Below are 51,624 nucleotides of genomic sequence, written 5' to 3' on the forward strand. Positions count from 1 at the left end.
TTCGCCAAGTTCCTTCTGGCACGTCTTCTGAAGACTCTTTTACCTGCGCGGGATGCTCTTTTGTGGCTTCATACAGCACCACAGGTTTAACTATTTTTTTGGTTTTGGTGGTATGTTTCGGTTCAGTGGCAAAACATTCTTGCTGCTGATCGTAAACCCAAGATTCGCTAGTATCTAGAACAGGCAGTGTTGAGATGAACGTTTTAACATCAACTAACTGCTTTTCCAAAAACAAGAGGTAAGAAACGGGTACTTCTCGTAAAATGGTGGTTCCGTCAACTACTATATCTGCTTTAGCCTGGGCATTAGCCCAATCTTGGGTGGCACATAAGTTAAATAATTCTGCACAAGCTTGCTCAAATTGACTCAGCAAATCTTCTGCTTTCATTTGCAGTGTCTGATTTTCTGGAGGATATACGAAGCCATCTTCAGCCACTGGCTGAAATGTCCGCGAAATCCCTTGAAACATTGCACTTTTTTGAATCAGATGATATATGCCTGTTTTTGCTTTTGTGGTGTTAGCTTTAACGGTTTGTAAAATCGCAATAACTTGATTTAGTTTCAAAGCTTACCCTCCAATATATGAATTGATTATTTTCCCCCTATTGTCTGCTTGATTTTTAGTAGCGTCCACCTAGCAGGTGAGTTTTACAAAGATGATAGGCGATTGTGATGTCTATCGGAGATTGGATATCCACCATATACTTGTTTGCGATCGCTTATTATCAAACCCCAAAGCGATCGCCTTTTTCTGCAATCAAAAATTGAGTGACTAATCTTCTGGTTTCAAGATGTCATCATCAATCGATGGCTTCTTCTTAATGTCTGTATTTTCTGCTTTCCAATTATCATCTGCTTCTGGAGATTGAGAAACTATCACAAACTCAGTCTCTTGTGTATGATTATTTCCCCATTCATCCAAAACATCTTTAATTAATACTTCTTGCAACCAAATCTTAGCGACAACAGTCAGGGGTAGGGCTAGAAATAATCCTAAAAAGCCAAAGAAAGTGACGAAAAATAGCTGGGCAATTAAGGTTATGGCTGGCAGCAATGAGACTTGATGCGCCATGACAACAGGCGTGATGAAATTACTCTCAATCTGTTGAATAATAAAGTAGAGAATTAAGACAGCGATCGCTTTCCAAGGTTCATCTAAGAAAGCGATCGCCATTGCTGGGATTACACTCATCGTTGGCCCCAGATTGGGAATCAAGTTAAAAAATCCCGCTAAAACCGCTAAAGCAAGTGCTGCCTTGACATGCAAAATTGATAAGCCAATCAGACTCATCACGCCCACTACAAAGATGGCAATGAAAGCGCCTGTAATCCATCCCTCTAAAGAGACTTCACACTTATCTAAAATTCCATCTACCCGCCGCCGATAAAATGAGGGAAAAAGCCGTACAAACACTTTGCGATAAGCCACGGGGTCGGCTAACATCATTCCTGTTAAAACCAACACTAGCAAAATCTTGAGGACGACTTCTAAAGAACCAGATACAAAAGCAAAGGAGTTTCCCAGTAGCCGATTGGCGAAGGGCTGTACTTGTTGGATGAGACTATTGATATCTGGGATGTAAGGAACTAACTGGTCAGGAATACGAGTTCTCAGGGCATCAAGCCAACTATTAAAGCGTCCAAACCCTCTAGGAACTTGATAGGTTAGTTCTTGAAACTGCTGGGCAAATGGCGGCACAATTAGCCAGAAAAAACCCACAACACCTGCGAAAAAGATAGCTACTGCTAGGAGGACGGCGAATCCGCGCCTCATCCCAAAGCTTTGGAAGCGTTTCGCTAGCCGATTTAAGGTGGTGGCTAACACAACTGCGGCAAACATCAGCAAAAGCACTTCCCGAATTTGCCACAAGATGTATAAAGAAAGAACTATGGCGATTAAGCCGATCCATTGACCGAGGTTCACAGGCTAACTCCCAACCGTTGGCAAGATGCAATTTTCTTGTAATTAAGCTAGGTTAGCTGATTTTAGGAACTTGTGCGTAAATGATTTGAGTTAATTTTGTTTTTCTGCTTGAAATCGCCACAGTAGAGCGATCGCTACGATCGCAATCGGCAAAAATACTATAATCAGCGCGTTGGTTGCTGTCGCCGGAATTGGTAGACTTGGCCCTGCATACTTAATCAATACTGATAACAAAGCCGAAAGTAAAAGCAGTTTTAGAATTAATCCTAGTTGATTTTCCATAAAAGTACGGCAATACAGATTTTTGTGGTACATACAAATTTGTGCTGTACCGTGTAGTTTCTAGAATAAACCCACAGATACAATCCTTGTGGTTTTCACAAAAATATAATTTTTAGTACCTATCAGCAACGAAGAATGTGAGACGCGATCGCTATTACACTTTGTTAGTGGTGTCTGAACCCCAGACAGCACCTTATAGACTCTTAAAGCTTGACATAAAGTAACCAAAACAGCCTTTGAGTAATTTAAATTAAACACAAAGGAATGCAGAGTTTTAGCAAACTTTATTTGCTCTGAACTGCCTCAATTCTATATTTAGTTTTAATCAACTCAGACAGTTGTATCAAAAGTTTTTTCACTCTAGCTTGAATATATTGAGGATTTTTAGGTACACGTTTAGCTATATATCTTAATAGAGCAATCTGATAGCCAAACTTATATTGAATTGCGGAAAATATATTAAACTTGACCTGGTGGGCTGCACCTTTATCTAGGTTTTTTAACTTTCTTACTTCACGATGATATACGGGATGCTCTCCCCAAACGCAGGCAAAGTGTACAAGAGCCGGAGACACCACCTGATTGTATTTTTGAAAAGTAGATTTACCTTTAATAGCATCTATATTAAAAGAACCACGAAGACCAATAGGTGTTCGCATCATCAGACCATTATCTTCAAACATACTTTGATTGTGTAGCATCATAGCTAGACCAAAAATACGTTCATCATTAGGGCCATCACCACGAAATTCACTAATACCTAGCGTTTGCCAATCCCTTGCCAATTCTAGTGCTGTTTCAAAAAATGCCTTAGCAGTATCGTTTTTTTCAAAATAATAGAGACCTCCATTAAATCTAGGTAATTTTGTCAGATTAAATCGTTTGAGTGTGTCATCTACATTAATGAATGTATCTTTATCGCCTGCTTGAAGATATACATCACCTGCCACACTAAAACTTTTGCCTTTAAAATCATCAAAAATAAAATTAATATCCCTTACTGCTATGCAATCACTATCAATGCAAAGTGTATATTTAAATGGAGAATAATCATAAAGGTGAAATTTTTGCTTTACGTTAGAACCGTATTCTTTTCTAAGATTGATAACGCAATCATAAAGCTCTAGCAAATCTTTATCATCTTCACGATCGGTAACAATAGCACGCGGAATATTTGGTGAATGAAGACGTAGAGAACGTGCTAATGACTTGGCCATTTCTATATAATAAGATGCTCCGTAAGCATAGGTGATAATGCCACGTTGTGAAATAAACATATTTTGATTAATTAATAGTATGTAAGCTTTAACTTTCTAATGGCATTCTAACTTACACTCCAAAAGATAGATATCCACTAATATCAATCCAGTTTAAAATCTCTATAAATTTTCCGTAAAGTATAGTCTACAGGACTTACGCAACTGGCATATTATTTTCAGTTCGTAGTGAAGACTTTAGTCCTCAAAATAAGGGCTAAAGCCCTTACTACAAACTAAAAATCCGATTTTTTGGTGACACTTGCGTAAGTCCTAGTCTAAATAAAATTTAGACCTGTTTAAGTATATCTGATTGCCTTTAAAAGAAAATTTTAAAGGTACAAATCGGTTAAAAACAAAAATATATGCAGCAAAAAACAACACAGTAAGAGATACTAAAAGCAGGTACATAGGCAAGAAAATATGGAATCCCTAACCTCTCGTATGCAGGCGGTACAATCGCCAATTATTCCTGTGGTTGGGGAACTGATTAAAAACTCTCCTGGAACCATTTCTCTAGGACAAGGTGTTGTTTCTTACAACCCACCACATGAAGCCATAGAATTTTTAGCCAAATTCTTAGCCGAACCAACTAATAATTTATACAAAGCAGTTGAGGGAATTCCCCCTCTACTGACAGCACTTGCAGGGAAATTGCAAGCCTTCAACAGGATTGAAATCAACGGGGAAAACTGCATTGTTGTGACAGCAGGGAGCAATATGGGATTTATGAATGCCATTCTTGCTATCACTAACCCAGGCGACGAAATTATTCTCAATACCCCCTACTATTTCAACCACGAAATGGCGATCGCAATGGCTGGTTGTCGTGCGGTATTAGTGGCGACGGATGAAAATTACCAATTGCGCCCAGATGCGATCGCTCAAGCAATTACTCCTAAAACACGGGCTGTGGTGACGATTTCACCAAATAATCCCACTGGAGTTGTCTATTCTGAAGCTGCATTGCGCCAAGTAAATCAAATTTGTGCTACTCACAGTATTTACCACATCAGCGATGAAGCTTATGAATACTTTACCTATAACGGTGTAAAACACGTTTCACCTGGCTCATTTAGTAATAGCAGCGAGTACACCATTTCTCTTTATAGCTTTTCTAAAGCATACGGTTTTGCGAGTTGGCGCATTGGCTACATGGTGATTCCCAAACACTTACTTGTCGCTGTTAAAAAAGTCCAAGATACAATTTTGATTTGTCCGCCAGTCATTTCTCAATATGCAGCTTTAGGGGCATTGCAGGCAAAAGAGGATTATTTGAAGAGTCATATAGGAGCTATAGCTCAGGTACGCCAACTAGTATTAGACTCCCTTAATCGTCTACAAGGCTTATGTAGCATTATCCCTGCCAATGGCGCTTTCTATTTTTTCCTCAAAGTTCATACCCAGATGGATGCTTTTGAGTTAGTCAAACAACTGATCCAGGAACATAAAGTCGCAGTTATTCCAGGTACAACTTTTGGCATAGATGACGGATGCTATCTACGCGTTGCCTATGGGGCATTACAAAAAGAGACAGCAAAAGAAGGTATAGAAAGATTAGTGCAGGGTTTGGAAACTATAGTTAGGAGTTAAAAGTCATCCATTCCTGCCCCCTGCCTCCTGCCTCCTGCCTCCTGCCTCCAATCCCAAATATAAAATTCAACAGATGCCAATTATTCATAAGTTAATTGAAATTGAAACTGAGCCAAAAATTAATATTCATAATATCACCCCACAAATTCAAGATTTTATTGCCTCAACATCAATTAAAAATGGACAAGCTTTAGTATTTTCTCAACACACTACAACAGCGTTATCTATCAATGAAAATGAAGTCAGATTATTAGAAGATATAAAAGTATTTTTGCAAAAAATCGCACCAGAATCAGACCGCTATTTGCATAATGATTTGCATTTAAGAGATGTCCCAGAAGATGAGCCGATTAATGCTCACTCTCATTTGATGGCAATGATGCTGACCACAAATGAGATAATTCCCATTGTGGATGGTAAATTAGCTTTGGGAACCTGGCAATCTGTATTGTTTTTTGAGTTAGATGGCCCGCGTAAAAGAACGGTATTTGTACAAATTTCTGGTGAATAATGCAACTTCACACCTGCAATGCTCTGAGAACAACCTAAATCTGAGAGAATTACGAACACAATCAAGAAGTACATCAGTTGAATTTATCTACAGCAATTAAAAACCTGAAAGAATGTTTTCCAGCATCACCTTCCTTTCCACAAACCAGGACTTTTGTTGTGTCAAAGGCAGACGCAATTAACTATGAAAAATAACGATAATTTTGTATTACGTAATACTTGGTACTATGCTCTGCCTAGCAATCAAATCAAGCCAGGCATGATGATTAGCCGCATTTTCTTAGGAGAACCGGTGCTGTTAGTTCGCAGCCAAGATGGTAAAGTGTCTGCAATAACGGACATTTGCCCCCATCGTGGTGTGCCCTTGAGTTGTGGGAGATTCAACGGGCAAGAAGTTGAATGTTGTTACCACGGTTGGCGCTTTAACTCTGCTGGGCGTTGTACTGCGATACCTTCTCTTGTGGAGGAACAGCAAATGGATTTGAGTCGCTTCGACGTGCAGTCATATAGTGTTCGCGAAGCCCAAGGGAATATCTGGATATATATGCCCGATCCCGATAACCCTCAACCTGCATCTGAAATGGAAATTCCGGTAATTCCAGGGTTTGATGGGCGATCGCACCAGTTTGTAGAAGTGGTAAAATTTCCTTGTTTTATAGATCATGCAGTGGTAGGTCTGATGGACCCGGCTCATTCACCCTACGTTCATCGCGCTTGGTGGTGGCGAAATGAGCAATTGCACGAAGAAGTAAAGCAATTTGATGCTTCGCCCTACGGCTTTACGATGCGACGACACCGATTACCTGCGAATGGGGGTCGATTATACTGGCTGATTGGCGGTGGTGTCCCGGAAACAGAAATTTCCTTTCGTTTACCTGGAGTCAGAATTGAAGAAACCACCATTGGTAATAATCGAGTCGTTAATTTGACGGCAGTTACACCAATTTCAGACACAGAAACGGAGGTAACTTTTGCTCTTTACTGGACACTTCCTTGGGTAGGATTTTTCAAGCCACTGTTACACGTGCTGGCGCGGACTTTCATTGGCCAAGACCGAACGGTGGTAGAAAAACAGCAAATTGGTTTGAAATATAATCCTGTGCTGCGGCTGATTAAAGACTCAGATATGCAGGCACAGTGGTACTACCAGTTAAAGCGGGAGTATGCTCGATCAGTCGCTGAAAGACGAGAATTTGTCAATCCTGTCAAGGGTCAAATACTCCGTTGGCGTGCTTAAAATTGAGATTTACAGCCTTGCTCCCTTTGCGGGATGATTTAGCAACTAAGGCTGATCTCTCCCCCTGCCTCCCCTGCTTGCCCAAATTACAGCAGAATTCAAGTATTTGAACCACATCTGTTGTAAGGGCGCAAGGCCTTGCGCCCCTACTGGGTGGTCTATTTACCTGAAAATAGCTGTAATCCCACTGTTCTGCAATGCCAGATTTACTTCTCTTGCCACGTCGTAGACATCGCCTAAAAACCAAAACTGAGAATTTAGCCTCAAATAGACATTGAGCATTTTTATCTCTTCTCTCTGTTTCGCGCCAGTTGCTTCTCCCAAGGGGAGACGCTGCGCGAACAAGTCGGGGAACCCGCAAGGGCGCACTGGCTTCTCTGCGCCTCTGCGGTAGCCTGCGGCAAGCCGTTCGCGTAGCGTCTCCGACAGGAGAAGCGTCTACGTTAAAAAAGTTGACTTTGATAAAGAGTTTTAGCCTTAACCCAAGCGTATTGCATTTTAACCCAATACAAAATATTTCGTTTTGTTAAGAAATACTCAGCGAACGATCGCTCTAGTCAATAGAGGTGGGACAAACAGCAATATTATGCTAAATCCACGGCTGAGAAGACGATCCAGCTATTTTGAGAAGCGTACTTTGTCTGATTTTTTCCTTATTTTCCCAGACTCTTACCTGCACTCAACCTTAATTATGTACACAATACTAAATAGCTATGCATATCCCTAAGTTTTCAGAATTACTGCATTATTCAATCTAGAAGTACGAATTATGGAAGACAAAAAAAGGGCAGAAATAACATCCCAACCCGGTTTTTTGGGACAGGCACTGACTGCTGCCGGAACGGCTATAGCCGCTCCCTCATTACTCAATCAGACAACTATAGCAAAGGAAGCTAGCCAAAGTAACCCAGGTGAGATGAATGTGAAACTTACTGTTAACGGCGAGCAGCAAACCCTCGACCTTGAGCCACGTGTCACACTCTTAGATGCGCTACGCGATCGCTTGGGGCTAGTGGGCAGCAAAAAAGGATGCGATCACGGACAGTGTGGGGCTTGTACTGTTCTGATCGATGGTGAGCGAGTTTATTCCTGCCTGAGTTTGGCAGTGATGCAGGAAGACAAGGCGATCGTCACCATTGAAGGGCTGGCCAAGGGCGATACTCTCCATCCAGTGCAAGCAGCATTCATTGATAACGATGGCTTCCAGTGCGGCTATTGTACCCCAGGACAGATTTGTGCTTCTGTTGCCTTACTTGATGAAATCAAACGCGGCTGTGCTAGCGTTGTCACCCCAGATTTGACTTGTCCCCCACAGTTGGCTGAACTCTCTGAAGCTGAAATCAAAGAGCGACTGAGTGGTAATCTTTGTCGATGTAGCGCTTACAACGGCATTGTGGCAGCAGTCCAGCAGGTAACGGGACAAAAACCGCCCTCTCCTGCCGCAGATGTGATGGTCAATGAACCCCAGGAGATGCTCAGATGAACAACTTCACTTACACCCGTGCTACCTCTGTGAAAGATGCGGTTGAACGGGCAACAAATGACCAAAATGCGATATTGATTGCGGGCGGTACGAATTTGGTTGACCGTCTCAAAGTCTTTCTAGATGAGCCATCGCAACTTATCGACATCTCTCGATTAGAGATGAAGCGCATTGAACGCACAAATGAGGGTGGTCTGAGCCTTGGAGCGCTAGTAAGTAACACAGCAGTGGCAGACCATCCTGATGTTCGCCGCGATTTTCCAATCCTGTCGCGGGCGATTCTTTCTGGTGCGTCTCAGCAAATCCGCAATATGGCAACCGTAGGGGGCAACCTACTGCAACGCACTCGCTGTCCCTACTACTACGATACCGCCTTCCCTTGCAACAAACGGCAACCGGGAAGCGGCTGTCCAGCAGCAACGGGCATCAACCGGATGCACGCCATCCTTGGGGCCAGTGACCAATGCGTGGCAGTTCAACCCTCAGATATGTGTGTCCCTCTTGCGGCTCTGGATGCTGTTGTTGTTGTGGAAGGCCCCAAGGGTAAGCGGCAGATACCATTGACAGACTTTCACCGACTACCAGGGGACACACCCCAGCGAGATACAAACTTAGAGCCAGGTGAGTTGATTACCTCTGTGGTTTTGCCCCCAGTGCCGTTCGCCAAATCAGGGGTTTACCTAAAGTTACGCGATCGCACTTCCTATGCCTTTGCGTTAGTCTCTGTGGCAGCTGCGGTTGACTTAGCAAGCGAGCAGATTCAGAATGTGCGCTTGGCAATGGGTGGCGTAGCCCATAAACCTTGGCGCTCAAAGGAAGCAGAAAAGTTTTTGATCGGCAAGAGTGCCAATACTGCAACGTTTCAACAGGCGGCAGAAATTGCACTTCAAGAAGCTAAACCATTAACTCATAACAGTTTCAAAGTTGACTTGGCAAAGCGGGCAATTCGTCGCGCACTCACAGTGTCAGCTAAAGGAGGAGGCGTAGTATGAACAAAGTAATTGGGACTGCCGTCAACCGCAAAGATGGACGGGCAAAGGTTACGGGCACGGCAACCTACGCCGCAGAACATCAAATTCCAGGTCTGGTTCACGGTTATCTTGTCACCGCCAGCATTGCCAATGGGCAAATTAAAAACATCGACACCAGTGGGGCAGAAAAGGCAATAGGTGTGATAGATGTTTTTACGCATAAAAACTCGCCTAAAGTGTTTATGCCAGCCAATGACTTTATGACCTCGAAAATCTACGAGGCTCGTCTGCCGTTGTCGGATGACAAAATTCACTATGCAGGACAAATTATCGGTTTGGTAGTAGCAGACACCTTCGAGCGGGCGCGTGATGCAGCGCATTTGGTCAAGGTGGAATACACAAGCCAAAAGCCAGTCGTGGAAGCTGCACTCGCCACCTTCAAGGAGGCACCACCGCACTTGGGTGAAGAGTTAAAGTTTGAAAAAGGGAATTTTGCGGCAGGGGTGGCAAGTGCAACAACGAAACTTACAGCCACCTACAAGACAGCCATCGAACTGCACGCGGCGATGGAACCTCATGCGACCATTGCCCACTGGCAAGATGCAAACTCACTCACTGTTTACGAGCCGTCTCAGTGGGTGTTGGCAACTGGGCGCACCTATGCAGAACTCTTTGGACTCCCAACTGAACAGGTTCATGTCGTCACACCTTTTTTGGGTGGAGCTTTCGGCTCTAAAGCCTTTCCCTGGCCCCACGGTATTCTCTGTGCTGCGGCAGCCCGTGAACTTCAGCGTCCTCTCAGAGTCGTCCTCAGCCGACGGCAAATGACAGCGAACGCCGGACATCGCTCCGAAACCGAGCAAACTATGCGTTTGGGAGCAACTGCTGATGGTAGTTTAACTGCGATCGCCCATGAGGTAAAATCCTGTACCTCACCAGTGGATGTCTTTACAGAACCCTGTACCTCAGTCACGCCAGTTATGTACACAGCGCCGAATTTGCAACTGAAGCAGGAACTAGCGGTGCTGAACATCGGTACACCAACATTCATGCGCGCGCCAGGAGAGAATCCTGGGATGTGGGCGATGGAGTCAGCGATGGACGAGTTGGCCTGGATGCTAAAGATTGACCCGGTAGAACTGCGCCTGAAAAATGAAACTAAAGAACACCAGCGCAATGGTCAGCCATTCTCAGCCAAACATTTTGCTGACTGTTTGCTCTTGGGTGCGGAACAATTTGGCTGGAAAGACAGACCAAAACAGCCCCGTTCTTTGACACGCGATGGCAAACTCATTGGTTGGGGGATGGCGGCAGCAACCTACCCTGGCAGGCGAGGTGCAGCATCAGTCAAGGTACGGCTGCTACAAGATGGTACTGCCCATGTTCTCACGGCTGGGAATGACATGGGCACTGGCGCATATACCGTTGTTGCGGCCACAGCAGCAGATGCATTGGGGCTACCCGTCGAACAGATACAAGTAGAGTTGGGCGACTCCTTACTACCAGATGGAGGCATGGCGGGTGGTTCCATGATGACAGCATCTCTCCTCCCGGCGGTCATGTCAGCTTGTGAGCAAGTTCTGAAAACTGCTAATGCTAAGACCGCACAGGAGGCGTTTGCAACTCTGAGTCAGTCCGGCCAAGCAGCAATTGAAGTCACAGCATCCTCCGCTCCTGGCGATGAAACAAAGGAATGGGCGTTCCAATCTTGGGGCGCACATTTTTGCGAAGTCAGCGTGGATGAAGAAATCGGACGTTTGCGGGTGACGCGCTGGGTGTCAGTCATGGATATCGGGCGAATTATCAACTCTAAGACAGTAGCCAGTCAAGTCCGTGGTGGCGTGATTATGGGTATTGGGCAAGCCTTAATGGAGGAGTGCCAAGTCGATCCAAACATCGGCTATCCCGTGGTTTATGACCTTGCTACCTATCACTTCCCAGCCCATGCAGATATTCCTCGCATTCAGGTGGCCTTCGTCGGCGAACCTGACTTCAACTTCAACCCAGCAGGTGTACGAGGTGTAGGCGAAATTGGGATCACAGGTGTTTCAGCTGCGATCGCCAATGCAGTTTACCATGCCACAGGTAAGCGCATCCGTGATTTACCCATTACACCTGACAAGTTGATCTAAAAGGGCATTGGGCATTGGGCATGGGGCATTGGGCATTGAGAAGAAGCTTTTGGGGCACTAACCTAAACTAAATTCTGCAAATTCTCTTTGCCCAAACAGCATATTTCGGTCTACGGCTGACAATATTTTATTATTGGTGTGTTGGCTATTTAAGGAGCGAACAACTAACTGCGCCACATCTGCACGATTGATGCTACCAATAATGTGCGGATCTTCAGTTAAAACACCATTACCCGTTGCTGGTTCTGATTTTAGTCCACCAGGACGGATGATTGTATAGGTGAGTCCACTGGCAATTAAGTGTTGTTCGGCTTTGTCTTTCTCAGCTAAAACTTTTCCCAGTACCTCTAAAACTTGGGGTGAGGCAGCAACAACACTATTGCCAGCACCAATGGAAGATACAAGAATAAACTTTTGCACCCCAGCTTTAACTGCTGCATCGATCAGATTTCTGTTACCAGGGTAATCCGGCCTTTCTACATCTGATGGTACACCGCCAATTGTACTGATAACGGTGTGAATAGGTTCATCTGTCACAATTGCGCGTTCGACATCGCCAATATTCAAGGCATCTCCTTGAACTACTTCAATACCCATTGCTTCTAGTTCACTAGCAACTGTTGCCGTTCTCAGGAGTGCTTTAACTTTTAGCTGTTGCGCTGTGAGATATTGAGCAATTTCTCGACCAACCCCGCGACTTGCTCCAGCTAGAAAAATATAAGATGGACTTGTCATAATAAATTTAATTATTTACGCTCAAAGGATTTTATCAGAGGATTGCAGTATTTAATAATTGCTCAAGCGACCGAGATGCTTCAATTGCTTTTTGGAATGTACGGATGACTGGGGTGGTAGCATTTCCCGGACTTATACCATAGCGATCGCATCTGTGGTTTTTCTCCCCCTTTAACTAAACCGTATTGCAACTACTCCCAGCAATCCTAATCTAGCGATCGCAAATAACTGAGTAATCATAATTACAAAAATAATATTAGGATAGCAATTATACTTAACCCCATTGTAGGAAGTAATTTAGTAAACATTTGTGCAAATGTAGCAAATAACTTTTCTGTGGATAAATTTATGGCTAAAAAATCTCAATCCAATCTAGAACAATACCAAGATGTCAGATTATCTGCTACCACAAGAATTTGGGTAATTACAGTAGCCATTCTGGGAGTTTGCGTCCCACTGTCAGCCGTTACTAGAAGCGGTGCTATTCTTCCTTTAGTTGCAATTGGTGGCGCCGCTGTTGGTACAGTTGCAGTTTGGCGTTCTGATGAGCAAAAATCTAAAACTAACTATTTGCAACAGCAACAAATAGAACTGTTAGAACGGAGATTAGCGAATTTAGAAACAATTGTTAGCAGTGATGACTTGAACTTACAAATGAAAATTAAACAAATCGAAGCAAGGGATACTTTTGGCGACTCATCTAATGTAAGTACTACACCCAAACAACCAAAACGCAAAGGTTAAAATTAGCCAATCTTCACCATTTATTTGGATTTCAGAGGATATTTCCGAGAATTATCGTTACTAGGTGATTTTTATGTAGCTATTTGCTGACTTAACGTGACTGCAATCTTTAAATCCGTCTCAAATTTAACTTTCCTTTGCAGCTAGAAGTGTTTCTCTAGAAACAGTATCTCGATCTCTATCTCCGTTAGAATTGACTGATATCATTTAATTCTATATACTTCAACTGCATCAGTTCATGAAATATCTAAGTGCTATCCATCTATCTCTTTCCCGGAAACATTTGTCAATGGCTGTGTTTTATTAGACTGTTAATATTACTGAATTTTTAATTAACTAAGGTTATAAACTTGAGTAATTGCGTTTGTATAGCTTACCGTAGGTATGCAATAGTTTGCCGCAGGAATGTAGATGGATTGGATTAGCTTACTCAAAGCTCAACAAATTGACTTCCTTCAACGTGTGAAAAAACCTAAAACTTATGACTTATCTTTGCTGGAAAGTCAAGTTAAAGGTTGTCACACTGAAGTTATAGCCTTTTGGGGCGAGCCATTGGCTAGACTCCAAGAACTTTCTCGTCAACAAGCAGAAGTTCTCGCCAAAAATCCGCCGCCGACGCCGCCGGAATATCCTGAGCCTCCTGACTGGACGATACCTTTTCCTAAATACTTCCAACAACAAGCCCAAGATTATCTTTTCCGGGAGCATATTGTTGACAGGGTAATAAGCGAACGCTTGGGCAAGTTAGTAAAAAAGGTGTCACAAGATACTTTGCAAAACATGATTTTAGATGATGAGGGAAATTTGGGTGGCGAAAGTAAATTTCCTTATATACTCAAAGATCATCCTCAGCTAAGTGTTCAAGTTTACGTTGCTGATGGAGAAAGTTTTAATGGTATTAAGAAAGACAAAATTAGGTGGTCGGTTACTCAAGAAGATTTAAAAAATCACCAAGTATTAATTTTTCTCTGTTTATTTTATCCATCTACAGGTAATTTAGGTTACGAGAAGCAAAGTATAATAACGGGATTTTTACCTACAAATCAACTTGAAGTTAGCGAACCAAAACTGTATGTCACTCCGAGTAATTTGTTATATGCAGGGGGGTTAAGTTGGTATTTAGAATCACTGATGGGTAAAAAAGACACGTCGCCAGTAATTAATGAGAGAGCGATCGCAGATACAATACAGACTCTACCATCAGAACATTGTCTCAAAGCTATAATCGGTGACTGGGAATGCTGGCAGACTTTGCAAGGACACACCAGAGGGATTAATTGCCTAGCTTTCAGTTCCGGGTGTAATAATGGCAAAGCCTTACCCATTTTGGCAAGTGGTAGTCGTGGAGAGACGAAACTCTGGGATTTAAGCAAGGGCGAATTAATAGAGACATTATCAGAGTATCCTTGGGTAATATCTGGGCTGGTGGATGAAGTGAATTCCCTAGCTTTTAGTTCAGATGGACAGACTTTAGTAAGTTGCGGTGCAGATTCGACAATTAAGCTTTGGCACGTAGGCGCTTTAGACTTGATAGATATTTTGCATAAACACAATGGGGTAGTGCGGTGTGCTGCTTTCACCCCAGATGGCAGAATGTTAGCGACAGGCGGAGATGACAGAAAAATTCTCTTTTGGGATTTGATGCATCGTCAGGTTGCGATCGCACTTTCCTTAGATGATACAGCTGCTCATTCCCTAGTTTTAAGTCGAGACGGCGAAACTCTAGTTACAGGTAGCTACCGCAAAATCAAAGTTTGGCGCACCTCACCCCAAACGGGAATCAAAAGTTTAAAAGATGCACAACCACTGCATACCCTCATGGGTCATTCTCACATCGTTTGTTCCTTAGCAATCAGCGTAGATACTAAACTGCTTGTGAGTGGTAGTTGGGATCAAACGATTAAAGTTTGGCAATTGGAGACTGGGGAATTACTTCATACCCTTAAAGGACATAGAGATCGGGTATATGCGATCGCTTTAAGTCCCGATGGACAAATTATCGCTAGCGGTAGTGCTGATAAAACCATCAAGTTGTGGCATTTACAAACCGGGGAATTGCTGGCTACGTTTACAGGTCATGGGAATATAGTCACAGCATTAGCCTTCACAGCTTCCGGCGAAATGTTAGTCAGTGGCAGTTTGGATAAGACAATTAAAATTTGGCAACGCAGTTAATCGTAGTTATCCCTCTTTTGTCACTTTCGGCAGAGAATAATTTGTAACCCTTGCCCAGATAGGATTTTAATTGTAGAGCTTTTTTGAAAGTTTCTATTAGCTTGCGATCGCTAATCTTCCCACTAAATCTAGGTTTCATCATTTAGCTCCAATTTTTATTTCCCCAGAGTGACAAAAGAGGGATTAGTAATTCATCATCACACTTTCTACGTAGCTTGCTTCTTTGCAGGAGTACAATAGACACCTTGCAAAAGTAACAAATGCCAAGATGTTGATTGTAATATCATGTCCGCTTGATTACTTACTAAACCCCAAGAACCCCACCCCGCCAAAGCTACGCTTCGTCTCCCCTCCCCGCAGGCGGGGAGGGGCTGGGGGTGGGGTGCAATGACTCTGGAAATCATAACTAATTACCCGAACTTGATATAAAAAGTAAAAGTCAGCGCTACCATCGGCAGCACTGACTCCTTATTTTGTAGTAAATTAAACTATGTCAGGTTGGAGTTTTTAGTCAATCGAAATCTGCTGAGGACCACTGGCTTTGCCGTTATGTGCATCCGTTGTGATGCTGGTGTAACTATTTGAGCGGATCTGTTTATCTAGCCAGCTTTTAACTGGATCGTCTGCAAGATTGAGTCGAAGCACACCAGAGAAAAACCCACCTACAAATGAGACTGGATGCTGAGTAAATTCTCTGAATATAGGTGACAATTCATTAATGAACATAAAAAGACTCCTGGCACTGCCGTAAAAAATTATTACTTCTTAATTGATCGTAACGTGTTAAAGGATTGGGCATTGGGCATGGGGCATGGGGCATGGGGCATGGGGCATTGGGCATGGAGAAGAGACAAGCTAGACAAAGAAGAGGAGGGAGACAAGGGAGAAACTTATTTAATAATTCCCCCTTGTCCTTTTTGTCCTCCTTGTCCTCCTTGTCCCCCAAGTCTCCCCCACTCCCTACTCCCCGATCATTTCGCGTTATGAGCTTGGTTCCCGATCGGGAAACATACACTTATCAGAATCACAACCACTAGGGCCAGCCTCTGTCATTTCGCCTAAATCGTAGCGGCTTAGTACTGCACAGAAATCATCTGTTTTGCGTCGCGCTTTCACCTCTTGAGTTAAGCGATCGTAAGTTGATTTATTTATTGGTTCAAACGGCAAACGTGGGAATGATTGCAAATCGTCAAAACGCGCTAAAAGAGCAGCTGAAATATATCCCTCATCATTCTGAATGGTTTCGTAAATGCGCTGTCCTAAAGGCTCAATTTCATCAGAGCGAAGTTCCAAAGTAGCTGATGTGTTGTGAGTCACATACCAACGTTGAACCTGGAGGACAAAATCAAATTGGGCTGAGACTGAAAACTTAGAAACATCAATTTTATCAGCCCCTGGTAAATCAGCCCAAGTTACAGAAACAGGGATTTCCACTAGCCATTCACTCACCCGCGGATCGAAGGGATCGTTGAGCAAATTGCCTTGTTCATCTTTATCAGATTGAGAGGGAATGACGTTGTAACCATAGTCAATACAAGCTAAAGCTACTGGGTCATTTTTACCGAAGGTGATGCGACGAATGAATCTTTGCGCTTTGGGAGGATGCCACCCCGAACTAGCATTAGTTAATAAAGCCTTAGTACCACTCGGTTGGACTGTGGTACAACGATTTGGGCGCTTGAGATTGTGGCGATCGCAGTAATCCCAAACTACGCGATGTACAATATCTCTCCAAGAACTGAGATATTTCTCTTCCTCGCGCTTGAAAGCTAATCCTTGTGGAGTTGCAGGTCTTCCTGCTTCCCACCAGCGCAGCCAATCAACACCAAAAGCATGGACAAAGAAATCAAATAAACCTGTAAAAGAAACTCCCACAATCGGGTCTAATTCACGGCTGTATTGATAGCGTGGTTCCAGGAATTTGTGATTTAAAAGTGCTGCTACAGATAGCGCTCCAGCAGTGAAAGCTTCTTCTTGTTCTTTATAGTTACGTGGGTCGATTTGATTAAGGTGAACCTCAGACAAATTGCAGTGAAAATTACTGCCGATGATTTCCTTTCTTTGTTACCCTAAAGGCTTTTTATCCCCTAGTTCTACTGCTTGATTATTTGCAGTAGCTCCGCGTACATTTTGCAAATGTGACTTGAGATTATAAAAGTGTTTCGGCTCCGCTCAACACAAGTGTTTTTCACATCCACCCCCGCACTCTTGGAGAGATTATATTCTAGACAACAATTTCTCATACAATCTAGTTTCACTCTCTACGCTGTACGGTGTCAAAGGCTTTTTAGTTCCTTTGATTACCACGGGATTAGCATCTCAGCTTTCCCCGTTTTTGCGAGGTTTTTAACGTGAGGCAAAATCACTTACCACACGGATTTAGCCCATAGCGAGCTAAACGATGTTCTAACTCATTAGCATCCAGATTTGAATGACGTTCCTGTAACCATTGTTTTGCTGTTCCTTGTTCATAAGCTTGTAAAAACTCAACTTTGTCAGATTGTGTTGGCAGCAAATCAATGTTCGATCGCGCTACGGCTTCACCAGCCCATTGAATCGCTCCCTCACCACTGTAATATTGTTTGCGGACAGCACCAACACATTCTTCTAAGGTCGGCTTGCGGTGAAAAACTCTGGTATGGTTTGCCATCCTGAGCGCATCACGCTCAGGATCGATTCGCCAGTTGCCATTTTCATCTTGCTGCCATAAGTTATCTTTGGCGGTGGCTCCTTGTTCATCGTCAGCAATAAACTGACGCATCCCCGCACTTCTTCGTATGTTGCCGGCAACAATTGTGACAGCAGCTTGATCGATTAATAGACAGCATTCAACTGAATTTAATTGTCGTCCTAAAGCTTTATTGAGAATAGATGCACACCCTTGATACAGTACAGGTAATTTTACAGGATTAGCAACTCCTCCAAAGCCGTTGAGAGTTTCTCCTGCTTTTCGGACATCACTGATATCAACTAATACTTCAACTTCTTTTGAGAATTGTTCGTTACTGGAAAGTTCTAATAGGGTTTGATATGATTCAACCCAACCTTCACGGCTATCTCCAACGTGAATAGTGACGTTATTTCCTTGTATATGAGTTTGAGTATATTCACGTCGCTGTTGCACAGGAGTGCTGCCAATTTCACCTTGTACAGTGACATTCAGTTGATTACGGATGGGGGGCAACTGGTTAATAAATTGTGGTTCTAAGACGGCTCCAGTACCACAGCCCATCATTGCCAGATCCATCATTAACCCGAAGGCACTCCAGTCTTCGAGATTGGTAGAGGTGCAATTATAAGCGCCGGAAAAGTTTTTGGGCTTGGTTATCCAGTCTGTACCACCAACCCATAGCCAGCGCCCACTAGGCATAGCTTTCAAGTTACGCTGCATCTTATCCAGTGTGGCAGCTTCTTCTTGAGTTAGCTTTCCCAACTCGACTAAGCCGAGTATAGTGCGATCGCATACCTCATCCCATGTTTCCCTAAGTCCCGCCTTTGTACGGCGGCTATAGGTTCTAAAAAATACGGGATTAGCAGCCGGTGCAGTTTCTGGAAACCTTGCACTCTGGCGTGTTCTTTCGAGATTCTGAACCATATATTAAGTGTCTTACGTTCTTCTTGCGTGCGGACAGATTATGACTATACGCCAAGTGGTTTGAGTATTAAAGATTGTCAAATTGTCCACTTTACGCTAGCTCTACCCAGCACTAATTACAACAGAAATTTATGATGTATAATGTCCCTCACCCTTGGATGGGAAAGATATACTCGGTTATAGTTAACACCATTATTTTTAAGTAAATTATCTCTATCGCCTCATCTTCAGTCCGATTATCATTACTCAGCATGGGCTAAACGCTCCGCTACCGCTAACTGTACTTAGGATCTCTTCATTACTTTCCCACAACTAAGTAAGTTGGCACAATAAAACCAAACTATGTGAAGAAAGATAAACTAAACTAAAACCCTTTTTCCTCCTGCTTCTTGCCTTATCCCAACAATAAATTTTTACACCGACCTACTTAGCAGTGATAGTTAAATAAGTTGCAGTTATAAGTCAAATCCAAACAATTAATTCCGAACTCTTGGGAACTATAAATTTAGTTACAGGAAATTGATTATGAATGATGAATGGGAACCTCTAAATTCTGATGATGATGTTGTGCATTTTCATCAAGAAGCATTTGAAAATTTACCCCGCACTCAAATAGTGTTTCAGTTATTCAAGGAAATCAAAAAAATTTGGGCAGAACACTTTACATCGTCAGGATCGAGAGTATTTGGAGAAGGATTTGAATGTTGTATTTTAATACCCGGTCAACAATGGCGAACAGGTAAAATTAGAGTGTGCTTAGAATTTTGCCCTGATGAAACTGAAATCGAAGACAATCGATTAGACATTAAACACGAAAACTCTCCCCTTGACGACCTTCGACAGCAATTGAATGAAGGTAAAAACTAATACCCAAGTTGATATATACAGATATAATAGAAAATTATCTGTGTCTGTGTGCGCTGAAAACATAAAATGGTATGGACTCCCTTACATGCAAAAATCCATCGCACAATCCGATCGCGCCACTTATTTGAGCGAAACCAGCGGCTATTAATCGCTGTCTCCGGCGGACAAGATTCTCTGTGTTTAATAAAATTACTTTTAGATTTACAATCCAAATGGGGATGGGATTTAGGTATCGCTCACTGCGATCATCGCTGGCGTCCCGACTCCGAAGCTAATGCTAACCACGTCGAAAACTTAGCAAAAACTTGGGGTATATCTTTTTATTTAGAAACAGCAAACAAACCGATAAATAGTGAAGCTGCTGCACGCAATTGGCGCTATCAAGCTTTAAGTGCGATCGCCAAAGCAAATAATTATCAATATATAGTTACAGGACACACGAAGAGCGATCGCGCCGAAACTCTCCTCTACAATTTAATTCGCGGTACTGGTGCTGATGGTTTGCAAGCCCTAACTTGGCAACGCCCTCTAAGTACAGGCATTGTGTTAGTACGTCCACTTTTAGAAATTACTCGGATACAAACAGAGCAATTTTGTCAAGAATTTAAATTACCAATTTGGGAAGATTCCACCAATCAAGATTTGCAATATGCCCGCAACCGCATTCGCCAAGAATTAACACCATATTTACGGGAAAATTTCAATCCCCAAGTAGAATCAGCCCTAGCCCAAACAGCAGAACTTCTCCAAGCGGAAGTGGAATATTTGGAAAAAGCTGCCCAGCAGTTGCGTGAAAAGGCTATGGAAACGGGCATTGGGGATGAAGAAGATTCCCTTACTCTTCTTCCCTTGAGGTTAAATCGTCGGGTATTGCAGAAAGCACCATTGGCACTGCAACGCCGGGTGATGCGTCAGGTGTTGCAGCAAATACTAACTGATGCTCCTAGTTTTGAACACATTGAAAAATTAACGGCTTTAATTATAGCGCCCAACCGATCGCAAACCGATCCATTTCCTGGTGGTGCGATCGCTCAAGTACAAGGCGATTGGATTTGTTTGAAATAGTTTTGAGTATTGCTATTGCATAGCAGGGAGAGATTTGTCGAATTCACGTTAAATCACACTCTCGCGTTCTTCTAAATTGCTATCAAAATTTATTAATAAAATAAAGATGTACTAAGCTGTTGCGCCTTTAATTTGCACTAATATTTTTTCAATATGATTGTGGGTTGGGCCGAAAAGCCCGCCCTGATAATGTAAGTTGTATGCGTAACAGCTTAATCACCGAAAAACAGTCAGCCCATCATGCTAAATTACGATCCATTAGCTTGTTTGCCCTCATCAGAGGAACTACCAGACTCTGACGACACCCCAGTGGATAACGAATTACAAGATTTGATTCCCGGTTTACTGAAAGTACTTTTGGCAATGGCTTGGCCTGAACGCATGGATTGGTTTTTTGGCGTTGACATGGGAATTTATTACGATCCAGACTTACCGCCAATAGTACCAGATGGGTTTTTGAGTCTGGGCGTAGAGCGATTTTATGATGAAAACCTCCGTCCCAGTTACGTGCTTTGGGAAGAGAAGAAACTACCGATATTAGTTTTGGAGGTAGTATCTAAAACATACCGTGGTGAGTACTCGACCAAAAAAGCAGAGTATGCAAGATTGGGAATTTTGTATTATGTAGTTTACAACCCATTTCGTCCCCGTAAGCCACGTTTAGAAGTTTACAAATTAGTTAACAATGTTTATGAATTAAATGATGGGAATCGAGTTTGGTTGCCAGAAATAGGTTTAGGAATTGGCATCGAACGAGGAACTTATCTAGGCATACCACGGGAATGGATGTATTGGTATAACCAACAAGGACAACGGTTGTTAACATCAGAAGAAGACAAAAAACTTGCTCAACTAGAAGTTCAGCAGGCAAAACAAAAAGCTCAACAAGCAGAACAAAAAGCTCAACAAGCACAGCGAGAAACCCAATTATTACGAGAACGGTTGCGATCGCTCGGCATAGATCCTGATTCTCTCACCTAAATTACTGTAAAGACTCGTCCGCGAGTATCAAAGACTCATCCACGAGTATAAAAGGCTCGTCCGCGAGTATCAAAGACTCATCCACGAGTATAAAAGGCTCGTCCGCGAGTATAAAAGACTCATTCACGAGTATCAAAGACTCATTCACAAGTATCAAAGACTCGTCCACGAGTATCAAAGACTCATTCACGAGTATAAAAGACTCCTCCACGAGTATAAAAGACTCGTCCGCGAGTATTAAACACTCGTTAACGAGTATCAAAGACTCATTACAGCAATTTTCATTTATTTATAAAACACTCTCGCGTTCTTCTCTACGCCTCTGCGTGAGACAAAAAATCTTTCCGTACTGTAATTACGAATTACGAATTATCCTATCAAGACTTGCACTCACACTTTCAGCGTGTAGTGACTGCAATCGCTGCAAAATCTCTGAAGCTGGTTGCAAATAGGATATCGCTTTAGTGTATTCACCCTGCTGTTGTGCCAAATCTCCTAACCTCCGCAGAGTCATTGTTTGAGTTCGGACAGCACCAATGCGTTGACTTATTTCTAAAGACAGGTTGTAGAGTGCGATCGCTTGATCCACTTCCCCTTTGTTAGCGTAGAGAATTCTCAGTTCGTGCAACGTCCCCGCTATGCCTTGGACATTTCCAATGCGTTCATCTATTTCCAAAGACTGATTGAAAAGTGCGATCGCTTGATCCACTTCCCCTTTGTTAGCGTAGATACTCCAGACAGTCCAACGTCGTCGCTTTGCCTTGGACATTACCAATGCGTTCATTTATTTCTAAAGACTGATTGAAAAGTGCGATCGCTTGATCCACTTCCCCTTTGTTGGTGTAGATAATTGCCAATTGGTGCAACGTCGCCGCTTTGCCTTGGACATCTCCAATGCATTCATAACTTACCTGCGAATTTATACAAGATTCTGTATATTATCCGTAAATAGTGAAGGTGCTGCACGCAATTGGCGCTATCAAGCTTTAGAGGTTGTTTGAAAAGTGGTTGGCTGTGATTTTAGGCACTAACCGATCCCCCCTAGCCCACGCCAGTCGCTCATGGGGGAAACCCCCAAGACCGCGCTGGCTCCCCTTAAAAAGGGGGGAACCGGAATCAAAGTCCCCCAATTTATCGGGGGATTTAGGGGGATCTAGAACGTTTTGTTACCGAGAAGAAAACTTTTCAAACATCCTCTAAGCTCGCTACTAAAGCAAAATGGTCTACAGACTTTTGTAAAAACACACCTGCCTTGGCGAATAGAATTCGCGGCTATACAGACTTGTGTTGAGCGGAGTCGAAATACAAAACCCACCTCCGTGGGTTTCAAATTCTTTGAGTTTGCGTAGCTGCGATTTCTAATCGCCTAGTATATTTGCTTTTTAAGAAGCTAGTAATTCCGGCTGAGGCATTAAACTCTGGAGAGTATGACGCAACTGAGCGATCGCTTGGACTTGATAATCACCAGTTTCCTGGAATTGATCCAAAGATTCTGCAATTCCTTGCAGCTTTTGCCGTAATCCATCTAGAGAATCCTGAATTGGTTGCAGTGCTTCTTGATAAAGATTCACTCGACCAGATAATTCAGCGGTTGTTCTTCGTAGGGATAGCAAATTTTCCTCGATCGCTTTCAGTTCTTGGCGCTTTTCATCTAGATCGTGAGTTTGATTGTCAATCATTCCCTGATTTAGCTCAACACCAGAACGAATCTGCTCAATTTCACGTTCCAGCTTTTGGATTTCTTGTGAATATTGTTGTCGCTGATTTTCAATTTGTAACAGAATCGGTTCTAAATTAATTTTGTTGTTACTTTCTTCCTCAGTAACAGTATGTCCTTGCCGCCGTAGCAGTACAGTTTGATGTTGCTTGAGAAACTTCTGATGCTGTAGCATATTGCGGCGTTGTCCCACCAAACTGGAATTTAGCATCTGATAAAGGTCTTTTTCATCAGTTAGTTCTAGTTCCAAATTGATGTGGTCATGGTCAGATGCGTGATTTAATTTAGTTTGAAGTTCTTCTATAGCTTCTTGTTTATATTTCAGTTCTTGTTCTTGATCGTGAACAAAGCTAGCGTCGATTTCTAACTTATGCTGCAAGTCTTGCACTATCTTTTGTAGTTCTTCTAAAGGCATTTTTTCCAAAGCCTCCACATCAGCTTCCTTGCCAAGAACTACATCACCAGATGTTGCAGCTAAAGAGTGCATCTGTTGATATAACTCTTCAGCGTTTTGTAACTGCTCTTTGACGAGCTGAGCATACTCTTGCTTACTGGTAAGGTCTGCTGTATTTATTTGCAATTGCGCTCTTTGCTGAACTAGAGAATTTTGCGCTTCTTGTAATGCATTTTGGCGATCGCTAAAGGTTTGTGACAAGCGCTCAACTTCTTCTTGCTGTTGTGCGATCGCACTTTTATGCTCCTCCAGTTTTTGCCAGTGCGGGCTAAGAGTCGCTTGCTGCTTTTCGACTAATTCAAAGGCTAGATGCAGGTGTTCTCTAACTGTTTCCGTAGGAGTAATACGACTAGACAAGCGATCGAGTAACTCACTCATTACTCGACTTTGCTCCTCATCCAAAACCGTCCCTTGTTGAAAATCCGCTTGGCGTTCCTCCAGGCGACGCTGCTCACCCCGTAAATGCTCCCAAGCGCCTTCCAACTCTTGGCGGTTGCGCTCAATTTCTCCTTGTAATCGTTCAATTTCCTGGCGCGAGGTGTCAACTTCCTGTTTTTGCTCCTCTAGATGTTGTACCTCATCCTCCAATTGCTGCAACTGTTCTGCTCTTACCTCCATGTCCATTTCACGGCGATTCAACTCTTGCGCCTGAAATGTTAGTGACTGTTTCCACTGATCGATCTCATCTTCCTTGAGCTTAAATTTCTCCAACTGGCGGGAAAAATTCTGCAAAATGTTGACGAGTGGACGCCCTGCTTCTTGAATCCGCTGCACTTGACGATTCGGATTCAATTCAGCCAATACCAAAGCACCATCATTTAATTTGCTTGCGTCCTCAGCGGCAATCACCTCTTCCGACACAGTACTCCAATTCTGGTCAGTTCGCTGACAAGCTAGCAGTTTCAGTTCGGTTTTGCCACCGCCACTGAGTAAACCACCTTTCTGTTTTTGTACTTCTGCTAAATACAGCACACCGTTAGTCCTTTATTGATGCACTTAAACTTCGTGTTTTGAGATATACCTTAAATAATTCTGTTAACTTGTCTCACTGAACTAAGGTTTAGAAGAACAAGACAGACAAAACTATAGACGCAAGATGTTACGTCTTGATACTTATAGAAGCGATCTGGTCGCGCCTTTATATTTTGTACTGATGACAGTGATGATGACTTCCGTGTTAACACTAGCTTTGTCAAAGTGTATTACGAAAGATAAAGGTTTATAGTTTAATGTATTCCCTAATGACAATCAGACATAGAGTAAAAATCTTTTCAATACTCCATAATCAATACTTAAAGAATAAGTCATAATTCACGATTCAGAATTCAGCAATACTTAAGGAGTACTTTTTAGCTAAATGCAGGGAAATTTAAATGAAATTGATATTTGCAGTATCCTGCAATTGATTGAATTGGGACAGCGAACTGGGCAACTATGGGTGGAAGCTTATAGCTCTCACCATAACAACAAACTGGGTGGAGATGGAGCAAACATTTATCGCCCTAAACAACAGTCTTGGTTCGTTTTTTTCCTAAATGGTCAAATTATCTATTGCCAAGAAGGCGAGAGTAGTTTATCCAGAATTAGTGATTATTTACGTCATTATCGAGTTGAAATGCGACTCACCGACAAACAAATTGCCACCCTACCACCAACCGATGCGCCAGAGTATGCCTATCTTTGGGCACTCTTGGAGCGGAATATCATCAACCCTAAGATAGCTGGTAGCATCATTTACGGTTTGGTGCATGAAACTCTCTTTGATTTGCTGAGTTTACGCCAAGGTAACTTCATTTTCCATCAGGGTGCAGCACTTGCCCCGCAATTAAACACTTATGAGATTGCTCCATTGGTGACAAAAATCACCAAGCAGCTGCAACAGTGGAAGCAACTCTATCCACACATTCAGTCTCCAGAGCAATTGCCAGTGCTATCTGACAAAGTTCAGCTACAATCTTCTTTACCAGAAGCAACCGTGAATAAGCTACAACATTGGGCTGATGGTAAAACATCCTTGCGACAACTAGCTCGCCATCTCAACCGAGACATTTTGACAGTCGCTAAGGCAATATATCCTTATGTGCAACAAAGTTGGCTACAACTAGTATACTCAGAGACTAATCACCCAGATACACACACGGATAACTGGGAATTGAAAGAAAAACCGATGGGGCGGATAGTATGTATTGACGATGCGATCGCCATCGGTGAGACTATAAATTCCATCTTACAACCACAAGGTTATGAAGCGATCGCTCTCACCAATCCTTTAGAGGCACTGAGTCTGGTTTTTCAACTCAAACCAGATTTAATTTTATGCGACATTGCTATGTCGGAATTGGAAGGATACGAGGTTTGTGCCATGCTCCGACATTCAACAGCATTTCGGCTCACACCGATTATCATGCTTACTGGGAAAGATGGGTTTATGGATAGAGTCAAAGCTAGGATGGTCGGGGCAACAGATTATTTGACAAAACCGTTTACAGACACTGAGTTACTGATGCTCGTAGAGAAATATATTAACAACCAATGAAAATAGGGCACTGGGTATTGGGCATGGGGGAGCCACTGCGGTCTTGGGGTCTCCCCAAGTGGAGCAAGTGGCGTCATGGGGCATTGGGCAAATAAACAGATCCAAGATTTGTTGATCTATTAAAAGATGAGTAAAAAGATGTTATCACAGAGTCAGTTAACTGAGTGAAACGTCAATATCCAGGAAAATAGTGAGAACCTAAAATTAATTTATACAGTTAATACTTGCGGAGGAATCAGGGAATGTTCCAATTAGGAACGTCTAAATCAGGAGGTAAATAGACAATTATGAGCACAGTTCTGATTGTGGAAGACAGTATAGCGCAAAGGGAGATGATTACAGACCTCCTGAAAGCAACTGGCCTAACAGTTACCCATGCTAGTGATGGATTAGAAGCATTAGAGGCAATTCAAATAGCACCTCCAGATTTAGTGGTATTAGATATTGTCATGCCCCGAATGAACGGCTACGAAGTTTGTCGGCGGTTAAAATCCGATCCAAAAACCCAAAATGTCCCAGTAGTTATGTGTTCTTCCAAAGGTGAAGAATTCGATCGCTATTGGGGCATGAAACAGGGTGCAGACGCTTACATAGCCAAACCGTTTCAACCAACCGAGTTGGTAGGAACAGTCAAACAACTGCTGCGAGGATAAGGATAAAAACAACATGGTCAGCAAACCGGACTTTTTAAGTGGCAGCGGTCAAGACCACTTTCGACCAGAATTACAAGTAGAAAGTCCTGAAGGTGAGTTACATTTGAGGTTTTACATTCCCTCGCATCAGGAGTTTGCACTACAAGCAACTGGCATCCGGGAGGTAATTGAACTAAGTCCTGACAGAATCACCCCGATTCCTAATGCTTCTCCTTTACTTTTGGGTACTCTAAATTTACGAGGTCGAGTTATTTGGGTGGCCGATTTGGGTCAATTTCTGGGGGAAGCAGGTGCATTAAACACGGATAGAGCTGAAATTTCGGTGATTGCCATTGAAGAGCAAGACACAATAGTGGGTTTAGCAGTAGAGGAAATCGGTGGTATGGACTGGTTGGATGTCCAGAATCTCATGCCACCAACTAGTGTTCCAGATACGATGGCTCCCTTTTTACGTGGAGAGTGGTCATTAGGTGCTAAAAATAATCAGTGTCTCCGATTGCTCGATCAAATGGCAATTGTACGAAGTGCTAGGTGGGCAGGATGAAATTGGAGGAGGAAATGGCAGCAAGTATTGATAATTACGAGCCAACATATCAACAGGCGATGACCGCCTATGTTCAAAGAAATTATGAGGTTGCGGCCACTTTAATTGACCAAGTGGTGCAAAATTTACCAGATGACCCCAATACCCATTTGTTGAGGGGTCACATCTACTATGTTTTACAACACTATGATGTAGCAAAAGAAGAATATCAGCAGGTGTTAGGCTTGACTAACGATCGAGAAATTATTGGTTTTGCCAAGAATGGAATTGACAATATCAATCAATATTTAGAATCATTTAGTGGGCAGCTCGATCCATCAGAAAGTCAAGAAGAAATAAACTCTTCAGAGATATCCGATCCACTGGCATATAGCGAATCAGAATTAGAAGATTTAAGCGCTAATCAAGAGTTTGACAGCGACAATCTTGATTTGAACTTTTTTGGAGAGCATCAAGAAAGTCTGAATGGCGTTGAAGATACATCTTCAAAAAGTCCATTCGAACTGCCCACAGAAGATAGTATTGGAACAGAAAAAATATCAGATTCTTCTATAGCTTTTGGTGATGACCCTTTTGCCATGAATGAAGAATCACAGGAACAAGAGCCAAATAAAAACTGGGAGGAAAACACAGAATTAGAGTTGCCTGCTTTTTGGCAGGAAAGTATCTCAGAAGATATTTCTGAAGAATCATTAGCAAATAGTCAATTCTCAGATAATGGGATAAATTCTCCTTACGGAAATTCAACTATTGATAATAATAACTCTTCATCTTCTAATTCACAAACTGATAATAACGAGAATCATTTCCCTGATTTGTTGAGTGAGCCAAAGTCTCCAGATCAGAGTATGGGAAATTTAGAATATAAAAAATCTAGTTTTGGAGACGAAACTTTACTGATTGTTGCAGAAGAACCGAGAAATGATTCGCCAACAACAAATAACTTGGAATACGGCAGTCAAAATAACTTATCTGAAACCGAATCCCATAGCTGGTTAACACCAAAAAAAATTGAAGCAAAATCAGATTTTCAGTCGAATTTACCCGATAACGAATCAGCTTTTAATAGTAATTTACCTCGAAAAGAAAAGCATTTTAAATCAGGTGAATTCAGCGGTAAAAATAGCTTCGATGATGATGAAAATTTTGATATGGAAGCATTTGAGTCTGCCTTTGGCTCAGATGGTTTAAACTCTTATGAAGACTCAAGCAATATACTGAATGGAGAAAATTCTAAGAGCAATATCGAGTTTTTAGATGACTTTGAGGAATTTGACGATTTAGGCAATATTCCAGGGTTTGACCTGATCGAAGGAGATTCTAACTTCGGTAATGTCACAATGCATTCTGCTCCAGCAGAAACTAGTGACACTGGACGCCCTCAAGTAGCAGAGGCTTTTGCAAGTAATTCAGCCGATCGCGAAGAAGAACTTTTCTCAATGACTGGTTCCCATGAAGCCGTTCCAGTCTTTAGCCAAACAGATATCTCCAAACTAGAACCCAACGTCAGCATCGAGCAGGGATGGTTAGCACCATTAGAAAATGCCTCCATTGAACGAAAACAATGGCTAATTGCTGGAAGTGTGGGCATAGTCTCGGCGCTGGTTGTAGCCACAGTTAGCTTTGTCGCCACCACATTTTCGCCACCCCAACAACGAGAATCAGTACGAAACACAGGTTGGGCAATGTCATTGGCAGCCGGGATTGCAGGTTTTGCTACCGCAGGCTTTATGGGGAATCTGGCGCTGAAACAAATTCGGCGCACAACTGATGACCTCCAAGCTCAGTTTGAAGCTGTACGTCAAGGAAATCTGAATGCTCAAGCCACGGTGTTTTCCGAAGATGAATTGGGGCATTTAGCCACTGGCTTTAATGAAATGGCGCGGGTAATTTTCACAACCACAAGTGAAGCCCAACGCAAAGCCGATGAACAAGAAGAAGCCAAAGAAAACCTGCAACGTCAGGTGATTCGGCTCTTGGATGATGTGGAAGGAGCTGCTAGAGGCGATTTAACAGTCCAAGCGGAAGTGACAGCCGACGTACTAGGAGCCGTAGCTGATGCCTTTAACCTGACAATTCAAAACCTGCGGGATATTGTGCAACAGGTAAAAGTCGCGGCGAAGGATGTAACAAAAGGTGCAACCAACTCCGAAACCTTTGCGAGAGCTTTATCTAGTGATGCTTTGCGGCAAGCAGAAGAGTTGGCAGTAACGCTGAATTCTGTACAGGTGATGACCGACTCGATTCAACGGGTAGCAGAGGCGGCGCGGGAAGCTGAAACCGTTGCTCGTGATGCTAGTACGATCGCTCTCAAAGGTGGCGAAGCAGTAGAAAATACTGTGGCAGGGATTTTAGAAATTCGAGAAACCGTTGCTGAAACCACTCGCAAAGTGAAGCGGTTGGCGGAATCTTCCCAAGAAATTTCTAAAATTGTGGCGTTGATTTCTCAAATTGCTTCCAGAACAAACTTGTTAGCACTCAATGCTAGTATTGAGGCGGCAAGAGCCGGAGAAGCGGGGCGCGGGTTTGCGATCGTTGCAGATGAAGTGCGCCAGCTAGCAGATAAATCTGCCAAATCCCTGAAAGAAATTGAACAAATTGTGATGCAAATCCAAAGCGAAACAGGCTCTGTAATGACCGCGATGGAAGAAGGCACACAACAAGTAATTAAAGGTACAAAATTGGCAGAAGATGCCAAGCGATCGCTCGAAAACATTATTCAAGTGGCGAATCGCATCGATATTCTTGTGCGATCTATTACCAGCGACACTGTGGAACAAACGGAAACCTCCCGCGCCGTTGCTCATGTAATGCAATCAGTAGAACTGACCGCCCAAGAAACTTCCCAAGAAGCACAGCGAGTTTCAGGTGCCCTACAACACTTAGTAGGTGTATCCCGTGACTTGATCGCCTCCGTTGAACGTTTCCGAGTGGAAACTATGGAAACCAGATAAAAAAGTTAGGAGTTAAGAGTGAGGAGTTAGAAATAAAAATCACAACTCACATCTCACAACTCGTAACTTGGAAAAAAGTTAGGAGTTAGGGGTGAGGAGTTAGAAATAAAAATCACAACTCACAACTCATAACTCATAACTCATAACTCATAACTCATAACTCATAACTCATAACTTTTGCTATGCTGCCGGAACAACAACAGCGGATTTTGGGTTACTTTATCGAAGAAGCCAGGGATCACCTGAATACCATTGAGCAGGGCTTGCTAAATTTAGAAGGTACCCTGAACGACCCGGAAATGATCAGTGAAGTCTTCCGGGCGGCTCACTCCATCAAAGGAGGAGCGGCGATGCTTGGATTGACTAGCATCCAGCATACCTCCCACCGTCTGGAAGATTGTTTCAAAATTCTCAAAGATAATCCGGTTCAGATTGACCAAAAGTTAGAGTCTTTATTTCTTGGTGTCTCTGATACCCTAAAATCGCTTTTAGAGCATTTGAGTGGGCCTTATGGTCTTTCTGAAGATGCAGCTAATACTTTGATGTCAGAAACTGAGCCAGTTTTTCAATGGCTGTATCAGCATCTGGAACTACTTGTAGAACAAGCAAAGAGTGGAGTAGCCAGCAGTTCTGACGCAACAGAACTCACAACCTCTATAGAGAATGTCTCCACACTTACAGAAATTTTCATGCGGCGAGATATTCCCGATCTGGCAGAATACACTCATCAAGAATCTCCAGACTCGGTAGCACCCCAAGAGGCGCTAGCGCCAGTCACCGCTAAAGAAAATAATAACTGGAGCGAGTTTCAAGCCCAAGTGCTGCAAACACTACGGGAAATGTTGCAATTATTTAAGCAAACTACAACACCTTCAACTCGGCAAAACCTCCAGCAATGCTGTCACCAGTTAGTCAAACTTGGTGAAACTTGGAATTTGCCCAACTGGTGTGGTTTGTGTCAAGCAGCAGCCAGTGCGATCGGCAATCCCGAAAATACTTATCTGACTTTAGCTAAAATTGTCATTACCGAAATCAAACAAGCTCAAGAATTAGTTCTGCAAGGTAGAGAAGCCGAAATTACAATTAGTCAGCAACTAGAGGCACTTTTAAACTTTGCAGAAATTGAGTTATTAGAAATAACCCCTGATTTATTTGATGAACAATCTTCGGTTTTGACAGAATCAGAGTCAATTCTATCTGGTGACACCAAGGCGTTAGCACAGACAACTGAAGAACTGAATCTAGACAAAGATAGTAGCGAACGCCCCTCCCTTCAGTTACAAGGAATACCACTAAACGAAAGTAGAAACACTAGTCTTACTTTCACCACACATGACGAAGCACACCCAATCAGTAACAATCTCGATCCCAATGGTCCAGAGGTAGGAATAGCTGAGTTAAATACCCTTGCCGATTTATTTGACGGTGAGACTCCCGAACTAGATGAAAGCTGGCATCAAGAAGAAACCTTAGATATTGTTACTATTGATGACTTTGGAATTGATTTGAGCAGCACTGAAGCTGAAGACGCTCATAACGATTTATCTGACTTACTCTCCTTTAATGAGGATATAAGCAACGCGCTACACCCAACAACCACCGCTACAACAGAAGATTTATCCTTGTTATTTGGCGACCATTTCCTAGAAAAAGATAATTCAGAACCGCAAAATCAACAAACATCTGCTACGCCTTTAGAGTTGAGCGATATTAACGAATTTGAGATAAATTTAGACTCATCTTCTTCCGAAATTTTACAAGAGTTTATTGATATTTCTAGTAATACAAACCAGACTAATAGCGAGATTGGCCAAAATAGTGTAGTCGAAGATTTATTGACACTGGGGTTAGATGATGATGAGCTATTGCCAATAGGCGAAGTTACTCAACCAGAAACTGAGCCGTTCGCCAGTGTGGAACTATCTACTAACCAAGAAAATAATTTTGATAACTTATTCTTAGAAACTAAAAATGCAAATTGGGTAGAAGAAATTACGCCTAGTGACTACATAGAATTACCTCAGCCAAGAGACTTGTCTTTGGACAACTTGTTTGCTGAAATGGAAGAACAGCCACAACTATCGACAAGTGAACCAGAAATCAGTGATTTATTTGATACACCTCCAGTAACAGAACCTGAGTTTTCTCAATCAGAAAATGATCTGAGCAACTTCTGGAACCAGGAAACCACAAAGGAAAAGGACGAATTCGATTCCTTAACTGGGCAGAATGTGGAAAGGGCGTTAGATGAAACTTTGTTTACTGCGGCGGCTGATGACATTTTTGCCGATAATCAGCAGTCCATACCTTCTCCTATAGCCAATTTTGATATAGAAGAAGATTTTGATATCAATTTCCAGCATCAAGAACAGCTAGATTTGATATTATCATCAGACTCTGGAGATAATTTATTTGATGAATTAACATCAAGTAACTTAACTATTTCTCCTATAATCAACGATACCTCCACGCCTGAAACTACTTTGTTCGCGCAGCATCCTGGAGAAGAAATTCTCAGCCCGCAACAACCAGAATCTTTAGATTTTGTTCCAGAATTTACTCATGCAAGTCCAGATATATCTGCTGTCGCTCTGGAAGTTAATTCATTAGGCTCTTTTGAGGATAATCTGCAACTGCTGTTTGAAGATGTCGCAACAAATGAATTGACTTATATTCAGATGGAAACCACAGAGAATACTGTGGATGAACTATCAGAAACTATTAGTTTTGGGGAAACTTCAGATTCAGTATTATCCGAAGCACAGCCAGGTGATTTGTTCGACTCTGAAGATGTCGCAACAAATCAATTGACACATATTCAAATGGAAACCATAGAGAATCCTGTGGATGAACTATCAGAAACTATTAATTTTGAGGAAACTTTAGATTCAGCATTATCAGAAGCACAGCCAGGTGATTTGTTCGACTCTGAAGATGTCGCAACAAATGAATTGACCTATATTCAAATGGACACCACAGAGAATACTGTGGATGAACTATCAGAAACTATTAGTTTTGGAGAAACTTCAGATTCCGCATTATCAGAAGCACAGCCAGGTGATTTGTTCGGCTCTTTCGATGAAAATCCGCAACTGCTGTTTGAAGATGTCGCAACAAATGAATTGACCTATATTCAGATGGAAACCACAGAGAATCCTGTGGATGAACTATCAGAAACTATTAGTTTTGGAGAAACTTCAGATTCCGCATTATCAGAAGCACAGCCAGGTGATTTGTTCGGCTCTTTCGATGAAAATCCGCAACTGCTGTTTGAAGATGTCGCAACAAATGAATTGACCTATATTCAGATGGAAACCACAGAGAATCCTGTGGATGAACTATCAGAAACTATTAGTTTTGGAGAAACTTCAGATTCCGCATTATCAGAAGCACAGCCAGGTGATTTGTTCGGCTCTTTCGATGAAAATCCGCAACTGCTGTTTGAAGATGTCGCAACAAATGAATTGACCTATATTCAGATGGAAACCACAGAAAATCCTGTGGATGAACTATCAGAAACTATTAATTTTGGTGAAACTTCAGATTCAGTCCAGACAAGCCCAGAATTTTTAGAGACTGAGGAAAATAATAATTTAGAAATTACTTTTGATAAAAGAGAAAACACAGTTGTTGAAAATAATTTATTGTTTACAAAAACCACTGAAATAGTTGCTCAAGAAGATGAATTTGCAGACTTGGCAGCATTATTAGAAGAGGACGTAGCACCCATCCCCAAAGCTAAGAAGATACCAGAAGTAGATTTTGCTGCCTTGGAAGACTTGCTAAGTACAGATAACAACAACGATGTCTACGACGGTCTACGCCAACGCCAGCCCTTCAACACTCAACCAGTCTCAGCTAAAAATCCTACTCCATCACCAGCCATAAAAGATGAATTTGGTGACTTAGAGAAATTGCTGGCAGAAGCGAATCAAACAATATCCCATTCTACTGTAGTAAAATCGAACACCAGCCAAGCTACCCGTCCGTCTACTCGTCGGGCTGCGAGATTTGAAGAAACGATGAAGGTTCCAGTTAAGCAACTGGACGATATGAGTAATTTAGTTGGGGAATTGGTGGTAAATCGCAATACCTTAGAGCAGGATCATGAACGACTGCGACAGTCATTAGATAACTTGCTAATTCAGGTACAACAACTCTCAGATGTAGGCGCAAGGATGCAGGAATTGTATGAGCGATCGCTACTGGAAGCATCTCTGTTAGCGGGACGCAAAAAGAAAGACCCCAGCGGCTTACAAGACCCTGATTCCAATGCTGATAGGGGTTTTAGCGAACTAGAAATGGATCGTTTTACTCCCTTCCACACACTCTCACAGCAGATGATTGAACGCATTGTGCGAGTACGTGAGTCGGCAAGTGACATTGATTTTGTTACCGAAGAAACCGAGCGCGTAGCAAGGCAATTTCGCCAAGTCACCACCCAGCTACAAGAGGGATTAACTAGAGCGCGAATGGTGCCTTTTGCTCAAACTATCGATCGCTGGCGGCGAGGAGTGCGCGACAACGCCATCAAGTGTGGCAAACAAGTAGAGTTGGTGATCGAAGGTGGCGATACCTTAATTGACAAGATGATTTTGGATCATCTGACCGATCCGTTGACTCACATGCTGAATAATGCGATCGCTCACGGTATTGAAACGCCAGAAGAGAGGCAAACTGCTGGTAAACCACCTGCGGGAATCATTACTATCCGTGCCTTCCACCAAGGGAACCAAACGATCATTTCTGTCGGCGATGATGGCGCAGGTATCGATTCGGCAAGGGTTAAGGCTAAGGCTGTGAAGATTGGCATGATTACAGAAGCGCAGGCAAAAGCGATGTCTCGTCTGGAAGTCTACGATCTACTGTTCCAGTCTGGTTTTACGATTAAAGACCAAGCCGATGAAATTTCTGGTCGTGGCGTGGGTATGGACGTGGTGCGCTCCGAAATTAGTGAAATTCGGGGAACAGTTAACACCGATTCTGCGATTGGCAAAGGAACCACCTTCACCATTCGTTTACCACTGACTCTAAGTATTTGTAAAGCTCTCTGCTGTGTCTCCGATCGCTCCAGGATCGCCTTCCCAATGGATGGTGTAGAAGATACGCTAGATATTCCAGTCAAAAATATTCAGCATGATGCCAATGGGCAATCATTTATTTCCTGGCGCGATACGGTGCTACCATTCCGACCCCTGAAGGAACTTTTAACCTTCAATCGCCAAATCAGTCGCGGTAATGTCTATGGCGGCACCAGAGATGATGATATGGTTTCTGTGGTTGTGGTGCGATCGGCAAATACCCTGATTGCTCTACAGATTGACCTGGTGTTAAGCGAACAAGAAATTGTAATTAAGCAATTTGAAGGGCCAGCACCTAAACCCATTGGTGTAGCTGGTGCTACAGTTCTGGGTGATGGTCGGATTATGCCCATTGCTGATGTACTGGAAATAATTGACATCTTCCAGGGACGGATTTCTACACAAGCTGGTGGCAATTCTTGGCAACAAAAACTGACTCCTCCAGATACCTCTCCTGCGAAGATTGACCCAACAGTGCTGATTGTCGATGACTCAATTACAGTCCGAGAATTGCTATCCCTGACATTTAACAAAGCAGGTTATCGCGTAGAACAGGCACGTGACGGTCAGGAAGCTTGGGATAAACTCCGCTCTGGTCTGCCTTGCGATATTGTATTTTGCGATATTGAAATGCCCCGTTGCGACGGTCTGGAATTACTCTCTCGCATCCAGAAAGACTCTAACCTCAACCACTTACCGATCGCAATGCTCACCTCGCGCGGTGCAGACAAGCACAGACAAATTGCCGCTCAACTCGGTGCTAGTGGCTACTTTACCAAGCCCTATCTCGAAGAAGCTCTACTTGAAGCCGCAGCGCGGATGCTCAAAGGAGAGAAACTCGTTAACTAAATCAACTAAAAGATTGAAGAATTTGGGATGGATACACCAAATGGCTTTATCCAACCGCGCCAGGGTACGTTGACTAGTCGTTGCTGTCCGAAGCAAATTGATGATTTGGAACCGACTCTCACTCGGCATGGCTATGACGTGACGGGCTTGGCGGAACAGTTCAATGCCAAACCGGCTGAAATTAAATTGTTGTTTCGTGGCTAACTTGACTCGGTGCGTGCGCGTGAGTTGCAGGAGCAAATGTTGGCTGCGGGGCTGCCACTTTGAGCAGGTCTTGAGCGAAATCATTCATATACAGGTGAGGACTATGAAGATATTAGTTACGGGCAACGAAGGAATGATTGGTTCAGTTGTTGAAAAAGTTTTATGTGCCGACGGATATGAAGTGATTGGCTTTGACATTGCAAGTGGTCATAATATTCTAAATCCAAATGAAATCCGTTCGGCAATTCAAGGCTGCGATGCAGTTGTTCATCTTGCTGCGCTACTTGGAAACTCTGAGGACACGCCGGATGAAATAATGGCAGTCAATCTTCTCGGAACTTGGCATCTTCTTTCAGCAGCAGCAGAGGCAAAACTCAAACGTGTTGTTTTTTTCAGCAGTGTTGATGTATTAGGAATCTTTAAAGGTGAGAGAAAACCAGATTATCTTCCTTTAGATGACAATCATCCTTGTTATCCAACTACCCCTTATGCGGTTTCTAAGCGCCTTGGTGAAGAAATGTGCAGATATTTTACCGATAGCACAGGTATCCCAACTATTTGTTTGCGACCACCAGGTGTTTTTGATGAAGAAACTTACAATTTTATTATTTCCAATCGGCAAGCCAATCCCGATTTTGAATGGAATCCATTTTGGGAATACGGTGCTTTTCTTGATGTTCAAGACGCAGCAGAAGCAGCACGGTGCGCTTTACACTGCTCTAATCCTGGTCATGTCACTTTGCTGCTATGCGCGGATGATATTTCTTCGGCACATCGAACTAGTCCAGAAATGGCTCAGTCCCTACTTCCTGAAGTAGATTGGCATGGTGGACATGAATATGAACGTGAGCCTTACAAAGCTCTTATTAATACCCAACTTGCTAAAGAAGTCCTCCAATGGATTCCGCGTCACAGATGGCGACCACAAAACAAATAAATTTTAGTTTCCTATAGAATCAGCAATAATACTTCGTTTTTTTTACTTTATAGTTGCAAATAATCCTGACTCAGTTGCAGTTAATCCTGGCTGAAGCACAATTAGAGTTGCATTTTATCCTGATTTGAAAATGTCATGATTGCAGGTCTGAGCGATTAACATTGCAGGTCGCTACATCTACACACTTCTACCTCGATTAAAGCTAATACTATTTTTTAATAGTACAATTGTTCTATAAAAAGATAGCACGTATTGCCCCGTCAGAAGCCGGGGCTTTCTTTTTGAGAACAATTAGAGTGTATACCCCAAGTCTTGAGTCTATCTTTGTAGTATAGAAAGAAGCACTTTGACCTAAGACTATGCCTTCTTCTGAAAAATTTCTCACTTACCCAACCAGCCATAAGAGTAATCAAGCTGATAATTACCACGGTACTTCAGTCGCAGATCCTTACCGTTGGTTAGAAGATCCTGACTCTGAAGAAACAAGAACTTGGATTGAGGCACAAAATCAAGTTACTTTTGGCTACCTGAGTGAAATTCCTGCTAGGGAAAAAATTAAACAGCGCCTCACCAAACTTTGGGATTATGAAAAATACGGTATTCCTTTTAAAGAAGGCGAACGTTACTTTTATTTCAAAAATGATGGACTGCAAAATCAAAGTGTTTTTTACACTCTGAAAACCCTCGACGACCAACCCCAAGTTTTACTCGATCCCAATAAACTCTCAGAAGATGGCACTGTTGCTCTTTCAGGATTGTCGATTAGCGAGGATGGGAAACTTTTAGCTTATGGTCTATCCTCCTCCGGTTCTGATTGGCAAGAGTGGAAAGTACGCAATGTTGAAACTGGGGAAGACCTCCAAGACCATCTGAAGTGGATTAAATTTTCTGGTGCATCTTGGACACACGATAATCAAGGTTTTTTCTATAGTCGCTACGATGAACCAAATGAAAAAACTCGATTAGAAGATGTCAACTATTATCAAAAGCTCTACTATCATCAACTAGGTAAATCTCAATCAGAAGACGTTTTAATTTATCATCGTCCTGACCAAAAAGAATGGGGTTTTAGTGGTGGCGTTACTGAAGATGGACGCTATCTAATAATTTCAATCTGGCTAGGTACTGACTCTAAAAATTTAGTTTTCTTCAAAGATTTAACTAACCCTAATGCGGAAGTTGTAGAACTAATTAACCAATTTGAGGCAGATTATAGCTTTATAGACAATGATGATAGCGTGTTTTATTTTCGCACAGATTTAAATGCACCGCGGGGAAGAGTGATTGCAATTGACACGAAAAACCCTGCGCCAGAAAATTGGCAAGAAATTATTCCCCAATCAGCAGAAACTTTGGAAAGTGTCGGTATACTTAATAATCAGTTCGTTGCAGATTACCTCAAAGATGCTCACAGTCAAATCAAAATTTTTGACCTCAAAGGTGCGTTTATTCGAGAGGTAGAACTACCCGGACTCGGTTCAGCCGGAGGCTTTGGGGGTAAGCGTTATGATACTGAAACTTTTTATAGTTTTACCAGCTTTACCATACCAGGCACTATTTATCGCTACGACATGGTGACAGGAAAAAGTGAGGTTTTCCGTCAACCACAGGTAGATTTTAATCCTGATGAGTACGAGACAAAACAAGTCTTTTATCACAGCCAAGATGGTACTAGAGTACCAATGTTTATTACCCATAAAAAGGGCATTAAATTAGATGGAAATAACCCTACTTATCTCTATGCTTATGGTGGTTTTAATGCTTCAATGACACCTGGCTTTTCTGTGAGTTTGTTGGTGTGGATGGAGATGGGTGGTGTCTATGCTATGGCTAATATCCGCGGTGGTGGCGAATACGGCGAAGAATGGCATCAAGCAGCAATAAAAGATAAAAAGCAGAATGTCTTTGATGACTTTATTGCCGCTGCTGAGTGGTTGATTGCTAACAAGTATACTAAGACTGAGAAGCTAGCGATCGCAGGTGGTAGTAACGGCGGTTTATTAGTGGGTGCTTGTATAACGCAACGTCCCGATTTGTTTGGTGCAGCGTTACCAGCAGTCGGCGTCATGGATATGTTGCGGTTCCACAAATTTACCATCGGTTGGGCTTGGACTTCCGAATATGGTTCTGCGGATAATCCAGAAGAGTTTCCGGCGCTGTATGCTTATTCGCCATTACATAACATCAAACCAAACACAGCTTACCCAGCAACCTTAATTACCACAGCCGATCATGACGATCGCGTTGTCCCTGCTCATAGTTTCAAATTTGCTGCGGCTTTGCAAGAGGCTCACGCAGGTGATGCGCCAACGCTAATTAGAATTGAGACAAAAGCAGGACATGGTGCGGGTAAACCCACGGCTAAAATTATCGAAGAAGCCGCCGATAAATGGGCTTTTTTGGTACGTGCTTTAGATGTGAAATTTTAGTAACTTTGTCGGGTGGGCATTGCCTACCCTACGAGACTAAACTAACTACTGCCCTGACTAACTTCTCTGGCTCTACAGGTTTTGTAATGTGAGTTTGAAATCCTACCTGAAGCGCTCTTTGTCGGTCAATTTCTGCGGCATAAGCGGTTAGTGCGATCGCCCGAATATTTCCTCCCTGATTCGGTGGACGAGATCGAATCTGCTGCATCAGCATATAGCCGTCCATCTCAGGCATACCGATGTCACTCACTAGCACGTCAAAACTGAACTGCTCTAAAGCTTGCAAAGCTTCTAAGCCAGAAGCGACGGCTGTCACATTTGCCCCGCTTTGTGACAGCACAAATGCCTGAAATTCACGGGTATCTGGCTCATCATCCACCAGCAAAATTTTAACGCCGTCTAAAGGCACTTCTGCTTCTGTCTGGGTGTAGATTGGCTCGGATGCGTTGAGCTTTGCTCTTGCCTGCTGTATGAGGGGCAATTGGATGATGAAAGTTGCGCCTTGATTCTCACCCGGACTTTCTGCTGTCACCGTGCCCCCGTGCATTTCGACAATTTGCCGCACGATCGCTAGCCCCAATCCCAACCCGCCAAATTTGCGTGTGGTTGAGCCGTCTTCTTGGCGAAAATACTCAAATACATGAGGCAAAAACTGGGGATTGATGCCCTTGCCAGTATCGATTACCCGAATCTGAGCTAGCCCGTCGAGTTGCCGCAGTTTAATGGTCACTTGTCCGCTGTTGGGTGTAAACTTAACCGCATTGGTAAGCAAATTCCACATCACTTGTTGTAAGCGGGCTACATCGCCAGAAATCAAAGCGATCTCAGAGTCAAGATCGAGAGCGATCGCAATATTTTTTGCTTCTGCTGCCAAACGCACCGTTTCAACGGCGGCAGAAATCACAAAAGTCAAACTGACCGGAGCCGCTGTTAAGTTGAGTTTGCCCTGCATGATACGGGAGATGTCGAGCAAATCTTCGATTAGTTGCGTCTGTAGATTGGCATTGCGCTCAATAATTTTCAAGGCTTCAGCTCTACGAGCTTCGCTCAGTTTGCCGTTTTGTAGTAATTGCGTCCAGCCCAAGATCGGGTTGAGAGGCGATCGCAATTCATGGGACAGCACCGCCAAAAATTCATCTTTGATTCGGTTGGCGCGATCGGCTGCCTCTCTTGCGGCTTGTTCTTGCGCCAGCAATCGTTCCCGTTCAGTTTCAGCTTGCTTTTGCTTGGTGATATCACGTGAAATTGCCACAAGTTGGGTCACTTGCCCAGCAGTGTTCCGCACGGGCGTGATGATGCTATCCCACCACTTCGGTGTGCCCTTGTAAGTGGGAAGATAGCCTTGAAAATGGCCTGTATTGCCTGCTTTGGCGGCTGCGATCGCTGTTTTGGCATTTTCATAATCTTCACCTTGCCAAATATCTTGCCAGCAGGTGTTTAGAACGAGCGTCGGATCATCGACTTCCAATAAACATAACCCGCCTGTGCTGATATAGATAATTTCGCTATCGAGTGTCAAAACTTTAATGCAATCCTTGCTGCTTTCCAGAATGCGTTGCTTTAGCTCCTCACTGTCGCGCAAGGCTGCTTCAGCGCGGGCGCGTTCGATCAGCGGAGCGACACGCGCTGCAACGTTTTCCAGCAACAACATCTCATCCGCCGTCCAATGGCGCGGCTTGTCGGAACTGACTCCGATCGAAGCCACCCAACGCCCTTCACGGACAAACGGTGCAATGACGTAGGATTGCAGATTGATGAGCGTGTAATTGTCGGCGAAATCCTTTGTCCACGGATGTGTGTTCACGTCGTCAATCCCGAACGGTTGACTTGCCGCTGTTTCCCACCATTCCTTCGCACCGAAAAGGGTAAGGTCGTAAGTTCCGGCAAGGTCTGATCCGTCGAGCCGCCAATCGGGTAGAACCGTTACCTGTCTGCCGTCTGGCGTGACATCGAGATAATAGCAGCGATGCCCGTTCAAAAACGTTCCGACTTCGCGCGTGACGATGCGGTTGATTTCCACTGCATCCGTCACCGTGCCGAGTCTTCGGCTTAACTCGGTCAAAAACTCCACTTGCCGTTCGGCTTGAATTTGCTCGGTAACATTCCTGAAATAAACGGTGATGCCGTTTGGGGCGGGGTAGGTGCGAACTTCGTACCAGCGATTATGATCTGGGTAAAACGCAGTAATTGACCCAGCCAGACGATGGTTCCGCCCGCCGTAGGCATCGCGCATGGTGCTCAAGTAGACCTGCGCCAACTCATTGCCAATCAGTCCTGGATACTCTTCCCACAAATTCTTGCCAACTAAATCGCCTGGAGTGCGATCGAGTAGTATTTCGGCAGATGGATTTATATAGGTAAACTGCCAATTCTCATCCAGTGCAAAGAAGGCTTCAGCGATACTCTCTAGAATATTCCGAGTCTGCTCCTCGCTTTGGCGCAAGGCTTGCTCTACCTGTTTGCGCTCAGTGATATCTCGCGTCACGCCTGCCACTGCTTCTACTGCGCCATTTATGCCCAAAAGTGGCACGAAAATATATTCATAGGTGCGTGTGCCGATTGCGCTAGTGTAGGGCGTTTCATCCTTGAGCAGCTGACGCGTGGCGATCGCCTGTTGAATCTGTTGCTGAAGTCGAGTTGCTAAATCGGTTGGATAATCTAGCTCAAAAAAGTTCTTTCCCAAAGCTTCATCCGAAGTTTTCTGCCAAAGATTGAGCAACGCTGGGCTGACATAGGTGAACCTTCCCGCCAAATCAAAGGTGTAAATAAAATCGGGAATTGCCGCAACAAGCGCGTCGAACTTCCGCAGTTGCCGTTCGAGTTCGGTGCGGCTGTCGCGTAATGCTGCTTCAGCACGGGCACGCTCGACGGCTGCCCACGTCTGCTCTGCTGTTTCCTCGACTCGTTTCACCTCGTCTTCCGTCCACTGGCGAGGGTTTGCCTGATGCACCGCCAGCAGAGCGACAAATCGATCTTTCTTAATTAGCGGCACATCAATATGCGCGGCAATATCGATTGATCGATACCTTGCCCGATCGCTGGCTGAGTATTTAGGGTAGTTTGCCACATCAGGAACGATCGCCGTTCGCCCTGTTCGATGATCGTCTGTCAGGTTGCGCCCAAAGTCTTCCAGATGGTACAGCCCGCTCAGTTCGGCAACGCCGTTCGTGTAGTTTTTATGAACGATAACCTCTTTGCCGCTCGGTAACACTTCAATGTAAATAACGCGGTTTGCGCCTAGAAACTCGCCCAGAACAAAGGCAGCGATCGCCTGAATCTCATTAGCGTCAGTCAGCAGGCGTAGCGCATTGGTGAGCTTGACTCGAAACGCATCGGCTTGGGCAGCTTGAGGCAAGGCATCTGTTGATGTGCGCTCCAGCAGATCGGATTCTAGCTGCTGGACTCGATCTAGTTCTGTTAACAGGATCTGCACAGCCGTTTTTAGGCTGTCCGACCAAGTTTCGATGACCCCTAGTGGCGTTTGCGACCAATCGTGCGATCGCAACAATGCACCGATCTCGCCGCCACCAACAAAGAGGTTTTCAGCCTTGGTGCGATCGCTAGCCCATCCCTGGCGCTGTTGCATTTCCCGTTCTAAAGCCTTAACGATTAAATCATTAAATGATTCGCTACCTTCCTTGAGTTTCCTGGCTTTTGCAAGCAAGTCAGGCGGAAAACAGATTGTTAAGGCTTCGCGTTCCATAGCAATGAGTGTAACCAGATATGGATACCATTTATTGTATTCTGCCCATAGAATAGTACGACTGAGTTTGCTTCCACTCTCCTTATTTGCAATCAGGGGATGAGTTTTAATATTCATAGATGAGTTAAAATTCAATCAATCACTCTAGACAGATATTAACTATGAGATGGGAAGAAGTTTGCGAACACAAACAATTACAAGATTTACCCTTAAAAATTGAATTAAATCCTAAACAAATTAAACGGTAATTGTAGAGAATAGGGAAAAGAGCGATCGCCTAAATTACTTATTTTTAAAATATTTCTTAAAAATATTGATAATTTTTAATTAAAGATTGAAGAAAAATGAACTTTACTTAATTTAAATTATTATCTATTCATAACTAATGCGATATCCAAACTTAACAAAAGGTTAAGCGATAATGGTGAAGGCAAAAAATTATTTACCTTCACCCTCAATACCGTTCGATTAAGGTTTTTTAATGAAAATTCTAGATTATTAAAGACGCGATAAATCACCCTCTCTACGAAGGAATAATTATTGTAGAGACGGCGATTCATCGCGTCTTGTCTTAACCGAACAGTATTACCGCTTTTCTCGATGCAAGCAAGAAGTTTAATATTTTTATCCTTCTTGTGTACTTAAAACGCGACAGCTTGAGCTGTACCAGTCAAATGGATTGTCGTATAAGTTTGTCTTTGCCCTTGGTTGAATTTAGGAATCACAGAAAACAGGTTTGTTGTTGTGATTCCCTTAGTTTCTACTGCGGCTGAGTTGCTTTTTCCAAGGTTTACACGGGGTAAGATCAAAGTAAACACGGTATTGCCAGTATCTACTGTCCTACGGATAGTTACAGTTACGAGTGTACCAATCTCTGTTTCTACAGTACGGATCTGATCGGTACCTTGAAAGTTTAATGTCTGTTGCTTATCTTTATAGGTAAAAAGGGGCTTGCCAGTAAAGCTTGTCGTTGAGTAACTAATGCTGATATTCTTACCTTGAAACTGGTATAAGTTTGGTACTACTTCTGAGGCATTAGCTGATAATACAGGTATTGCTGTTAACAGCATACCTAATGTGAACGATCCAATCAAGTTTCTTGTTTGCATATCTAAAAAAGTTTTTGCTAGTTTGACCGAGATACTTACCCGAATGGGATGACAACAGGTATCAAACCAATTTTAAAAGTAGATATTACTACAATCGTGTAAAAAGAAACACATTGCAATGCTTGTTAATCTATTTGCAATAATTTCTAATATTCTGTAAAAGTTTGATCTGCGAACCTAATAACCCTTGGGTAGTTTTAAAAAATACACCCAGATATGCTATGGGCAAAAAAGTAGTACAGCAATAAGTTTATATATCATCTCCTTTGAGGGGATTTGATTTCATTTTCGTCTTATTCCCTCAATAACTAGCAACTTGAGTTAGATTTAAATTTTGAAATACCCTTTGGGGTTTTATTTTAAAATTGGAAATTTTGTATTGCTTATGAAACGGCGATCGTACATGCTTTTAGGATTTTTCCTCAGCCTTATTTTAACTATCGTGCCAATGGCTGGCAATTTCACTAATGCTGCAACGCCAACAGCAGTCACACCTGTCTCTGCTCTCTCATTCACCCAAGGAGTGCAAAAAACAGTATTAGACAACGGTTTAACGGTATTAACCAAGGAAGTTCATACTGCTCCCGTGGTGAGTGTGCAAGTTTGGTATAAAGTTGGTTCGCGCAACGAGGTTAAGGGAGAGAATGGTATTTCTCACCAGCTAGAACATTTAATGTTCAAAGGTACAAATGACCGTCCTGTACAGTTTGGACGGTTGTTTAGTGCTTTGGGTAGCCAGTTCAATGCTTTTACTAGTTATGACGAAACAGCTTATTTTGGCACAGTGCAGCGAGACAAATTAGAAGCACTGCTGACACTAGAAGCCGATCGCATGGAAAATTCCTTAATTGGGCCTGAACAACTCACCAGTGAAAAGCGGGTGGTGATCTCCGAGTTACAAGGATACGAAAATTCACCAGGTTATCGTCTGAGTCGGGCAGTGATGCGGGCTGCTTTCCCCAATCGAGCTTATGGTTTATCGGTGGGAGGCACAAAAGCCGATGTAGAGCAATTCACGGTGGAGCAGGTACGGAATTATTACCAAACCTACTACAGCCCAGAAAATGCCACGTTGGTGATTACCGGAGATTTTGCCACAAAACCCGCACTCAAAGTTGTCCAAGAAACTTTTGGTAAGTTATCGCAACGACCAAAAAAGAATACGACACTCCCTAATGCTAGGAGAGCAATTGATAATTCCTCGGCATCTTCTTCCATTGCTAACGCTTCCCCGTCTACCCCTGTTGCGAAAAAAGCACCGATTGTCCTCAAGCAACCTGGAAGTGCAGCACTATTGCAAGCGGTGTATCCTCTGCCAGATATCAAACATCCTGATGTTCCGGCAATTGATTTGATGGATGCCATTCTTACAGGTGGACGTAGTTCTCGACTGTATCAGGCTTTGGTGGAATCTGGACTCGCTAGTTCAGTGAGTGGTGGTGCTGCTGAACTCATCGAACCGGGTTGGTATGAAATTGATGCTACGGCGGCTCCCGGTCAAGAACTAGGGAAAATTACCCAGGTATTCCAGGAATCTTTAGCAAAATTGCAACAGCAGCCAGTCACCTCAGAAGAGTTGAAGCGGGCGAAGACGCAACTGCAAGCCTCATATATTTTGGGTAATCAAGATATCACGAGTCAAGCTAATCAACTGGGATATAACCAAACGATCGCAGGGGATTATCATTTTATTGAAAGGTATCTGGCTGCGATCGCGAAAGTAACTCCTGCTCAAGTCCAAAAAGCAGCGAAAACTTACCTCAATCCGGCTCAACAAACCATCGGTTTCTTTGAGCCGACTCAACCAGATGGTAAGCCAGGAACTTCTAGCGCTGGTTCTAGTCGCACGGTGGAAAATTTCAGCCCTGGTAAGCCTGTAGATCCAGCAGAACTAGCAAAATATTTGCCACCTGCCACATCAGAGACAGATTCAGCTAAACAATCACTACCAGAAGAGTTTACCTTAAAGAATGGTTTGAAGGTTCTGCTGTTGAGCGATCGCAATCTTCCCACTATTAACCTGAGCGGACAAATTGACGCTGGTGCTGAATTTGATGGCAATCAAAAAGCTGGATTAGCGAATCTAACTGCAAGCAACTTAATGAATGGGACACAGACTAAAAATGCTCTGACCCTAGCAAAAACCTTAGAAGACCTGGGAGCCGGTTTGAGCTTCGGTGCTAGCCGTGAGGGAGTTAACGTCAGCGGTGAGGGACTTTCAGCAAATTTGCCAATATTAATTCAAACTCTGGCAGATGTGTTAGAAAACGCCACTTTCCCCGCAGATCAGTTAGAACTAAGTCGCCAAAGGGCATTGACAAGTCTGAAAGTTCAACTGGATGACCCTAGAGGTTTGGGAAGGCAAGTATTCCAACAGGCAATTTACCCTGAAAATCATCCATTCCACAGCTTTCCCACAGCCGATAGTTTAAAGACTATTACTCGTGATGATTTGCTTGGTTTCTACCAGACACACTACCGACCAGATACCACGACGATCGCTTTGGTGGGAGACTTTGATTCAGTTAAGGTAAAAGCTTTGCTAAATGAAGTGTTTGGTAAATGGCAAGCCACAGGTAAGCCACCTGTTCTCAAAATACCAACCGTACCATTTCCGCAAACTTTGACACAACTAAATAAAGTAATTCCCGGTAAAGCTGAGGCTGTCACCTACATCGGCTACAACGGCATCTCTCGCAAAGATCCGCGTTATTATGCGGCACTGGTGCTAAATCAAATTTTGGGTGGTGATACCTTAGCCAGCCGCTTGGGTACGGAAGTGCGCGATCGCCAAGGTTTAACCTACGGTATATATAGTGGTTTTGCCGCCGGGATCAATCCGGGGCCCTTCTTGATTCAAATGCAGACTGCTCCTCTTGATGCCCAAAAAGCGATCGCCAGTACTCTCGCTTTACTAAAACAGTTACGCGAGCAAGGAGTAACTGAAGCTGAATTCAACACAGCAAAACGCTCAATTACCAATAGCTATCCTGTGGATTTAGCTAATCCCAGTGATGTAGCAAGCATCATTTTGGATAATGCTGTTTTAGGGCTTTCACGCTCAGAAATCCGAGAGTTTCCTCGACGGATTGAAGCAGTCACTATGGCTAATATGCAACAGGCAATTGAAGATTTAATTAAGCCAGAAAATCTGGTGATTGTCACCGCTGGGCCTGGAGATGCTGTAACCAAAGGCAGCTAATCACCTCAGATACATAGTAATGGGATTTGATTTGAAAAAATCGCAATAACAAGATTCCCGACTTCTTTAAGAAGTCGGGGATTTCATTGTTTACGAATGATTTAGCTCCAGCATAGCTGCCTCCTTCAAATTGAATAAGACACTGGAAAGGACTTTGCATCCTTTGGCTTCACATACACTCGCTGTAGAGGTTCTAACTTTAAGTCATTAAAGCGATCGCGTGTTAAATGCGCCATCACTACTTGCCCGTCATCGAAAGTTAATTCCACCTGAATTTCCCAACCCAAATGTATTAATCGGCTTACTGTTGCAGGTGTAGTCGTACCGTTTGCAGCCTTTTCTAAAATCACATCTTGCGGACGCAAAAATACTTGTGGGTGTGGCGCATCAAACCCGCTACTTTGAAAAATCTTTGAAGAGCTGGGTAATACATTCACCGGGCCGATGAAGCTCATTACAAATGCGGTGGCGGGATTATCATAAATTTCTGCTGGTGTCCCTACCTGTTCCACACGTCCTTTATTCATCACCACAACCTCATCGGAGACTTCCATTGCTTCTTCTTGGTCATGGGTAACGAAAACTGTGGTAACATGAACCTCATCATGGAGGCGGCGTAACCATGCCCGTAAGTCTTTGCGAACTTTAGCATCAAGTGCGCCAAAGGGTTCATCTAGCAATAAAACTTCCGGTTCTACTGCCAATGCCCTTGCTAAAGCTACCCGTTGTCTTTGACCACCAGAAAGTTGTGATGGATAGCGATCGCCTAATCCAGTCAATTGCACCAATTCGAGTAACTGTTCTACCCGTCCTTTAATCTTCTTTGGCTGTGCCTTACGAATTTCTAAGCCAAAGGCAATATTTTGCTTAACTGTCAGATGCTTGAATAGGGCGTAGTGCTGAAATACAAACCCAATATTTCGCTGTTGCACACTTTGGTATGTAGCGTCCTTACCGGTAAGCAGGATTTTGCCGCTATCTGGCATTTCTAAACCTGAAATTAACCGTAGTAGCGTAGATTTACCCGATCCCGATGGCCCAAGTAATGCAACTAGCGAACCACTCTTAATTTCTAGGTTAACCTCATCAACTGCCTTGAAACTCCCGAATTGTTTGGAGACGTTCTCAACTACTATACCCACTGCTACTATAACCTCTGCAACTAAATCTACAGATCCTTGGTAGGATTACTGTGTCCTACATATACCATACATTGTTATTTATGGATGAACAAGATTTAGCTACCGCAACTGCCGCAATCGAGGAAGCTACAGTCAGCACCACTGCAATCTAGGGAACTACAATCAGCAGCACCACAATCTAGGGAACCACAATCGGGTGTTATGCTAACGATCTCGACACAATTACAGCCCAAATCGGCACAATCAAAACAGTTAGTATTGTCGCTACTAATAAATGAGGATTTTTGAGCAACTTTACCAGATGCTTGTCGTTGCTGCATATCTGCTTCATCCTCTGTAGATTCTTCTGAGTTTTCGCTATGCATTCGCAAAATTTGATTGGCTTGCTTGCAAGCTTGAAATCGTTCGTGGGAATTAACAAAAGCTGCTTTTAATCCTTCCTTGGCAACTACCCGCTTAATGTATTGAGAGCAAGATTCGCCGCCATATAGTATTCTGTGGGCACAAGCAAAACCTTTGTGCGGAGAAATATGTTTTTGATATCCATTAATTGCGGCAGTACTAAGTTGTCTAGTAAAAGAATCGAATAAGGAAATTTGCATATTTTATAACTGGGGCATTGGGCATTGGCACTAACCAATATTCTTTAGTACTTACGCAAAAGCTCTCTAAAACTCTTATTTTTGTGCGTTCTACCATGCAAGAAGCCGCTCTGCATCTATGCAGTTCGTTTTTCATGATTTTGCGTAAGTCCTGTTCTTCATTCTTCCCAATACTCAATAGCAAATACTCAATACCCCATGCCCAATACTTCGACTCCGCTCAGTACAAGTGCCCCATGCCCCATGCCTAATGCCCAATACTTCGACTCCGCTCAGTACAAGTGCCCAATGCCCAATGCCCCAGGTTCAATTCGTATCGAAACATTAAGGAATATTGCATTTAAGCAGAAACCTAGAGGTAAAGCGCCAAATCACCCAAAAGACCGTGGTAGTATGCTCTCGGTAAATGTGAAGATTGGGAGAAAGACCTTTGACACTACGGGTTGCTGTTATTGGGTCAGGCCCTGCTGGTTCATCTGCCGCAGAAACACTGGCAGCCTCTGGGATTGAAACCTACCTGTTTGAGCGGAAGCTAGACAATGCGAAGCCTTGCGGGGGTGCAATTCCCCTATGTATGGTGAGTGAATTTGACTTACCACCAGAGATTATCGATCGCCGGGTACGGAAGATGAAAATGATTTCGCCTTCCAATCGCGAGGTTGATATCAATCTGATAAATGAAGATGAATATATAGGAATGTGCCGCCGGGAAGTACTAGATGGCTTTTTGCGCGATCGCGCGGCCAAACTAGGCGCAAATTTAATTAATGCCACTGTTCATAAACTTGATATACCAGGAAACAATACCGATCCCTATACGATTCATTACGTTGACCACACAGATGGTATATCACAGGGTATTGCCAAAACTCTGAAGGTGGATGTAATTATTGGGGCAGATGGGGCTAATTCCCGCGTTGCCAAAGAAATGGACGCTGGGGATTACAATTATGCGATCGCTTTCCAAGAGCGGATTCGCTTACCCGAAGACAAAATGGCCTACTATAACGACCTCGCCGAAATGTATGTCGGTGATGACGTTTCTACTGACTTCTACGCTTGGGTTTTCCCCAAATATGACCACGTAGCTGTCGGTACTGGTACGATGCAAATCAATAAAGCCAGCATCAAACAGTTACAAGCTGGTATCCGCGCTCGTGCATCCGAGAAGCTAGCAGGCGGTAAAATCATCAAAGTCGAAGCCCACCCCATTCCCGAACATCCCCGTCCCCGTCGTGTTGTTGGTCGCATCGCTTTGGTGGGAGATGCTGCTGGTTATGTTACCAAGTCTTCTGGTGAAGGTATTTATTTTGCGGCTAAATCTGGGCGGATGTGTGCCGAAACCATTGTCGAAGCATCTAACAGTGGTAGCCGTATTCCTACAGAAGGCGACCTGAAGGTTTACCTGAAGCGTTGGGATAAAAGATATGGACTCACTTACAAGGTGCTGGACATTCTGCAAACCGTATTCTATCGTTCTGACGCCACCCGCGAAGCCTTTGTGGAAATGTGCGATGACCTCGATGTACAACGGCTAACATTTGATAGCTATCTGTATAAGACTGTTGTCCCAGCTAATCCCATCACCCAATTGAAGATTACTGCTAAAACTATTGGTAGTCTAATTCGGGGTAATGCCCTTGCACCTTAATTGCGTGTAAAGGATTGGAAATTACAGCAAATACATTACTCAATTTTGTGGGGTGGACATCCTGCACGCTTATGAATCAGGGCGGGCAAGATGCCCACCCCACAATATATGTTTCCGAAGGGTAGCAACTGGCGCAGCCCAGAGAGAAAAAAGAGATTTTACGAGTCACCTTGAAAGGGTAGTTTTCGATGTTTTAGATAGCACAACTCTTTACTTAGTACAGTTTTGCATAAAAGTGTAGCGTTTTTAATGCAAGCCGACGCATTAACAATGCAAGCCGACGCATTAACAAGGCGGCCGACGCATT

The 51,624-nt window shown here is 43.3% G+C and carries 34 protein-coding genes and 2 pseudogenes (1 of these 36 cut by a window edge); 21 read left to right on the forward strand and 15 right to left on the reverse strand.

Translation table 11 applies throughout. The annotated features are described in order from the left end of the window. The 4 genes from RMX89_RS11965 to RMX89_RS11980 all read right to left on the reverse strand — a co-directional run. A protein-coding gene (locus tag RMX89_RS11965; protein ID WP_322675072.1) for a hypothetical protein crosses the window boundary here: on the reverse strand, nucleotides 1-565 show its 5' portion. 182 nt of this gene lie to the left of the window's left edge; 565 of the gene's 747 nt are visible here — the first part of the coding sequence; it begins with the start codon at nucleotides 563-565; its stop codon lies off the left edge, out of view. Between the two features lie 207 nt (nucleotides 566-772). Next, nucleotides 773-1,924 (reverse strand): AI-2E family transporter, encoded by a 1,152-nt coding sequence (locus RMX89_RS11970; RefSeq protein WP_322675071.1) that lies wholly within the window; start codon nucleotides 1,922-1,924, stop codon nucleotides 773-775. A gap of 90 nt (nucleotides 1,925-2,014) precedes the next feature. Further along, nucleotides 2,015-2,206: a hypothetical protein gene (locus RMX89_RS11975; RefSeq protein ID WP_322675070.1), complete on the reverse strand. Its 192-nt coding sequence runs from the start codon at nucleotides 2,204-2,206 to the stop codon at nucleotides 2,015-2,017. A gap of 284 nt (nucleotides 2,207-2,490) precedes the next feature. Further along, nucleotides 2,491-3,483, reverse strand: coding sequence for a hypothetical protein (locus RMX89_RS11980; protein ID WP_322684077.1), 993 nt, complete (start codon nucleotides 3,481-3,483; stop codon nucleotides 2,491-2,493). 402 nt (nucleotides 3,484-3,885) lie between these two features. Here RMX89_RS11980 and RMX89_RS11985 point away from each other — a divergent pair, with 402 nt between their 5' ends. The 6 genes from RMX89_RS11985 to RMX89_RS12010 all read left to right on the forward strand — a co-directional run bounded on the left by RMX89_RS11985 (nucleotide 3,886) and on the right by RMX89_RS12010 (nucleotide 11,388). After that, on the forward strand, nucleotides 3,886-5,055 hold the full coding sequence (locus tag RMX89_RS11985) for a pyridoxal phosphate-dependent aminotransferase (protein WP_322684078.1): 1,170 nt from the start codon (nucleotides 3,886-3,888) through the stop codon (nucleotides 5,053-5,055). Between the two features lie 73 nt (nucleotides 5,056-5,128). Further along, the gene (locus tag RMX89_RS11990) at nucleotides 5,129-5,566 is read left to right on the forward strand and encodes a secondary thiamine-phosphate synthase enzyme YjbQ (protein ID WP_322675067.1); all 438 of its coding nucleotides are present in this window, start codon (nucleotides 5,129-5,131) and stop codon (nucleotides 5,564-5,566) included. Between the two features lie 183 nt (nucleotides 5,567-5,749). Continuing rightward, nucleotides 5,750-6,802, forward strand: coding sequence for an aromatic ring-hydroxylating dioxygenase subunit alpha (locus RMX89_RS11995; protein ID WP_322684079.1), 1,053 nt, complete (start codon nucleotides 5,750-5,752; stop codon nucleotides 6,800-6,802). Between the two features lie 769 nt (nucleotides 6,803-7,571). Next, the gene (locus RMX89_RS12000; RefSeq protein ID WP_416211977.1) at nucleotides 7,572-8,285 is read left to right on the forward strand and encodes a 2Fe-2S iron-sulfur cluster-binding protein; all 714 of its coding nucleotides are present in this window, start codon (nucleotides 7,572-7,574) and stop codon (nucleotides 8,283-8,285) included. Beyond that, nucleotides 8,282-9,277, forward strand: a complete 996-nt coding sequence (locus tag RMX89_RS12005) for a xanthine dehydrogenase family protein subunit M (protein WP_322689085.1) — start codon at nucleotides 8,282-8,284, stop codon at nucleotides 9,275-9,277. The genes RMX89_RS12000 and RMX89_RS12005 overlap by 4 nt, the downstream gene beginning before the upstream one ends. Continuing rightward, on the forward strand, nucleotides 9,274-11,388 hold the full coding sequence (locus tag RMX89_RS12010) for a xanthine dehydrogenase family protein molybdopterin-binding subunit (RefSeq protein ID WP_322689086.1): 2,115 nt from the start codon (nucleotides 9,274-9,276) through the stop codon (nucleotides 11,386-11,388). Before RMX89_RS12005 ends, RMX89_RS12010 begins: the two co-directional genes overlap by 4 nt. A gap of 57 nt (nucleotides 11,389-11,445) precedes the next feature. Here RMX89_RS12010 and RMX89_RS12015 read toward each other — a convergent pair whose 3' ends face one another. Continuing rightward, nucleotides 11,446-12,123, reverse strand: coding sequence for an SDR family oxidoreductase (locus RMX89_RS12015; protein WP_322689087.1), 678 nt, complete (start codon nucleotides 12,121-12,123; stop codon nucleotides 11,446-11,448). 348 nt (nucleotides 12,124-12,471) lie between these two features. On the opposite strand from RMX89_RS12015, the gene RMX89_RS12020 reads away from it, so the two are divergent. After that, nucleotides 12,472-12,867 carry a hypothetical protein gene (locus RMX89_RS12020; protein ID WP_322689088.1) on the forward strand — a complete coding sequence of 132 codons (396 nt, stop codon included), beginning with the start codon at nucleotides 12,472-12,474 and terminating at the stop codon, nucleotides 12,865-12,867. Between the two features lie 411 nt (nucleotides 12,868-13,278). Beyond that, a complete protein-coding gene (locus RMX89_RS12025) occupies nucleotides 13,279-15,042 on the forward strand; it encodes a WD40 repeat domain-containing protein (RefSeq protein ID WP_322689089.1) in 1,764 nt (587 codons plus the stop codon). A gap of 507 nt (nucleotides 15,043-15,549) precedes the next feature. On the opposite strand, the gene RMX89_RS12030 is transcribed toward RMX89_RS12025, so the two are convergent. The 3 genes and pseudogenes from RMX89_RS12030 to nrdJ (RMX89_RS12040) form a co-directional block, all read right to left on the reverse strand. Beyond that, nucleotides 15,550-15,768, reverse strand: a complete 219-nt coding sequence (locus tag RMX89_RS12030) for a hypothetical protein (RefSeq protein ID WP_322675059.1) — start codon at nucleotides 15,766-15,768, stop codon at nucleotides 15,550-15,552. Between the two features lie 255 nt (nucleotides 15,769-16,023). Beyond that, nucleotides 16,024-17,097: pseudogene (nrdJ, locus tag RMX89_RS12035) on the reverse strand (ribonucleoside-triphosphate reductase, adenosylcobalamin-dependent); the annotation flags it as partial. 310 nt (nucleotides 17,098-17,407) lie between these two features. Then, a pseudogene (gene nrdJ, locus RMX89_RS12040) lies at nucleotides 17,408-18,637 on the reverse strand (ribonucleoside-triphosphate reductase, adenosylcobalamin-dependent); the annotation flags it as partial. Nucleotides 18,638-19,162: 525 nt separating this feature from the next. On the opposite strand from nrdJ (RMX89_RS12040), the gene RMX89_RS12045 reads away from it, so the two are divergent. The 3 genes from RMX89_RS12045 (at nucleotide 19,163) to RMX89_RS12055 (ending at nucleotide 21,550) form a co-directional block, all read left to right on the forward strand. After that, the gene (locus RMX89_RS12045) at nucleotides 19,163-19,504 is read left to right on the forward strand and encodes a KGK domain-containing protein (RefSeq protein WP_322684086.1); all 342 of its coding nucleotides are present in this window, start codon (nucleotides 19,163-19,165) and stop codon (nucleotides 19,502-19,504) included. A gap of 66 nt (nucleotides 19,505-19,570) precedes the next feature. Continuing rightward, a complete protein-coding gene (gene tilS, locus RMX89_RS12050) occupies nucleotides 19,571-20,569 on the forward strand; it encodes a tRNA lysidine(34) synthetase TilS (protein WP_322689090.1) in 999 nt (332 codons plus the stop codon). 240 nt (nucleotides 20,570-20,809) lie between these two features. Continuing rightward, nucleotides 20,810-21,550, forward strand: a complete 741-nt coding sequence (locus RMX89_RS12055) for a Uma2 family endonuclease (RefSeq protein ID WP_322689091.1) — start codon at nucleotides 20,810-20,812, stop codon at nucleotides 21,548-21,550. A gap of 355 nt (nucleotides 21,551-21,905) precedes the next feature. Here RMX89_RS12055 and RMX89_RS12060 read toward each other — a convergent pair whose 3' ends face one another. The 3 genes from RMX89_RS12060 to hmpF form a co-directional block, all read right to left on the reverse strand. Continuing rightward, nucleotides 21,906-22,319 (reverse strand): tetratricopeptide repeat protein, encoded by a 414-nt coding sequence (locus RMX89_RS12060; RefSeq protein WP_322689092.1) that lies wholly within the window; start codon nucleotides 22,317-22,319, stop codon nucleotides 21,906-21,908. Further along, nucleotides 22,270-22,416, reverse strand: a complete 147-nt coding sequence (locus tag RMX89_RS12065; protein ID WP_322689093.1) for a tetratricopeptide repeat protein — start codon at nucleotides 22,414-22,416, stop codon at nucleotides 22,270-22,272. Before RMX89_RS12065 ends, RMX89_RS12060 begins: the two co-directional genes overlap by 50 nt. A 516-nt stretch (nucleotides 22,417-22,932) precedes the next feature. After that, nucleotides 22,933-24,693, reverse strand: a complete 1,761-nt coding sequence (gene hmpF, locus RMX89_RS12070; protein ID WP_322689094.1) for a pilus motility taxis protein HmpF — start codon at nucleotides 24,691-24,693, stop codon at nucleotides 22,933-22,935. Nucleotides 24,694-25,078: 385 nt separating this feature from the next. Between hmpF and RMX89_RS12075 the strand changes: the two genes are divergently transcribed. From RMX89_RS12075 to RMX89_RS12110, 8 genes are all read left to right on the forward strand, one after another. Continuing rightward, complete coding sequence (locus RMX89_RS12075) at nucleotides 25,079-26,257, forward strand: response regulator (protein ID WP_322689095.1); 1,179 nt, start codon at nucleotides 25,079-25,081, stop codon at nucleotides 26,255-26,257. Between the two features lie 287 nt (nucleotides 26,258-26,544). Further along, nucleotides 26,545-26,910: a response regulator transcription factor gene (locus RMX89_RS12080; RefSeq protein ID WP_069073698.1), complete on the forward strand. Its 366-nt coding sequence runs from the start codon at nucleotides 26,545-26,547 to the stop codon at nucleotides 26,908-26,910. Nucleotides 26,911-26,923: 13 nt separating this feature from the next. Then, on the forward strand, nucleotides 26,924-27,454 hold the full coding sequence (locus tag RMX89_RS12085) for a chemotaxis protein CheW (protein WP_094352320.1): 531 nt from the start codon (nucleotides 26,924-26,926) through the stop codon (nucleotides 27,452-27,454). Nucleotides 27,455-27,468: 14 nt separating this feature from the next. Continuing rightward, nucleotides 27,469-30,408: a methyl-accepting chemotaxis protein gene (locus tag RMX89_RS12090; protein WP_322689096.1), complete on the forward strand. Its 2,940-nt coding sequence runs from the start codon at nucleotides 27,469-27,471 to the stop codon at nucleotides 30,406-30,408. Between the two features lie 182 nt (nucleotides 30,409-30,590). Beyond that, on the forward strand, nucleotides 30,591-36,338 hold the full coding sequence (locus RMX89_RS12095; RefSeq protein ID WP_322689097.1) for a response regulator: 5,748 nt from the start codon (nucleotides 30,591-30,593) through the stop codon (nucleotides 36,336-36,338). Nucleotides 36,339-36,407: 69 nt separating this feature from the next. Next, a complete protein-coding gene (locus tag RMX89_RS12100) occupies nucleotides 36,408-36,542 on the forward strand; it encodes a hypothetical protein (RefSeq protein WP_322689098.1) in 135 nt (44 codons plus the stop codon). A gap of 103 nt (nucleotides 36,543-36,645) precedes the next feature. Continuing rightward, nucleotides 36,646-37,479, forward strand: a complete 834-nt coding sequence (locus RMX89_RS12105) for an NAD(P)-dependent oxidoreductase (protein WP_322689099.1) — start codon at nucleotides 36,646-36,648, stop codon at nucleotides 37,477-37,479. Nucleotides 37,480-37,838: 359 nt separating this feature from the next. Then, nucleotides 37,839-39,908 (forward strand): prolyl oligopeptidase family serine peptidase, encoded by a 2,070-nt coding sequence (locus tag RMX89_RS12110; RefSeq protein WP_322689100.1) that lies wholly within the window; start codon nucleotides 37,839-37,841, stop codon nucleotides 39,906-39,908. 28 nt (nucleotides 39,909-39,936) lie between these two features. Here RMX89_RS12110 and RMX89_RS12115 read toward each other — a convergent pair whose 3' ends face one another. Together RMX89_RS12115 and RMX89_RS12120 are read right to left on the reverse strand one after the other, a co-directional pair. Next, on the reverse strand, nucleotides 39,937-43,728 hold the full coding sequence (locus RMX89_RS12115) for a YlcI/YnfO family protein (RefSeq protein WP_322689101.1): 3,792 nt from the start codon (nucleotides 43,726-43,728) through the stop codon (nucleotides 39,937-39,939). Between the two features lie 524 nt (nucleotides 43,729-44,252). Then, nucleotides 44,253-44,720, reverse strand: a complete 468-nt coding sequence (locus RMX89_RS12120; protein WP_322675606.1) for a hypothetical protein — start codon at nucleotides 44,718-44,720, stop codon at nucleotides 44,253-44,255. A gap of 385 nt (nucleotides 44,721-45,105) precedes the next feature. Between RMX89_RS12120 and RMX89_RS12125 the strand changes: the two genes are divergently transcribed. Beyond that, nucleotides 45,106-47,922: a pitrilysin family protein gene (locus tag RMX89_RS12125; RefSeq protein ID WP_322689102.1), complete on the forward strand. Its 2,817-nt coding sequence runs from the start codon at nucleotides 45,106-45,108 to the stop codon at nucleotides 47,920-47,922. A gap of 125 nt (nucleotides 47,923-48,047) precedes the next feature. Here RMX89_RS12125 and RMX89_RS12130 read toward each other — a convergent pair whose 3' ends face one another. After that, nucleotides 48,048-49,064, reverse strand: a complete 1,017-nt coding sequence (locus RMX89_RS12130; RefSeq protein WP_322689103.1) for a sulfate/molybdate ABC transporter ATP-binding protein — start codon at nucleotides 49,062-49,064, stop codon at nucleotides 48,048-48,050. 95 nt (nucleotides 49,065-49,159) lie between these two features. Beyond that, the gene (yidD, locus tag RMX89_RS12135; RefSeq protein WP_322689104.1) at nucleotides 49,160-49,666 is read right to left on the reverse strand and encodes a membrane protein insertion efficiency factor YidD; all 507 of its coding nucleotides are present in this window, start codon (nucleotides 49,664-49,666) and stop codon (nucleotides 49,160-49,162) included. Nucleotides 49,667-50,096: 430 nt separating this feature from the next. On the opposite strand from yidD, the gene chlP reads away from it, so the two are divergent. Further along, nucleotides 50,097-51,317: a geranylgeranyl reductase gene (chlP, locus tag RMX89_RS12140; RefSeq protein WP_322689105.1), complete on the forward strand. Its 1,221-nt coding sequence runs from the start codon at nucleotides 50,097-50,099 to the stop codon at nucleotides 51,315-51,317. Nucleotides 51,318-51,624: the final 307 nt, after the last annotated feature.

This window comes from Nostoc sp. DedSLP04, from assembly GCF_034530775.1.
Taxonomy (GTDB): Bacteria; Cyanobacteriota; Cyanobacteriia; order Cyanobacteriales; family Nostocaceae; genus Nostoc.

What these genes read in the sequence shown, in the direction of transcription:
- RMX89_RS11975 (WP_322675070.1), bottom strand. Translation starts at nt 2,206, where the DNA reads ATGGAAAATCAACTAGGATTAATTCTAAAACTGCTTTTACTTTCGGCT.
- RMX89_RS11980 (WP_322684077.1), bottom strand. Translation starts at nt 3,483, where the DNA reads ATGTTTATTTCACAACGTGGCATTATCACCTATGCTTACGGAGCATCT.
- RMX89_RS11985 (WP_322684078.1), top strand. Translation starts at nt 3,886, where the DNA reads ATGGAATCCCTAACCTCTCGTATGCAGGCGGTACAATCGCCAATTATT.
- RMX89_RS11990 (WP_322675067.1), top strand. Translation starts at nt 5,129, where the DNA reads ATGCCAATTATTCATAAGTTAATTGAAATTGAAACTGAGCCAAAAATT.
- RMX89_RS11995 (WP_322684079.1), top strand. Translation starts at nt 5,750, where the DNA reads ATGAAAAATAACGATAATTTTGTATTACGTAATACTTGGTACTATGCT.
- RMX89_RS12000 (WP_416211977.1), top strand. Translation starts at nt 7,572, where the DNA reads ATGGAAGACAAAAAAAGGGCAGAAATAACATCCCAACCCGGTTTTTTG.
- RMX89_RS12005 (WP_322689085.1), top strand. Translation starts at nt 8,282, where the DNA reads ATGAACAACTTCACTTACACCCGTGCTACCTCTGTGAAAGATGCGGTT.
- RMX89_RS12010 (WP_322689086.1), top strand. Translation starts at nt 9,274, where the DNA reads ATGAACAAAGTAATTGGGACTGCCGTCAACCGCAAAGATGGACGGGCA.
- RMX89_RS12015 (WP_322689087.1), bottom strand. Translation starts at nt 12,123, where the DNA reads ATGACAAGTCCATCTTATATTTTTCTAGCTGGAGCAAGTCGCGGGGTT.
- RMX89_RS12020 (WP_322689088.1), top strand. Translation starts at nt 12,472, where the DNA reads ATGGCTAAAAAATCTCAATCCAATCTAGAACAATACCAAGATGTCAGA.
- RMX89_RS12025 (WP_322689089.1), top strand. Translation starts at nt 13,279, where the DNA reads ATGGATTGGATTAGCTTACTCAAAGCTCAACAAATTGACTTCCTTCAA.
- RMX89_RS12030 (WP_322675059.1), bottom strand. Translation starts at nt 15,768, where the DNA reads ATGTTCATTAATGAATTGTCACCTATATTCAGAGAATTTACTCAGCAT.
- RMX89_RS12045 (WP_322684086.1), top strand. Translation starts at nt 19,163, where the DNA reads ATGAATGATGAATGGGAACCTCTAAATTCTGATGATGATGTTGTGCAT.
- tilS (WP_322689090.1), top strand. Translation starts at nt 19,571, where the DNA reads ATGGTATGGACTCCCTTACATGCAAAAATCCATCGCACAATCCGATCG.
- RMX89_RS12055 (WP_322689091.1), top strand. Translation starts at nt 20,810, where the DNA reads ATGCTAAATTACGATCCATTAGCTTGTTTGCCCTCATCAGAGGAACTA.
- RMX89_RS12060 (WP_322689092.1), bottom strand. Translation starts at nt 22,319, where the DNA reads ATGTCCAAGGCAAAGCGACGACGTTGGACTGTCTGGAGTATCTACGCT.
- RMX89_RS12075 (WP_322689095.1), top strand. Translation starts at nt 25,079, where the DNA reads ATGCAGGGAAATTTAAATGAAATTGATATTTGCAGTATCCTGCAATTG.
- RMX89_RS12080 (WP_069073698.1), top strand. Translation starts at nt 26,545, where the DNA reads ATGAGCACAGTTCTGATTGTGGAAGACAGTATAGCGCAAAGGGAGATG.
- RMX89_RS12085 (WP_094352320.1), top strand. Translation starts at nt 26,924, where the DNA reads ATGGTCAGCAAACCGGACTTTTTAAGTGGCAGCGGTCAAGACCACTTT.
- RMX89_RS12090 (WP_322689096.1), top strand. Translation starts at nt 27,469, where the DNA reads ATGGCAGCAAGTATTGATAATTACGAGCCAACATATCAACAGGCGATG.
- RMX89_RS12095 (WP_322689097.1), top strand. Translation starts at nt 30,591, where the DNA reads ATGCTGCCGGAACAACAACAGCGGATTTTGGGTTACTTTATCGAAGAA.
- RMX89_RS12105 (WP_322689099.1), top strand. Translation starts at nt 36,646, where the DNA reads ATGAAGATATTAGTTACGGGCAACGAAGGAATGATTGGTTCAGTTGTT.
- RMX89_RS12110 (WP_322689100.1), top strand. Translation starts at nt 37,839, where the DNA reads ATGCCTTCTTCTGAAAAATTTCTCACTTACCCAACCAGCCATAAGAGT.
- RMX89_RS12115 (WP_322689101.1), bottom strand. Translation starts at nt 43,728, where the DNA reads ATGAATATTAAAACTCATCCCCTGATTGCAAATAAGGAGAGTGGAAGC.
- RMX89_RS12120 (WP_322675606.1), bottom strand. Translation starts at nt 44,720, where the DNA reads ATGCAAACAAGAAACTTGATTGGATCGTTCACATTAGGTATGCTGTTA.
- RMX89_RS12125 (WP_322689102.1), top strand. Translation starts at nt 45,106, where the DNA reads ATGAAACGGCGATCGTACATGCTTTTAGGATTTTTCCTCAGCCTTATT.
- yidD (WP_322689104.1), bottom strand. Translation starts at nt 49,666, where the DNA reads ATGCAAATTTCCTTATTCGATTCTTTTACTAGACAACTTAGTACTGCC.